Here is a 43,141-nt window from a genome sequence, read left to right as displayed (position 1 = left end):
CCGTAGGGCACGCCCCAGGCATTGGCATGGAACAACGGCACGATCACCAGCGCTGAATCGGCCGAGCCGAGATTGAGGCCGTCGCGCTGGCAGACCGCGTAGGAGTGCAGCACGCTCGAGCGATGCGAGAACAGCACGCCCTTCGGATTGCCGGTGGTGCCCGAGGTATAGCAGAGCGACGAGGCGGTGCGCTCGTCGAATTCCGGCCAGGCGAAATCCGGCTGCTCCCTGCCGATCAGATCCTCGTAGCACAGCAGATTGGGGATCTTGCTGTCCTTCGGCATATGCGCCGCATCGGTCATCAGCACGAAGCCCTTCACCGTCTTGAGCTGCGGCACCAGCTTCTCGACCAGCGGCAGGAAGGTGAGGTCGAAGAACAGATACTGGTCTTCGGCGTGGTTGACGATGTAGTCGATCTGCTCGGGGAACAGGCGCGGGTTCACGGTATGCAGCACCGCACCCATTCCTGAGACGCCGTAATAGAGTTCGAAATGCCGGTAGGTGTTCCAGGCCAGCGTGCCGATGCGATCACCCAGTTTCACGCCCAGCCGGGTCAGCGCATTGGCCAGCTGGCGCGAACGGTCGCGCAGGTCGCGATAGGTATAGCGATGGATCGGGCCTTCCACCGTGCGGGTCACGATTTCCGTCTTGCTGTGGTACAGCGCGGCATATTCGATCAGCTGCGAAATCAGCAACGGACGGTCCTGAATCAGACCCAGCATCGGTTTCCTCCTGGCAGAAACTTGTTTTTGTCGCCTTAGTCTATGGGGGTGAAAAATCCCCTGCAAGCGGCGGCGGGCCGGCAGTCGATCCGGCTGGCGCTACCGTGGCGTCAGTCCAGAAATTCAGCTGCCGGTAAACACCGGTTTGCGCTTGGCGAGGAAGGCATCCCGCCCCTCGGCGAAGTCGGCAGAGTTGAACAGCAGGGCCTGGCCGTCGGCCTCCTGCGCCAGCAGCGCCTCCAGCGGCTGCGGCCCGCGCGCCAGCGTCGTCTTGATAAAGCCGACCGGCAGCGGGGCCAGGGCGGCGAACTTCGCCGCCAGCGCGAGGGCCGCCGTCAGCACCTCGCCCGGCGCGGTCACCTCATCAGCCAGGCCGATACGGCCGGCGGTGTCGCCGTCGATTTCCTCCGCCAGCATCAGCAGCCGCTTCACCCAGCCGGCATTGACCCGCTGCGGCACGGTCCACAGCGCCGCCATGTCGGGCATCAGCCCGATCTTGCCAAACGAGCAGCAGAATTTCGCATCGCTGGCGGCCACCACCTGGTCGCAGAGCAGCGCCAGCGACATGCCGGCGCCGTAGGCGTAACCTTCCACGGCGGCGATCACCGGCTTGGGTCCGGCCACCACCAGCCGGGCCAGCCGGTGCAGATTGGCCAGACGCTGGCGCCCGGATACCCCGGCGACATTCTGCATCGAGGAGATGTCGCCGCCGGCGCAGAAGGCGCCGCCGCTACCGGTCAGCACGACGGCGCGCACGGCCGGGGCCGCCATGGCGGCCTCCATGGCGGCGATCAGTTCGGCACGCAGGGCGAGCGACAGGGCGTTGCGCTTGGAGGGGTAGTTCAGCCGGATCACCTGCACGCCGGCCGGGATAGCGGCTGATTCGGTGGAGGTTTCGACAAGAATCAAAGGCTGCGCCGCGGTCATGACGGTCTCCCCCCAATCTGTGGCGCGTTTGAAATTAAATTACCGACGCTCATTGCACAGATTTTATTCAGTGTGATCGTTTCCCGGTACGAGTGTAACCGTAGAGACACAGTTCCCGGGCTCGGCCGGCATAATACAGGGTAAGTGTTTGTCGGACAGGGGTTCGCCTGTTTATCTCGTCCGCGAATTTACTTCCCGGAGGTTTCCCCAATGACCAAACTTGCTTTCCGCGCCGCCCTCGTGGCCCTTGGCCTGGTCGCCGCGGCTCCCGCCATGGCTGCCGACATTCCGCTCGGCGTCGCCGTCAACGCCGGCGTCGTGTCCGACTACCGCTTCCGCGGCATCAGCCAGAGCGACAAGAACCCGGCCTTCCAGGCCGGCCTCGACGCCACCCTGGCGGCGAGCGACTTGCTGACGATCTATACCGGCGTCTGGGGCAGCAGCGTCGACTTCAACAACGGCACCACCGCCGAAGTCGACCTGGTCGGCGGCCTGCGCGCCACCTTCGACAAGCTGGCCGTCGATGTCGGCTTCATCCGCTACAACTACACCGGCAAGGGACCGGAAGCGCAGGATTTCACCGAAGGCAAGCTCGCCGTCGGTTATGATTTCGGCTATGTGCTGCCGAGCGCGGCGATCTACTACAGCCCGGAATATTTCGGTAACAGCGGCACCGGCGTCTACTACACCGCCGGCGTGGCGGTGCCGATCCCGGTGACCGAGTTCAGCCCGACCATCAAGGCCAATATCGGCAAGCAGACGATCGACAAGCCGGCCAACTTCGGCCTCACCAAGGACAGCTACGTCGACTACAATATCGGCCTGTTCGCCAGCTACTGGGGCTTCACCGCCGGCGTGCAGTATGTCGATACCAACCTGTCGAAAACCGAGTGCGGCGGCCTAAGCATCTGCGAAAGCGCCGTGGTCCTGTCGCTCAATTACGCCTACACCTTCTGATCCGATACCGCCTGCAGGCGGTTCGAGCGCCGCCGCCATCGCAAGATGGCGGCGGTTTTTTTATGCCTGCGGCGAGAAGGCTCCGATCGCGGCATAGCCGGCCAGCGGAACCTGCCGCAACCGTGTGAAGCTGGCCGGCGTGACGCCGCCGAGCGCGTAGACCTGCAGCCCGCGGCGCCTTGCCTCGGTTGCCAAGGCTGCAAGGCGCAGCACCCCCAGCGGTGCGGCGCCGGGGTGGCTCGCCGTGGCAAAGACCGGCGAGATCAGCACCGCATCCGCGCCGCATCGCGCCGCCCGCGCGATGGCGGCAGCGTCATGCGCCGCCACGGTGACGAGTCTCAGGCCCATCCGCCGCGCCCTGGCAGCATGCTCGATCAGAGCCTGCGGCAGATGCAGGCCATCGGCTGAAACTGCACGCGCCAGCCGTGCGTCACCTGCGACCAGCAGAACCAGGCCGCGCCGACGGCATAGCTCGGCCACCTGTTGCGCCAGCGCCAGGCGTTTCGCCGGCGCCAGTTCGTAATGGCGGAACAGCACGCCGTCGCCGCGTTCAAGCCGCCCAATCGCCGGCAGCGGATCGGGCAGGCGGCCCGCGTCGGTCACGAGCCAGCGCCCAGGCATGACCATGGGGGGCAGAGGCTTCCGCCGATGCGTCGCGGTTGGTAGCCTGCGGACCTGAGATTGCACTCGGGATTTCATTACAGCAGCCTGCCATGACCCAGCCCTCGCCGGAAGCCACAGTTGCCTTGCGCCTCACCGCCATCCGGCAGCAGATCGCTGATGCCGCTGCGACGGCCAAGCGTGATCCCGCCGCAGTAAAGCTGGTTGCCGTCGCCAAGACCTTTCCGGCCGAAGCCGTCGTCGAGGCGCTGGCCGCCGGGCAGCGGCATTTCGGCGAGAACCGCGTGCAGGAAGGCATGGCGAAATATCCGGCCCTGCGCGAGACGCATCCCGACCTGGTGCTGCATCTGATCGGCCCGCTGCAGACCAACAAGGTGAAACAGGCGGTCGCGCATTTCGATGTGATCCATACGCTGGACCGCGACAGCCTGGCGCAGGAACTGGCCAAAGAGTTCGACAGGAGCGGCCGCCGCCTACCCTGCTTCGTGCAGGTGAATACCGGCGAGGAACCGCAGAAGGCCGGCTGCGCGCCGCAGGAGGCCGATGCCTTCATTGCCGCCTGCCGGGCGTTGAACCTGCCGGTCGTCGGCCTGATGTGCATTCCGCCGGCCGAAGAAGAACCTTCGCCGCATTTCGCGTTGCTCAACAAGATCGCGAAACGCAACGGGCTCGATCAGCTCAGCATGGGCATGAGCGGCGATTTCGACACAGCCGTGATGCTGGGTGCCACGCATGTGCGCGTCGGCAGCGCGATTTTCGGGGGGCGGAGTTATCCGGCCCCCATATAATGATCGTCATGCCGGCTTGACCCGGGCATCCCATTTTTCATGCATAGAAACAAATGGGACTCTCGGGTCAAGCCCGAGGGTGACGAGTAAAGCTGTGCAGACTTAGTTCTTCTTCGTCGTGCCGCCCGAGGCCAGCGTGACGCTGTCGCCGGCAATCACGAAAGTGACCGAGCCATCGCTGGTCTTGTAGGTCCACTGTTCGAGCGGGCCGAGCTTCTGCAATTCGCTCGGTTTGCCGAGTGCCTTTTCCAGCTGCGCCTTGGTCTTGGCCGGTTCGGCCTTCTTCAGCGCCTCTTCCGTCGAAGGCGGGCCACAGGCAATCAGAGCCAGCGGCAATGCAAGCGTCAGTGCGAGGCGGGCCAGACGAGCCATGATCGGTTACTCCGTGAATCGAAGGGGCCGGGTCAGTTAAGCAACCAACCCGGCCCCGGTAAAGCTGTAAACAGTGTGTTTAACGCTTGACTCAGAACTGCAGCGGCGTCGCCTGGCGCACGCCCGGGATCGCCTTCACCTTCTCGGCCACATCGGCCGGGATCGGACCATCGACTTCGACGAGACAGATCGCATCCTCGCCGCGTGCCGCGCGACCGAGATGGAAAGTGGCGATGTTGATACCGGCATCGCCCAGCACCGTGCCGAGACGGCCGATGAAGCCCGGCTTGTCGGCATTGGTGACATAGAGCATGTGCGGACCCAACTCGGCGTCGATGTCGATACCCTTGATCTCGACCACGCGCGGGTTCTTGTTGGCGAACAGCGTGCCCGACAGATGGCGCACCTTGTCGGCATGGATGGTGACGCGCATCAGCGTGGCGTAGTCGCCTTCGCGCTCATGCTTCACCTCGGAGACCTCGATATTGCGCTCCTTGGCCACCAGCGGCGCGTTGACCATATTGACGCTCGAAAGCTGGCGGCGCAGCAGGCCTTCCAGCACGATGGCCGTGAGCGGACGCGTATTCAGCGTCGCCGCATGGCCTTCATATTCGATCACCACCTTGGTCAGGTTGGCCTCCGCCAGCTGGCCGACGAAGCTGCCGAGCTGTTCGGCCAGCTTCATGTAGGGGCGCAGCTTCGGCGCGTCTTCGGCCGAAACCGACGGCATGTTCAATGCATTGGTGACGGCGCCGGTCAGCAGGTAGTCGCTGATCTGCTCGGCCACCTGCAGCGCGACATTCTCCTGCGCCTCATTGGTCGAGGCGCCCAGATGCGGCGTGGCGACGAAACGCTCGTGATTGAACAGCACGTTTTCCTTCGCCGGCTCGGTGACGAAGACGTCGAAGGCGGCGCCAGCCACCTGGCCGTTGTCCAGCGCATCCTTGAGTGCGGCTTCGTCCACCAGACCGCCGCGCGCGCAGTTGACGATGCGCACGCCCTTCTTGACCTTGGCCAGCGCCTTGGCATCCAGGATATTCTTGGTCTGCTCGGTCAGCGGGGTGTGCAGACTGATGAAATCGGCGCGGGCCAGCAGCTCGTCCAGTTCCACCTTCTCGATGCCCAGCGCGGTGGCGCGTTCCGGCGTCAGGAAAGGATCGTAGCCGACCACCTTCATCTTCAGGCCCTGGGCGCGGTCAGCGACGATGGAACCGATATTGCCGCAGCCGATCAGGCCGAGCGTCTTGCCATACAGTTCGACGCCCATGAAGCGGTTCTTTTCCCACTTGCCGGCCTGGGTGGAACGGTCAGCCAGCGGGATTTCGCGGGCCAGCGCCATCATCATGGCAATGGCATGTTCGGCGGTGGTGATCGAGTTGCCGAACGGGGTGTTCATCACGCAGACGCCGCGCGCGGTGGCGGCCGGAATATCGACGTTGTCGACGCCGATGCCGGCGCGACCCACGACTTTGAGCTTCCTGGCGGCTTCCAGCACCTTGGCGGTGACCTTGGTGGCCGAACGGATCGCCAGGCCGTCATAGTCACCGATGATGGCGAGCAGTTCGTCCGGCTTCAGGCCGGTCTTGATATCGACCTCGACGCCGCGCGACTTGAAGATGTCGACGGCGGCGGGGCTCAGTTCGTCGGAGATCAGAACCTTGACCATGGGATGAGTCCTCGGGTGTGAGAATTTGGGAATGTCAGAATGCGGGAAGAGATAACGGGCGCGCCCTTTGCGAGCGCGCCCGTGGATCGTTGGATCAGGCGGCCGCGGCCGGCTTGTAGTTTGCCTTCACCTCAGTGAAAGCCCAGTCGAGCCAGGGGCAGAGCGCGACGATGTCGCTGGTCTCCACCGTGGCACCGCCCCAGATGCGCAGGCCCGGCGGGGCATCGCGATAATGCGCGATGTCCATGGCGACGCCTTCCTTCTCCAGGGTGGACGCGATCTGCTTGGCCGCCGCTTCCTGGTCCTTCGGACCCAGCGCGGTGAACCAGGGATCGACCACCTTGAGGCAGATCGAGGTGTTGGAGCGGACAGCCGCGTCGCCGGCAAGAAAATCGACCCAGGGGGTCTTGGCCTTCCAGTCGGCAATCGCCTTCAGATTGGCTTCCGAACGGGCAATCATGCCCTTCAGGCCGCCGACGCTCTCGCCCCATTTCAGGGCATCAAGGATATCTTCCACGCAGAGCATGGAGGGCGTGTTGATCGTCTCGCCCTTGAAGATGCCTTCGATCAGCTTGCCGTCCTTGGCCATGCGGAAAATCTTCGGCAGCGGCCAGGCCGGCGTATAGGTTTCCAGACGCTGCACGGCGCGCGGGCTCAGCACGATCATGCCATGCGCCGCCTCGCCGCCGGTCGCCTTCTGCCACGACCAGGTCGTGACATCCAGCTTCGACCACGGCAGGTCCATGGCGAACACGGCCGAGGTGGCATCGCAGATCGCGAGGCCTTCGCGGGTGTCGGCGATCCAGTCGCCGTTCGGCACCTTCACGCCCGAGGTCGTGCCATTCCAGGTGAAGACGACGTCGCGGGTCCAGTCGACCTGTTTCAGGTCGGGGATTTCGCCGTAACCGGCCTTCAGCGTGCGGACGTCCTTGAGCTTCAGCTCCTTGGAAATGTCCGAGCCCCAGCCGGCGCCGAAGCTTTCCCAGGCCAGGACCTCGACGCCGCGCGCGCCCAGCATCGACCACAGCGCCATTTCCACGGCGCCGGTATCGGAGGCCGGCACGATGCCGATCTTGTAATCTGCGGGAATGCCCAGCAGCTTGCGATGCAGTTCGATGGCATCGACCAGACGCTGCTTGCCCTCTTTCGAGCGATGCGAGCGGCCGACCAGGGCATTCTTGAGGAGTTCGGGGGTCCAGCCGGGGCGCTTGGCGCAGGGGCCGGAGGAGAAATGCGCCGAGTTGGGGCGCACTGCAGGCTTTGTCATCTGTCTATCCTTCCAGATAGTAAGCGCCCCGTTGGGGGGGCGTGTCCCACGGCCCTTCTACCCGGACTCCCCTCGCCGCGCAATGGCCGAAATGTCGCAACCCGGCGGTTACAATGCGGTTCCGTCGCGGGAAAGAACGCAGTCAAACCGGGAAATATCCGGATGGGAACCTTCAACTCCGCAGCCGGCAGGTGCATGCTTCGTAAGGTGGCGGTAAGCCTGCCACCCGATAAGGCCACGCCATGCGCCTCCTGCTGATCGAAGACGAAACTGCCCTGCTCGACCTGGTACAGCGCAGCCTGGCTCGCGCCGGCTTTACTGTCGACGTGGCCGGGACCGCGGAAGCGGCGCGCGATGCGCTGGCAGCATCGCGTTTCGATGCCATGGTTCTCGATCTCGGCCTGCCCGACGAAGACGGCCTGACAGTGCTGCGCGAATTGCGCGGCAAGCGCGACAGTACGCCTGTGCTGATCCTGACGGCGCGCGACGGCGTCGATGACCGTGTGGCCGGACTGAACAGCGGCGCCGACGACTATCTGCTGAAGCCTTTTGCCGTCGATGAGCTGATCGCGCGGCTGAAAGCCCTGCTGCGACGCCCGAACGGCGCGCTGGGCGTGGTGCTGGAAGCCGGCAATATCTCCTTCGACACCATCGGCCGGACGGTCACTATCGACGGCCGGGCCCTGCCGCTGACCGCGCGCGAAATGGCGCTGCTGGAGAACCTGTTGCGGCGGGTCGGCCGCGTGGTGCCCAAGCGCCATCTGGAAGAACGCATCTACGGCTTCGACGACGAGGTGACGCCGAATTCTCTGGAAGTGCTGCTGCATCGCCTGCGCCGCAAGCTGACCGGCAACGGCTTCTCCGGCGAGATTCATACGGTGCGCGGCGTGGGCTATCTGCTGGCGGAAGCCGCCGCATGAGTCGCCGTTGGTCTTTGCAGGCGCGTCTGGCCTGGCGGCTGGGCCTGGTGTTGCTGGGATCGACGCTGCTGGTCGCGGTGATTGTCAGCCAATATGCCTGGTTCGCGCTCGACAACCTCGACGATGTCGGATTGCAGATCCAGGCCAGGCAGATCGCGCCCCATACGCATGTTCGTAATGGCGTGATGACTCTGACCCTGCCGGCGGAACTGGAACAGGCCTACCGCAATTCGGGCGACGGCTATCTCTATGCCGTGATCGACCCCGCCGGCCAGATCGTGGCGGCGTCCAGCGAGAAGGCTCGCTCCGCTTTTGTCGACCTGGCCTTCAGCCATCCTGCCGATGGCGAGACGGTTTTCCGCCTGCTGGATGCCGGCGGCGGCGAGAGCAGCTACTACGCATTGCAGAGCAGCGAGGGATTGCCGCCGGGCTATCGCGTGATCGTGGCGCAGGGCCAGGTCCATCCCGATGTCTATATCGACACCCTGCTGAGCGAATTTGCCATGCATATCGGCTGGACCGTGCCTGTGGTGCTGGCTGCGGCACTGCTGATGGCGGCCTGGACGATCCGCAGCAGCCTGCGGCCGATCAAGCAACTGTCTGCCCGCGCCCTGCAGATCCGGCCGGAGACCCGAAACCTGCGCCTGCCAACCGACGACGTGGCGGAGGAAATCCGCGCACTCCCACTGGCCATCAATGCCGCTCTCGATCGCCTGGAACAGGGTTTCGAGATGCAGCGCCGCTTCACCGCCAACGCCGCGCACGAACTGCGCACGCCGCTGGCGGTGCTGACTGCACGGGTGGCAGAACTCGACGCCGGCCCGGAGACGCAGCGCCTGGCCGAAGACATCGCGCGCATGAACCGCCTGGTCGGCCAATTGCTGCAGGTGTCGCGACTGGAGGCGGCACCGCCGCAATTCGCCATCGTCGACCTGAACGACGTGGCGGAAACGGTCATCACCTTCCTGGCACCGCTGGCGATCGCCGCGCACAAGACGCTGGCGCTGACCGCCGCCTCACGGCCGGTGCTGGTGGAAGCTTCGGCGGAAATACTCGAAAACGCCCTGCGCAACCTTGTCGAAAATGCCATCGCCCATACCGCACCGGACACCGAGGTGACGATTATCGTGACGCCGGAGCCGGCCATCGCGGTCCGCGACCATGGCCCGGGCGTGCCGCCCGCCCAGCGCAACGAAATATTCGAGCGTTTCTGGCGCGGCCGGAACCGGTCGCAGAACGGCGGCGCCGGGCTGGGTCTCGCCATCGTGGCGGAAACCATGCGCAGTCATGGCGGCAGCGTATCGGTCGGCGATTCACCCGGCGGCGGGGCGGAATTCATCCTGCATCTGCCACGCAGCAGGGGCGAGGCCACGTAAGCTTGCTGTAAGCAGGGTCGGTTACTCAGCGGCAGTCTCCCAACAGGTCGGACCGCCCATGCTGTTTGTTCCCCTGCGCGAAATCTCCGTTTCGCTATCCTCGCGCCGCATCCCCCCCCGACTCGGTTTCTGGCTGCTGTGCCTCGGCATCTTCCTGCTGCTGGCGGCAACCGTACGCCTGACGCTGACGGTATGGGTGGAACACGACACGCCCGACACGATCCTGTCCGTGGCTGCCGTATGGCTGATCGGACTGGCGGATGATGGCGCCACCGCGATCGTCCTCGGCCTGCCCTTCCTGCTGGGACTCTATGTGCTCCACCGCGTCCTGCGCTGGAAGACCGGCAAGGTGCTGGCCCATCTGCTGCTGATCGGCCTGCTCGGCGTCACCGTCTTCAGCGCCATCGCCGAACTGTTCTTCTGGGATGAATACAACAGCCGCTTCAACGGCATTGCCGTCTATTACCTGATCTTCCCCCGGGAAGTGCTCGGCAATATCCGCGAATCCTTCGATCTGCACATCTACCTGCCGGTCATCGCCGCTGCGGTACTGGTTCTCTATGCCGTCTTGCGGCCCCACCTGAACCGTGCGCTGGACACGCCAGTACAACCAGGGGAATGGCGCCGCAGCTTCGCGGTTGCCGCGCTCGCCTCCCTGCTCGCGCTGTCTTTTCTGTATGGCGGACCCTACGAGCCGGTCTCGGCGCGCACGACCAACGAACTGGCCGTGAACGGCATGCACAGTATCCTGAACGCCTTCCTGACCAATGATAGCAAGTATGACGGCATCTATCCCGGCATCGACGAGGCCAAGGCGATTCCGCTGCTGCGCGACATGGTGCGGCAGGACAACACGACCGATCTGGCGGCACCCGGCGAACGCAGCCTGCGCCGACATGTCGACAATGGCCCGATGCCGACAAAGAAACTGAATGTGGTGCTGGTGCTCGAAGAATCCTTCGGCTCGGTCTACTTCGAGGATGTCTTTGAGGAAAAGCAGCGCGACTACTGGAAAACCGTGTCGCCGAACTGGCACCGGATCGCGAAAGACAGCCTGTTCTTCAGCAATATCTACGCGACCGGCGACCGCACGGTGCGTGCGCTGGAGGCGGTATTCACATCCTTCCCGCCAATCCCCGGCATCTCCACGGCGCGGCGCAGCGGGTCGGAAGGCATGAATTCCCTGCCCTTCCTGCTCAAGCAGTTCGGCTACCGCACCGCCTTCCTGTATGGCGGCCCAACCAGCTTCGACAATATGGGGCATTTCTGGGAAACCATCGGCTTCGATCAGGTGCTGGGCCAGGGCGACATCGCCGACCGCGGCTTCAAGACCATCTGGGGCGTGGCCGACGAATATATGTTCAAGGAGGCGCTGGGCCGCATCGACAAAATGGCAGCAGAGCCTGGCCCGTTCCTTTTTGCCTGCCTGACCGTCAGCAACCATCGTCCCTTCCGTTATCCGGATGGCCGCATCGACCAGCGGCCCGGCCTCGGATTCAAGGAACAGGCCGCCGCCTATGCCGACTGGTCGCTGGGCGCCTTCATCGATGCCGCACGCAGCAAGCCGTGGTTCGACGACACCATCTTCGTGATGATCGGCGATCACGGACCGAAAGTCTGGGGCGCGGCACAGATTCCGGTGCAGGCTTTCCGCGTGCCGCTGGCGATCTATGCGCCAAAGCATATCGACCCGGCGCGCAATACCGTGCTGGGCTCCAGCATGGATGTCGCGCCGACCCTGCTCGGCCTGCTGGGCCTGAGCTACGACAGCCCGTTCTTCGGCGTCGACCTGCGTCGCGTACCGCCCGGCGGTGGCCGTATCGCCATGGCGCATAATTTCGACGTGGCGGTGGGCGATGGCCATAACGCCGTGGTGCTGACCCCGAAAGGCGACCTGCTGCCCTACGCGATGCAGCCGGGACCGTTCCAGCTGCAGCCGGTGCCGGCCAAAGCCCTGCCCACGCTTCTCATGAAGCAGGCAGCGGCACAGACGCAGACTGCGCACCGCATGTTCTATGCGCGGCAGTATCACGAATTGTCGGAAAACCCCTGACTCAGCCCGAGCGGACGTTACTCTCGGCCGCCAGTTCCATCAGGCGCGGCGCGCGGTCCGACACTTCGCGCAGGATGGTTTCCGCCACCGTCAGCCGCTTGCGCGCGTCTTCGTCGAGCACGCCCTGGATCTTCTCGCGGTCGACACGGGCCACCGTCTCGTGCAGTTCCCAGATGGTGGCGAGGAAAACCTTCTGTGTGCCGACCGGCAGGACTTCCGCATTCTCCAGCGCGGGGAAAACCCGCAACACCACATCGATCTTCATGCGCAGCAGATCGACGATCAGCTGGCTGTGATATTCCTGCAACTGGGCAGCGGCATTTTTTTCCGCATTCTCCATGCGGTCCTCGATCAGGACGATCACGCCTTCGATCTCGGTCAGCGATTCACGATATTCGTAATAGGGTTCGTAGGTGGCATGGCCGATGCGCTGGATCGCATCCTCGGCCTTGGCGCGCGCCCGCTTGGTCTGGCGCTTCAGCGCATCGAGCAGCGTCTCGATCTCGGCTTTCCGGTAGCTCTTGCCGGCAATCTTGGTCATCGTCTGCGTCTTCTCTTGGCCGGCCGCCCTGCAGCGGCACCGGATCACAGCCCGATCTTAGCCGGACCGCCATATCTCTATCCACTGGCATGTTGGTGACAGTTCATAGAAAAACGACAACCCTGAACGGCCGGGTGGCTGTCCCGTCGGAATCGACAGGAATATCTCGCCCAGCCGGACACCCGATCAGCCGGTCAGCAGCAGCACGAGGGCCAGCAGCAGGAAGGCCACCGCAGCCAGAGTGCGTGCGAGTTTCAGCGGCAACCGCCGCATCAGTGCCTTGCCGAGAAACACCACCGGCACATTCGCCAGCATCAGGCCCAGCGTGCTGCCGGCGGTGACGATCAGGATCGCATCGTAGCGCGCCGCCAGCGCCGTGGTGGCGAGTTGCGTCTTGTCGCCGATCTCGGCGATGAAGAACATTGTCAGCGTGGTGAGGAACGCGCCCCAGCGTCGGCTTTTCGGCGCAGCATCGTCTTCCAGCTTGTCGGGGATCAGCGTCCATACCGCCATGGCGACGAAAGACGCGATCAGCACCCAGCGCAAAACATGCGGTGCCAGCAGGTCTTCGAGCCAGACGCCGATGGCGGCGGCGGCCAGATGATTGGCAATGGTGGCCGCGAGAATACCGGCGAGGATCGGCCAGGGCCGATGAAAACGCGCCGCCAGCAGCAGCGACAGCAGCTGCGTCTTGTCGCCGATCTCGGCGACGGCAACCACGCCGATGGTGGTGAGGAAAGCGGAAAGCTCTGGAGCAAGGGACATGGGGCAGGCACATCGGGGACCGGGCGGCGATCAGGCCATAGGCTGTCCCGTCGCCGCCCGGTCCGGGATGCAACGGTACAAGCCTAAGGTCTCGCCATACCGGAGCATGACCTCCGGTCCGGAAGCGCCAAGGCGAGAGGGCTGGTCTCCGCTCGACTAGTCTGTTGACGCTTCCCCCGCTCATCTTCTGCAAGACGGCGGACGGCTACTCCCCAAAGGGTGCGCAATCTCTGTAGCGCGGATTGCTCAGGCTGCCAAGATGCGGGGTGCATACGTGTATATTCCCATCGCGCGAGGTATTTAAGGAAAAGCAATCTGGAGTATTTGTTTCCACAAGAACAAAGAATAAACTGGCGCTATGGTCGCACGCTGCCGCACAGTCGCATTCCAGGGCATCGAGGTGATGTCCGTCGAGGCGCAGGTGCAGTTGTCGAACGGCCTGCCGGCTTTTGCCGTGGTCGGCCTCGCCGACAAGGCGGTGGGCGAAAGCCGCGAACGCGTGCGCGGCGCGCTCGGCGCCATCGGCCTGGCGCTGCCGCCTAAACGCATCACCGTCAATCTGGCGCCGGCCGACCTGCCCAAGGAAGGCAGCCATTACGATCTGCCGATCGCACTGGCGCTGCTGGCGGCGATGGGCGTGCTGCCGCCCGATGCGCTGGATGGCTATGTCGCGCTCGGCGAACTCGGCCTCGATGGCGCCGTCGGCGCAGTCACCGGCATCCTGCCGGCGGCACTGTCGGCGCATGCGCAGGATCGCGGCCTGATCTGTCCCCAAGTTCAGGGCAGCGAGGCAGCCTGGGCCGGCGATGCCGAACGCGTGCTGGCGACGCCCTCGCTGCTGGCGCTGATCAACCATTTCAAGGGCAGCCAGGTACTGTCGCATCCGCGACCGGGCATCGCCGCCGAAGATACTGCCGCCCTGCCCGATCTGCGCGACATCAAGGGGCAGGAAAGCGCCAAACGTGCGCTGGAAGTCGCGGCGGCCGGATCTCACAATCTTTTGCTGATAGGCCCGCCAGGTGCGGGCAAGTCGATGCTGGCGCAGCGCCTGCCCGGCATCCTGCCGCCGCTGGATTCGGCCGAGATCCTCGAAGTCAGCATGATCGCCTCGCTGGCCGGACAACTGCCCGATGGCAAGCTGACGCGCCGACGTCCGTTCCGCGCGCCGCATCATTCCGCCTCGATGGCGGCTCTGGTCGGCGGCGGCCTGCGCGTGAAGCCGGGCGAAGTCAGCCTCGCCCATCTCGGCGTGCTGTTCCTCGACGAGCTGCCGGAATTCAACCGCCAGACGCTCGACTCTCTGCGCCAGCCTTTGGAGACCGGCGAATGCGTGGTGGCACGCGCCAATGCGCATGTCAGCTATCCGGCCCGCGTGCAGCTGGTGGCGGCGATGAATCCCTGCCGCTGCGGCCATCTCGGCGATCCGGCGCAGGCCTGCAGCCGCGCGCCGAAATGCGGCGCCGATTATCAGGCGCGGCTGTCCGGTCCGCTGCTCGATCGTATCGATCTGACGCTGGAAGTGCCCGCCGTCAGTCCAGACGATCTGGCCGCACCGCCGCCCGGCGAAGACTCAGCCGCTGTCGCCGCACGCGTGGCACAGGCGCGCGACATCCAGCGCGAGCGCTATGCCCATACCGGCAGCGGTGGATTGTCGAAAGACGGCCGCAGCATCATCCGCACCAATGCGCAGGCCGATGGGCAACTGCTGGAGCGGATCGCCGGACCCGACGAGGCCGGCCGCAACCTGCTCACCGAAGCTGCCAAGGCGATGCACCTGACGGCGCGCGGCTATCACCGCGTGCTGCGGGTGGCGCGCACACTGGCCGATCTGGATGGCAGCGACAGCGTACGCCGCCTACATGTCGCGGAAGCGCTGAGCTATCGCCGGCTCGGATTCGTGCGCTGATCAGGCTTTCGTAAACCGTCGCATACCGAAAGCGAAGATCAGCCCGCCGGCATACATCAGCACGCCATAGAGGCCGCCGGGGATTGCCAGCGCATCGTCCTGCAGCACGCTGCTGGCGATCACGATGGCGAGCGTCGCATTCTGCACGGCGGTTTCGATGCCCAGCGTGACCGACTGCCGGCGCGACAGCCGCGCCAGCCAGGCGACCAGGAAGCCGACCGCGAGCATCAGCAGGTTGAGTCCGATGGCGAAGCCCGCAAGGCTGCCGAAATTGTCGCGCAGCAACGCCCAGTTCTTCGCCACGGCACCGAGCACGATGAGGATGAACAGCACGGCGGCGACACGCGTCGCCCACGGTTCCCAACGCAGCGTACCTTCGGGCCAGCGACCGCGCACCAGCATGCCCAGACCAACCGGCACGCCGAGCATCAGGAAAATCTGCCCCATCATCAGGCCCACCGGCACCGACACTGTCTGCGCGTTGCCGCCGAAATGCTGCATCGACCAGATCACGATCGGCGGCAGGGTGAAGATTGTCGCCACGCTGGCCACCGCCGTGAAGCTGACTGCCAGCGCGACATCGCCGCGCGCGATATAGGTCAGCAGATTCGAGGTGGTTCCGGTCGGACAGGCGGCGAGGATCATGAAGCCGATGGCAAAGACACCAGTAATGCCGACGGCCTTGAGCAGCAGGAAACAGATCAGCGGCAGCAGCACGAAATGGCACAGCACGCCGACCAGCAGCGCGCGCGGCTGGCGCACGATGCGCGCGAAATCCTCCACCGTCAGGCCGAGGCCGAGCGAGAACATGATGAAAGCCAGAATGCCCGGCAGCAGGATGCTGGTGACGATATCGCCTTCCATTACGCTCTCCCCTTAAATCGTCTTACCGGCCGTCTTCGCGGCATCCGAAGATTACGCGAAGACGGAAAAGGTTTCCATGTTTGCCGCTACGTATTGTCAGGATGCAATCGCGCGGTCGCCANNGCGCATTCGCTCCTTGCAGGATTTTCCTTATGACCACCGCCGCTGCCGCCGCCCCCGCCCGCTCCCTGGCACTGGAGCTTCTGCTGCTGGCCTGTCTCGCCACGCTCTGGGGCGCTTCCTTCACCTTCATCAAGCTGGGCGTGGACACCATCCCGCCGGTGACCTTCATCGCTGCGCGCACCGTGATCGCCGGCGGGCTGCTGTTCTGCATCCTGCTGGCCCGCGGCATCCAGCTGCCGCGCGACCGCGCCACCTGGCGCAGCCTGGGCATCCAGGCCTGCCTGAATTCCGTGATGCCGTTTACGCTGATCGCCTGGGCGGAAACCCGCATCGATGCGGGACTGGCCACGATCCTGAATTCCACCACACCGATCTTCGCCTTCCTGATCACCTGGGCGATCACGCGGCATGAAGCCGTGACGGGCCGCAAGCTGTTCGGCACCGTCATGGGCATCGCCGGCGTCTGCATGATCATGGGCGTAGGCGCCTTTACCGGCCTGGGTAACGACCTTTGGGGCCAGGCGGCGATGCTGCTGGCCTCGCTGTCCTACGGTGCCGCCGCGATCTACGGCCATAATTTCAGGCATCTCGATTCGATGGTACCGGCGGCGGGTTCGATGCTCTGCGGCGCCGTCATCCTGGTGCCGCTCAGCCTGCTGGTCGACCAGCCCTGGACTCTGCAGCCGTCGAATTCGTCGCTGCTGGCGCTGGTCGCGCTGTCGGTGTTTTCGACCGCGATTGCCTTCGTGATCTATTTCCGGCTGGTGCGCACGCTGGGGTCCGTCGGCGTGACCTCGCAGGCGTATTTACGCATTCCGATTGGCGTGGGGATCGGCGTTGCGTTCCTCGGTGAAACGCTGGCCGGTTCAGCCTGGCTGGGTCTGGTTTTCGTAGTTGTAGGCGTGGCGGCGATGTCGCTGCCGACGCGCAAGGCGAGCTGAGTTTGGCTGCTTGGCGCTACTCGCCGTCCGACAGGTAGATCGCGCCGAGGATCTTGGTCACCCGGCCGCCTTCCATCAATGGCAGCGCCAGCTTATCGACCTGCAGATATTCGCGTGCGGACGGGCTGATGCGCGAGGCATAGACCGGCGCGCCGATCCGCACCACCCTGGCATATTCATCCTGCGGCTTGTCGCCGATGCGATCGGCCGAGGCGCCGACCATCTTGCCGGTGAGATCGAAGCCGAACAGCCGCGTCAACGCCGTGCCATACAGGCGATAGCGGTATTCGTTGCTGTCGAGGCAGTCGAGCAGCATCAGATGCCCGAACCAGGGCTGCAGGTCTTCATGCGAGAAATCCTGGCGTGGAGGCGCCTGACGGCTACCCCGTTTGGCATCCCAGAGGTCGAACAGGGCCCGCAACCGGGGATGCGAAATCGTAACCTCGTGGCTNNCGGCCGAACCCAGTGCTTTTCCGGTTAGAACGCAACCCCTGAGACGAAAAATCCGGTAACCTTCCACCCGGTCCGCGCGTTAGGATCTGGCTCGCTGTCGCCAGCCTCGGGCGGAAACGTGACGGTCAACGCAGCCTGACGGGTAGTCGGGAGCGTTGGAAGCCGTTAAAAACTTGCCACACATTTGGCCAGATTACCGGCTTTCCTTCCGGCTGTAGCGTGGATGCCTTCACAGCGATGACTGTTCAGAAAACGGATGTGGCAATTATCGGAGCGGGCCCGGTCGGGCTGTTCGCGGTCTTCGAATGCGGCATGGTCGGTCTGACCTGCCACGTGATCGACGCCCTGGATGCCATCGGCGGTCAATGCAGCGCGCTGTATCCGGAAAAGCCGATCTACGACATCCCGGGTTTTCCGCAGATCAGCGGCGCCGGACTGGTGGAGCAGCTGGAATGCCAGGTGGCTCCTTTCAAGCCGGTCTATCATCTCGGCCAGTGCGTGGAAAAACTGGAACAGCCGAACGGGTCCGGCGGCGGCTTTCGCCTCGTCACCTCCAAGGGCAGCGTGATCGAGGCCGGCGCCGTGATCATTGCCGCCGGCGCCGGTGCGTTTGGCCCCAATCGTCCGCCGCTGCCTGATATCGAATCTTTCGAGGGCCAGCCCGGCGGCTGCGGCGTGCATTACCTGGTGCGGCGCACGGAGGATTTCCGCGCCCGCCGCATCGTGATCGCCGGCGGTGGCGATAGCGCCGTGGACTGGGCGCTGATGCTGCATGGCGTCGCCGCGCAGATCTGGTTCGTGCATCGCCGCGACCAGTTCCGCGCCGCGCCCGACAGCGTCGCCAAGCTGCGTGCTCTCGACGGCCATGGCCTGAATATCGTCGTGCCCTATCAGCTTGAGGCGCTGCAAGGCAGCAACGGCGTGCTGACCGGCGTGACCGTCAAGACGCTGGAGGGCGAGACGAAAAGCCTGCCGGCTGACGCCCTGCTCGCCTTTTTCGGCCTGAAGAGCGATCTGGGGCCCATCGCGCAATGGGGTATGGAACTGGAGCGGCACCACCTGCCGGTCGATCCGGCCACCTGCCAGACCTCGGTGCCGGGCATCTTTGCCATCGGCGATGTGGCAACGTACCGTGGTAAACTCAAACTGATACTAACAGGCTTTGCCGAGGCCGCTTCGGCGGCGCATGCGATCTATCCGCTGCTCAACAACGGCAAGCCGCTGCATTTCGAGTATTCGACCTCGAAAGGCATGCCCGGGAGCGCGGGTAAAGCCTAGACGATACGACTGGTGCGATTGCCCCAGTAGCGGTCCTTGATCAGCCGCTTGTAGAGCTTGCCGGTCGGATGGCGCGGCAGCGCCTCCTCGAAATCGATCGAGCGCGGGCATTTGATGCCGGCGAGATGCTGGCGGCAATAGGCCAGCAGTTCCTCGGCCAGCGCAGGTCCGGCCAATTTCATATCCACCGGCTGCACCACCGCCTTCACTTCCTCGCCGAAATCTTCATTCGGTACGCCGATCACTGCGACATCCGCCACCTTGGGATGCTCGATCAGCACATTTTCGGCTTCCTGCGGATAGATATTCACCCCGCCGGAAATGATCATGAAGGCCTTGCGGTCGGTGAGGTAGAGATAGCCTTCGGCATCGAGATAGCCGATATCGCCCAGCGTGCTCCAGCCCTTCTCGTTGAAGGCCTGCTTCGTCTTGGCCTCGTCATTGTGATAGGTGAAGGGCTGGCCGTTGCCGAAATAGACCAGGCCGGACTCGCCCACGCCCAGCTCGACGCCGCTCTCGTCATCGACGATATGCAGTTCGCCGATGATGGCACGGCCGACCGAACCTTTATGCGTCTGCCAGTCCTGGCTGGTGATGAAGGTCATGCCATTGCCTTCAGACGCCGCATAGTATTCGAACAGCACCGGACCCCACCAGTCGATCATCTGCTGCTTGGTCATGCCCGAAACCGGGCCGGCACCATGGATGGCGACCCGATGCGATGACAGATCATAGCGGCCGCGGACTTCCACCGGCAGCTTGAGCATCCGCACGAACATGGTGGGGACCCAGTTGCTGTGCGTGATCCTGTGCTTTTCGATCAGGCGCAGCGCATCTTCGGCCTCGAAATGCTGCATGACAACCAGCGTGCCGCCCACGCGCAGCACCAGCATGCAGTAGCGCAGAGGCGCGGCATGATAGAGCGGCGCCGGATTGAGATAGACCATCGCCGGGCTGTAATCGTAGAGCCTGTAGCCATTGTCGACGAAATAGCTGCGCGTGCCGACCGGATCGCCGTTGATCGGCCGCTTGATGCCTTTGGGTTTTCCAGTCGTGCCCGACGAATACAGCATGTCGCGGCCCTGCATCTCGTCGGCCACCGGCGTCGCCGGCATGGCAGACACGGCTGCCTCCCAGCTTTCATAGCCCGGCTCAGGTTGCCCGCCGATCATGTAGAAGCGTTCGACGCCGTTACAGGCCGCGCGCAGTTCGGCGGCCATGGCGCGGAACTCGTCGGTGATCACCAGCACCCGTGCCCCGGAATCGCTGCAGATATAGGCGATCTCGGGTGCACTCAGCCGCGTGCTGATCGGCGTGTAATACAGCCCGGCACGATCGGCACCGAAACAGACCTCGAAAAATTCGGGCCGGTTCTCGATCACCAGTGCCATATGGCTGCGCGGTGCCAGCCCCAGCTGGCGGAACAGCTGTGCAGCCCGGTTCGAGGCCGCTTCCAGCTGGCCGAATGTGGTGACCGCGCCGGATTCAGCCATGACAATGGCCGGTTTGTCAGGCGTCGCTTTGGCATGCTCGGTGATATAGACGAGGTCTGACAACTCAGCCTTCCTTCTGCAGCAGGGCACGCAGCTCGGTTTTCAGCACCTTGCCGTAATTGTTCTTTGGCAGGGCGGGCAGGAAACGATACTGCTTGGGCCGCTTGAAACGCGCGATATGGTCGAGGCAGAGCGCGTCCAGCGCCGCCTCAGCGACCGATGCGCCGTCGCGACGCACCACGAAGGCAACGACCTCCTCGCCCCAGTCGGCATGCGGCTTGCCAACCACCGACACTTCATTCACATCGGGATGCTGCAGCAGCACCTCCTCCACCTCGCGCGGATAGATGTTGCTGCCGCCGGAAATGATCATGTCCTTGGAACGGTCTTTCAGGGTGAGATAGCCATCGTCATCGAAACTGCCGACATCGCCGGTATGCAGCCAGCCATTGCGCAGAGCCTGTGCCGTCGCATCCGGATTGCGCCAGTAGCCGGCCATCACGACATCGCCGCGACAGATGATCTCGCCGATCTCGCCATTGGGCAGCGGGTTATCGTCTGCATCGACCACGCGAACTTCCACGTCGGTGCGCGCCACGCCGGCCGAGCCCAGGCGCGCCAGATGACGGGCATGCCCGTGATCGACATGCATGCCCTTGTCCATGCCGGTGATCGTCATCGGCGCTTCGCCCTGGCCGTAAATCTGCGCCAGCTTCGGCCCCAGTACGCGCATGGCATCCTGCAGGTCGGCGACATACATCGGCCCGCCGCCGTAGACGATGGTTTTCAGATTGCCGGTGTCCGCCGTCGCAGTCTCGGGCGCATGAATCAGGCGATGCACCATGGTAGGCGCGAAGAAGAAGCTGCAGCCCGGCCAGTGCGTGATCAGATCGAGCGTCTCGGCCGGATCGAAACCGCCGGAGTCGGGGATCACCTGGTTGGCGCCACGCGCCACATGCGGCAGGCCGTAGAGGCCGGAGCCATGGCTGATCGGCGCACAGTGGATGATGCAATCCTGCGGGCCGACATGATCGACATCGGCGAAATAATTCATCGTCGCCGCCAGCAGGTTGCGGTGGGTCAGCATTGCGCCCTTCGGCCGCCCGGTGGTGCCCGAGGTATAGAACAGCCAGGCGAGATCGTCAGGCGCGACCTCCGCCACGGGCATGGCGGGCGCGTCATACAGCGCAGCGAAAGCCGCTTCTTCCAGCAGGATCAGTGGCGCCTGCACGAGCGGCTTCAGCTCGTCCGCGAGCGACGTCGACACCACGGCCAGTTTCGCCTCGGCATTCTCCAGAATCCAGGCGACCTCGCGCGGATGCAGTTTGGCATTGACCGGCACCGCCACCATGCCGGCATGCCAGAGCGCGAACAGCAGCTCCCAGTATTCCGGGCAGTTCTTCAGCAGCAGCGCCACACGGTCGCCGCGCTGCAGCTTGCCGGCCGCCACCAGACCGGCAGCCAGCCGCGGCACGCGCCGCCCGGTTTCGGCATAGGTAAAGCGCATGGCCTTGCCGACCGACAGGGCTGGCCGGTCGCCCCAGACTTTCGCTGCACGATGCAGCAGATGCGCCAGATTCATGATCGCGCCCCAGAACATTTCCTCTGAGGCGAATGTTACGCAAAGAAAAACGGCGCCGGAAGCCGGCGCCGTTGCTCAATCTCCATTTACGTCGCGTCAGGCGCGATATTCGGTGATCGTCAGGCCTTCATCGGCCGAGAAGCGGTTCTGGTATTTCGGCGCGATACGGTCGACTGGCAGCAGGATGAACACGTCGGTGGTGCCGAACTGCTGGTCGATCACGGCGCCATCGCCGATATAAGCCCCCAGCCGGAGATAGCCCTTGATCAGCGGCGGCAGGGCATGCAGCGCGGTGCGCAGATTCACCTGGTCGGCCGGCATCAGGTTCATCGACACGAAACGCTCGGGCAGCGCCCGCACACGCCATTCCGGCGGCGGCAGATGATTGTGATGCAGATAGCTCAGCGCCATGGCATGCCGCTCCGGGTCGGTACCCGGGAAGGAGGCACAGCCGAACATGAAGCTGATGTCATGGTCGGTGATATAGGTCGAGATGCCCCGCCACAGCAGCTGGATCGTCGCATTGGTGCGGTAGTCGCGATGCACGCAGGAGCGACCGAGTTCCAGCAGGCCGCCGCCGGCGCCCGCGTAATCAAGCATCGGCTGAAGATCGTATTCCGAGGCCGAGTAGAAGCCGCCATGCGTCTCGGCGAATTCGCGGCGCAGCAGGCGGTAGGTGCCCACGGCCTGCTCGCCATCGGGATGGCGGCGATCGAAAACCATCAGATGATCGCAGAGCCGGTCGAACCGGTCGAAATCCCGGCCCAGCCGGGCCATCTCGGGCGANNCGCACCTCGAACCGGCCATCGGCGGACGTGCACTGCCAACCGCGGCGAGTGGCGCGGGGCTGCGGGATGACCGATGGGACGGAGAGAGGCAACTGCATGTTCATGCTCCGACTATCGCTATACACGATGATGCAATAGTGTCAAATCTATGACAGATATATTAAAACGCGTACCGAAGAAAAATATGTTGCGGTTACAGGGCCCCGGCAACCCCAAAATATTGATGCGTGAAGCTGTTATCTCCGGGCGGTATCGCTGCCGCTTGATGACGTCAGTCCTCTGTTCCCGGACTTGAATCACCCGCTCTGCGCGTGTCGAGCCGGGTCTCGGCACCGCGCCGGGTCAGCCAGGCCAGCAGGGCCAGCCCGGGCAGCGCGGCAATTGTGGTGAGCAGGAAGAAAACCGGCCAGCCGAGCCCGCCAGCGAGAAAACCGGCATAGGACGACAGCAGGGTGCGCGCCACCGCGGTCAGCGACGACAGCAGGGCATATTGCGTGGCGGTATAGGCGACGTCGCACAGTGCCGAGAGATAGGCCACCAGCACGGCCGTACCCATGCCGCCGGCCAGATTCTCCACCCCCACAGTGAGCGCCAGGAACCACGGATCATGGCCGCGCAGCGCCAGCAGGGCGAACAGCAGGTTGGAGCCCATCTGCAGCAGGCCGCAGATCCATAGCGAGCGATACAGCCCGATGGCCTGCATCATCCAACCGCCGATGAACAGCCCGATCAGGGTGGCGCCGAAGCCATAGAGTTTGCTGATCTCGGCGATCTCCGTCTTGGTGAAGCCGATATCGAGATAGAAGCTCGTCGCTAATACCCCGGCCAGGCTGTCGCCCAGCTTGAACAGCATGACGAACAGCAGGATGCCGACCCAGCCCTTGCGCGACATGAACTGCAGGAACGGTCCGGCGACACTGGCATAGAACCAAGCCATCGCGGCGGCCACAGGCCCCGACAGATGCGGGCGCTCGGCCAGCCAGGCCTGCGCTTCGGCGAAGCGCCGTTCGGCATCGCCGCGCGGCAGCGTCTGCGGCTCGCCGATCAGCAGCACGGTGACGGTACCGACCACCAGCAAGGCCGCCATGGCGAGATAGACCAGCGGCCAGGCGAACTGATCGGCGAGATAGAGTGCGCCGGCCGACGAGACCAGCATGCCGATGCGATAGCCGAAGACGATGGAGGCCGCGCCGGCAGCGAGCTGCCGCTGCTCCAGGATCTCGACGCGCCAGGCATCGATGACGATATCCTGCGTAGCCGAGGCGAAGGCGACGCCAACCGCGAAGACGGCTGTGAGCGCCAGCGCCTGTCCCGGATTGCTCAGTGCGAGTGCGACAATGGCCGCCATCAGCAAAGCCTGCGCGAAGATCAGCCAGCTGCGCCGGCGGCCGAGCCAACGCGTCAGGATCGGCAGCGGCACGCGGTCGATCAGCGGCGCCCAGAGAAATTTCAGCGTATAGGGCACACCGACCAGCGCAAACAATCCGATGGACTGCAGCGAGACGCCGGATTCTTTCAGCCAGGCCTGCAGTGTCTGGCCGGTCAGCGCCAGCGGCAGGCCGGAGGCGAAACCGAGTACCAGAATCGCCAGCACGCGACGGTCGCGATAGACCGAAAGCGCCGAGACCCAGGATGAAACGCGCGGACTGAGCGCCACCGATCAGGGCCGCTTGGCGTAGCCGAGCGGCTGTAACACCTCGGAGATCTCGCCCAGGATGGCGGGATCGTCGATGGTGGCTGGCATGCGATAGTCCTGCGCGTCGGCGATTTTCTGCATGGTGCCGCGCAGTATCTTGCCCGAGCGGGTTTTCGGCAACCGTTTCACCACCGCGGCCTGCTTGAAGGCCGCCACCGGACCGATTCGCTCACGCACCAGCTGCACCAGTTCACGCAGAATCTGCTCTTCCGCTTTCGTCACGCCGGCCTTCAGCACGACGAAGCCGAGCGGTACCTGGCCTTTCAGCGCGTCGGCGACACCGACCACGGCGCATTCGGCCACATCTGGATGCGACGCCAGCACTTCTTCCATGCCGCCGGTCGACAACCGGTGCCCGGCGACATTGATGATGTCGTCGGTACGACTCATGATGAAGATATAGCCGTCCTCATCGATGAAACCGGCATCGCCGGTGTTGTAATAGCCGGGGAAGCGCGCGAGATAGCTTTTCTTGAAGCCCTCGTCGTTATGCCACAGCGTCGGCAGGCAACCCGGCGGCATCGGCAGCTTGATCACGATATTGCCGATATCGCCGGCCTTCACCGGATGGCCCTCATCATCCAGCACCTGCACGTCGTAGCCGGGCACGATGCGGGTCGGCGAACCATGCTTCACCGGCAAAACTTCAATACCCATGCAGTTCGAGGCCACCGGCCAGCCGGTCTCGGTCTGCCACCAGTGATCGATCACCGGCTTACCCAGCGCATCCTCCGCCCATTTCACCGTATCGGGATCGGCGCGTTCACCCGCCAGGAACAGCGTGCGGAAATGCGTGAGATCGTATTTCTTCAGCAGCTCCGCTTTCGGATCTTCCTTCTTGATGGCGCGGAAGGCGGTCGGTGCCGTGAATAGCGCCACGACTTTGTGTTGCTCGATCACGCGCCAGTAGGCACCGGCATCGGGCGTGCCAACCGGCTTGCCCTCGTAGAGCAGCGTGGTGCAGCCGGCGATCAGCGGCGCATAGACGATGTAGGAATGCCCGACCACCCAGCCGACATCGGACGCGGCCCAGTAAACTTCACCCGGATTGACGCCGTAGATGTTCTGCATCGACCAGTTCAGCGCCACCATATGGCCGCCGTTCGAGCGCACGACGCCCTTCGGGATGCCGGTGGTGCCGGAGGTGTAGAGCACATAGAGCGGATCGGTCGCCTGCACCGGTACGCAATCGGCCGGCTGGGCTTTGGCGATCTCGGCATCGAAATCGAAATCGCGGCCGGCAACCATCGGCGCGGTATACAGCTCTTTTCCATTGACAGGGGGCCGCTGGAACACGATGCAGGCGGACGGCTTGTGCGTCGCCATGTCGATCGCCTGATCAAGCAGCGGCTTGTATTCCACCACGCGGCCGGCTTCGAGGCCGCAGGAGGTCGCGATGATCAGCTTCGGCTTGGCATCGTCGATGCGGGTGGCCAGTTCGCGCGGCGCGAAGCCGCCGAAGACCACCGAGTGGATCGCACCGATGCGGGCGCAGGCCAGCATGGCCATCACGGCTTCCGGGGTCATCGCCATGTAGATGATGACGCGGTCGCCCTTGGCCACGCCCTGCGCCTGCAGCGCGCCAGCGAGTTTCGCCACCTTGTCGCGCAGCTCCAGCGTGGTGAATTTACGCACCGTGCCGGTGACTGGCGAGTCGTAGATCAGCGCAATGCGGTCGCCGTGACCGGCCTCGATATGGCGGTCGAGCGCGTTGTAGCAGGTGTTGCATTCCGCGCCGGCGAACCAGCGATAGAAGGGTGGATTGGAGTCATCCAGCACGCGATCCCAAGGCTTGGTCCAGTGCAGCGCGCGCGCCGCCTCGGCCCAGAAACCTTCCGGATCAGCTTTCGCAGCTGCGTAAACCTGCTCGTAGCGGCTCGCCATCCGTTCCTCCCTGCCTTGGTCTTCATCCGATCTATAGCAGACCGGGACAGAAGGATTAAGAGGCTGGCTTACTCTGCGGCAGCACGTCCCGGGTTACTGCCCAGAAGCTCGGCCCTGGCGGCATCGTATTCGCGCTTGAGGCGGGCAACCAGTTCGGCCACTGGCGGCGAATCCTGGATCAGGCCGACGCCCTGCCCCGCGCCCCAGATGTCGCGCCACGCCTTCGACTTCGAACTGCCGCCCGAACCGAAACTCATCGTGCTCTTGTCGGCTTCGGGCAGGTTGTCGGGATCCATGTCGGCCGCGGTAATGCTCTTTTTCAGATAGTTGCCATGTACGCCGGTGAACAGCGAAGAATAAACGATGTCGCCGGCCGCCGAGTCGATCAGCATCTGCTTGTAGCCCGGGGCCGCATTGGCTTCCTGCGTCGCGATGAAGCGCGTGCCCATATAGGCAAAGTCGGCGCCCATCGCCTGCGCGGCCAGCACCTGACGGCCATGCGTGATGGAGCCCGACAGCGCAAGCGGCCCATCGAAGAACTGCCGCACTTCGGAGACCAGCGCAAACGGACTGAGCGTGCCGGCATGGCCACCAGCACCGGCGCAGACCAGGATCAGACCGTCGACACCGGCTTCCAGCGCCTTCTTGGCATGGCGGATATTGATCACGTCATGCAGCACGATGCCGCCGTAGGAATGGATGGCGTCGACCACTTCGTTCGGTGCGCGCAGGCTGGTGATGACGATCGGCACCTTGTACTTCACGCACATCTCGACATCGTGCTGCAGGCGGTCGTTCGACTGATGCACGATCTGGTTGACGGCAAACGGCGCCACCGGCTTGTCAGGGTTCTTGGCGCGATACTCGTCCAGCTCAGTGGTGATGCGCTGCAGCCACTGCTCCAGCACTTCTGCCGGGCGCGCATTCAGCGCCGGAAACGACCCCACGATGCCGGCCTTGCACTGGGCGATCACCAGTTCGGGCCCGGATACGATGAACATCGGCGAGCCGATCACCGGCAGCGACAGACGGCCCTGAACGACGGCAGGAAGGGTCATTGGTTTCCTCCAGAAATATCTGGCGGAATGATCGGACAGGGCTTGGGTGCCGTCAATCGCGTCGATGGCGAATCCGTCACGCCTGACGTTACGGCAATCGTCGGAACGCCCTCAGGCCGTCCGTAAATCGATCTGCGTCGCCGGCCGCAGCACCGCCAGCAGCGCCAGCAGATCGAGCAGTGCCAGCGCAACACAGCCTTCGGTGCCGCTGTAATCGGGCCGCGCGACATGCAGGAAGATGGCACTGCCGAGGCCGGGCACCGGCGGATCGTCGTTATGCCCCAGTACCACGATCACGTCGTAGACCGCATCCTCGCGCCAGAGCTTTTCGTGACTGGCGGCATACGGCAGCGCCACGAATCGGTTATAGGCCGTATCATGCGGATCGTCGCACCAGCCGTCCTGCGGCGTCAGCGCCCGCAGCGGCAGTCTGGTCTGCGGTGCAGCCAGCCGGTCGGGCCGATAGAAAACCTGGCGTAGCGGATAGCGGCCGAGCGGCGTGGCGCCATCGCCTTCGCGCTTCTCGGCCTCGGGCAGCACGCCGCCCCTGCCGAGCGCGCAGCGAAACCGCAAACCGCCGAATGACAAAATCCCGCCGGATGTGACGACGATATCGTTCATATTGTCATCAGGCGGGATTCAGGATCGCGATGCAAGAGGTGGACGGCTGCTTACGGCATGATGCCGGCGCGGCGGTTCTTCTCGTTCTGCATCTCGAAATATTTCTGATAGGCATCGGCGGCGCGACTGGACCATTCGCTCTGCTTCTCGCCCTGCACCGTGGCGGCNNAATTTCGAAGTCGCATTTATCTGGGTCACCGGCGAGGTTCCGACCGAGCGGGTCGGAGCTCCGCCGCCGCCCATCGGATAGGCGGGGAACCAGGTGCGGCCGTCAGTTCCCTGTACGGGCCGGCCGGGAGTCGCATTGACCTGCATGGGACCAGTGGCATGCGTCTGTGGGTGCTGACCGGGCAACGGATTGGCGCGGGCATTGTTGATCGCGTCGGAACGTGTGTCGGCCTGCTGGGTGGCCGCATTCTGCTTCAGCGCCTGGAACAGGTCGGCAGGCAGTTCGACGGCGCCCCCAGGACTCTTGGCGGCGTTGCTGGCGACCGGTTGGCCGCTCTGTTTCGCAGGTGCGGGCTTGCGGTCGGCACGCGGATCCATGGCGACGCCCAGNNGCCAGCATCGCCTGCGGTTCGTCCTTGTGGCCGCGGCCGAGATCGATACCCAGCGCAGCCAGGGCATGTTCACCCGGATCCTTGCCGGTGGATTCTTCCACCATGCCACTGACCAGCGAGGCAACCAGCCCGATCGGGCCGCCGAACAACCCGCCGCCGATCAGACGCGAACCCGGATCGATCTTGTCGCCGGTCATGGCGCGATAGACCGTGTTGACGATCGGGATGTGCTGCAGCGGATTGATGATGTCGAGGAAGTCGCTGAAGGTGAAACCATCCTCGCCGAACAGCGGCTTGCCGGGCTTTTCACCAGATGCGGTGGCATCCGTCGCCCTGGCGCGTGGCGCCAGTTCGTTGATGCCATAGACATCATAGGTGGTCAGGCTCGACATGATGGTCCTTTCTCGGGACATATCATTGCAAGCCGCAGGCCAAGAATCCGGCCTGAAAAATCAGATAGTTAACTCTGCCCGGCCCCCTGCCCGGCAAATCCTGCCGGGCAGGTTAGAGATAGTGGCCCGAACGTTTGCGTTTGGCGGCCAGATAGGCCTCGTTATGGGCGTTGGTGGGGAATTTATGCGGCACGCGTTCCGTCACCTCGATGCCGCAGGCGGTCAGGCCGGACACCTTCTCGGGATTGTTGGTCAGCAGCCGGACCCGGCCGAAGCCGAGCTTCTGCAGCATGCGGGCGGCGGGCAGGAACCAGCGTTCGTCGGCATCGAAACCAAGCCGCTGGTTGGCATCCACCGTATCGAAGCCCTGATCCTGCAGCTGGTAGGCCCGCAGCTTGTTGACCAGGCCGATGCCGCGGCCTTCCTGCGCCAGATAGAGCAGCACGCCGCCACCGGCTTCGTTGATGGTGCGGATCGCACCGCGCAGCTGTTCGCCGCAGTCGCAGCGCAGACTGCCCAGCAGGTCGCCGGTGAAGCATTCCGAATGCAGGCGCGTCAGCACCGGCTGCGCCGGATCGGGCGTGCCGATCACCAGCGCGAAATGCTCCTGGCGGCCATCGGCCGGGCGGAAGGCGAAAAGCTGCGCAGTCTCGGCATCCGCCACCGGCAGCCGGGCGCGGCTGACCGGCTGCAGCGTTTCGGCTGCAGCCGTGTCGTAGCCGGCGACAGCGGCTTCCGGCAGCGACAGCAGATCTGCCGGCAACACCGTATCGGCCGGCAGTTCGATATGGATGGCGGCCGGCAGCAGATAGGCGGTCTTGGCAAGCTTCACAGCAAGGCGTGCGGCTTCCGGCGGCGCGGCCTTGATGCGGGTGAACGGCCCGCGCAGCGGTGCCGCCAGATCGCGGCTGGCATCGGCGAGGTCGCGGATCAGGGTGGCGCGGTCTTCAGCGGCAACCGGCAGGTCATGCAGGGGTAACAGAATCGTGTCATGCCCGGTCGGTCCGATATGCAGCACCGCGGCACGCGACGCAGGCAGCACCAGCGCCGCCGCATTGTCGAAGGACTGCAGATCGGCGAGGGTTGCTTCCGTCAGGGTTTCCGCCGCCAGCACGAGTGTGCGACGGGTCTCGCCGCCAAGCAGCAGCACCGGACGGCCGCGACGCAGTTCGTGGCCGGCACGGTCAACGGCAATGGCGACAGCGGCAGGAGAAAGTTCAGTCATGACCGATCCGATGTACGACTCTGGCGGCAACCCGGCAAGCCACGGCGAACCGGCGACGCAACCCGATGTCGACCTTGCCGCCGCGGTTACCGCACGGATGCCGCCGGGTTCGGCTGAATTCGCGCCCTGGACCACACCCAGCCTGCAGGCCCGCCTGATCGCCCGCGGCCCGAGCCGCCGCCACGCCGGTCCGCCTGCGGCTGTGGCACGGCCTGCCGCATGCCTGGCCGAATTTCGCCGGACTGATGCCGGAGGGCGACGCCTGGCTGGAAGATGCCGCCAGCGCCCTGCTTGCGCTAACTGCCGCTTAACTGTCTGCTGCTTAACTGCTTGAGCCGTAAGGTACGAACAGGCAGATTCGGAGTCGTGGCCGTGATGCCGCGGCCGGAGGCGGGAGACCAGTTTGCGGGAAAAAGAACTACGCCTTGCGCTGGTCTGCTTCGGTGGCGTCTCGCTCGCCATCTACATGCACGGCGTCACCAAGGAAATCCTGAAACTGGTGCGCGCCTCGCGGGCCTATCACGACCAGCCCAAGGGCACGGCACGTGACAGCGCCAGCTTTGCCGACCACGTACATGCCAGCGATACCGAATACGACAGCGAGCATGCCTATTTCGAACTGCTGCAGGAACTGGGCAAGCATATCGACCTGCGCGTGGTGGTGGATGTCATCGCCGGCGCCTCGGCCGGCGGCATCAACGGCCTGATCCTCGGCCGCGCGCTGGCGCATAACCTGCGGATCGACCATTTCCGCAACTTGTGGCTCCGCGAAGCCGATGTCGAACGCCTGCTCGATACCGAGAAGCGCGCAACGCAGTGGAGCAAGGCCTATATGCGGCCGCTGCTGTGGCTTGCCGCGCGCTCGCGTTTCGGCCGGCTGCTGCTCGGCGATTCCGAAGTGCTGCAGAAGCTTTCGCTGTTCACGCGCTCGCGCTGGTTCCAGCCGCCCTTCGACGGCACCCATCTGCTGCGCCAGCTGATGGCCGGTCTGGAAGGCATGGGCGACCCGGTCAAGCCCGGCGATTCGCTGATGCCGGCCAATCTGGCGCTCGACCTGTTCGTCACGCTGACCGACTTCTACGGCTTCCTGCAGCATATCCCGATCCACGATCCGCCCTATGTGCGCGATCGCGAGCATCGCCATGTGCTGCGCTACAGCTATCGCCGCTGGCCCGGCGGCGAGGAGCAGTCGGACTTCACCCGTGCCGATGCGCCCGCGCTGGCGTTTGCCGGCCGCGCCACATCTGCTTTCCCCGGCGCCTTCCCGCCGGCGCAGATCGGCGAGATCGACCGGCTGCTGGCCGAGCAGGGCCGGCAATGGGAAACGCGCAGCAATTTCATCAACCGCAATTTCGCCGACTATCTGCGCGCCGAACTCGATCCGGAACTGACCTCCTTCGTCGATGGCGGCGTGCTGGCCAACAAGCCCTTCGCCGCCGCGATGAAGGCAATCCGCGGCCGCCCGGCCTATCGCGAGGTCGATCGCCGCCTGGTCTACATCGATCCGCAGCCGCTGCGCCCGCCGCCCCCGCCCACGGGCCGCATTCCCGGTTTCTTCCGCGTGCTGAAAGGCGCGCTGAGCGACATTCCGCGCAACGAGCCGATCGCTGACGAACTGATCGGCGTCAGCCGTTTCAACGAACGCGTCCGCCATCTGCGCGGCGTGATCGAGGCAACGCAGCCGCAGATCGCGCGGCTGGTGGAGGAAAGCGCGCCGCAGCATCTGGATGCGGCGTTGAGCGAGATGGAAGTGCGGCTCTGGCGCATGCAGGTGAGCGAGCGTGCGGTGCGCGAGGCCGGCTTTGCCTATGAAGGCTATGTGCGGCTCAAGCTGGGCGCCGTGCTGGATTTCGTCACCGGGCTGGTCTGCGATGCCTGCGGCTACGGCGAACGGTCGACCGAGGCGCAATGGACGCGGCAGGCTCTGCTGCACTGGGCGGAATCGCGCGGCGTCTGCTACACGGTGAAGCAGTTCGAGAAAGCGCGCCCGGGCGCCGGCATCGATGAACTGCCCGGCTGGGTGCGTTTCCTGCTGCGCTTCGACGTGGCCTTCCGGACGCGCCGCGTACGCTTCCTGGTACAGCAGCTCAACCAGTTGTATGGCAAATTGACCGAACCCGAGCATCGCGGCCTGAAGGCCGAGGAACTCGACAAGCTGAAACGCGCGCTCTATGAGGCGCAGGAAACGCTGCGCCATTTCGGCAGCGCCGGCTGCCTGTCCTCCATCACCCTGGATCAGGTCAAGGCGCTGTTCTTCCGCCGCGTCGGGCTGCAGCATGCCGAACTGCTGGCCCAGGATGCGCAGGCCTTCGCGGCAAAGAACCTTGCCGCGATCGATGCGGCTGTCGACGCCATGGGCGCCGATATCGACCTGAACCGCCGCACCGATCAGCTCGACGCACTGTTCGCCGATCTGTCGCCGCAGGACTGGAGCAGCCAGGCGCGGCAGACTCTGCTGGTCAGCTATATCGGTTTCCCGTTCTGGGATGTGCTGACCTTCACCATCACCAACTGGCGCGACCTCGGCGAATTCAACGAAATCCGCATCGACCGCATCAGCCCGGAAGATGCTGTCGCCATCCGCAAGGGCAACACGCTGAAGGGCGTCAATCTCGGCCGTTTCGGCGGTTTCTTCAGCCGCGCCCATCGCGAGAACGACTATCTCTGGGGCCGGCTGCACGCGGCCGACCGCCTGATCGACATCGTCTACGATGCAGCCAGCGGCCCGGGCCTTGAGATCCCGCTCGACCGGACGCCAATCAAACTGAAGGCGTTTCGCCTGATCCTGGATCGCGAGGCCGCCAACCTTGCCGTCAGCCAGACGCTGATCGCCGATCTGCGCCTCGAACTGGATGCCATCGCGGCCGGCAAGGCGGCCTGAAACGCGGTTGCCGCGTCTTGTCCGGCAAGCGATTTGGCGTATGCTCGCGACCGCCCTTTTCAGCTAGCCAAGCGAGCCTTACCGTGACCCGTTCGATGCGTTCCGCCCTTCTCATTGCCGCCGCCGCCGTGGCTCTCAGCACTGTGGCGCTCAGCCCGGCTGCCTTCGCGCAGAAGCAGGCTGCAAAAACGACGGACGATCCGGTGGTGGCCCGTGTGAACGGCCAGCCGATCCATCGCTCGGCCGTGCTGGATTTCTACAATCAGCTGCCGCCGCAGATGGCGCAGATCCCGCTGGAACAGATCCTGCCCGGCATCGTCAACGAACTGGCCGCCCGCCGGCTGCTGAGCGACGCCGCCGAAAAGGCCAAGCTGGGCGATAACGCCGATGTGAAGAAGCAGCTGCAGGCAGCACGCGAGCAGGTGCTGCAGCAGGCCTATCTCGACCGCAAGGTGAAGGAAGACGTCACCGACGCCAAGATGAAGGCGCGCTACGAGGAACTGATCAAGCAGCAGCCGCCGCAGGAAGAGGTGCATGCCCGCCATATCCTGGTGAGCAGCGAAGCCGATGCGAAGGCCGCGCTGGACGAAGTGAAGAAGGGCGCCGATTTCACCGAAGTCTCGAAGAAGCGCTCGACCGGGCCGACGGCCGCGACGGGCGGCGATCTCGGCTTCTTCACCAGGGACAAGATGGTGCCGCCTTTTGCCGAAGCGGCCTTCAAGCTGCAGCCCGGTCAGGTGACCGAGACGCCGGTGCAGACCCAGTTCGGCTGGCATATCATCAAGGTGGAAGCCCGCCGCACGGCAGAGCCGCCGAAGTTCGAGGATGTGCGCAGCCAGGTCCACGAGATGATGACCGGCGAGGTCGTCGAAAAGGTGGTGGCAGACCTGCGCAAGGGCGCCAAGATCGAGACGCTCGACTGGCCGCAGGACGGCGGCAAGCTGCCGACCATCGCGCCGGCTGAGCCGAAGAAGAAGTAATTCGCCAAAGCAGAAACAGAGAAAGCCCAGGAGCTTCACGATGGCTGCGCATCCGGTCTCGCCGCTGGCCCCATCTTCCTATCCGAAACTGCCGGCCGTGCCGGGCGTGCGCTTTGCCACCGGCCACTCTGGCATGCGCTACAAGAACCGCGACGATCTGCTGCTGATCGAATTCGCCGCCGGCACCAAGGCCGCCGGGCTTTTTACCCGCTCGTCCATGCCGGGCGCGCCGGTGGAATGGTGCCGCAAGATCCTGCCCAACGGCGCCGCGCGGGCGCTGGTGGTGAATGCCGGCATCGCCAATGTGTTCACCGGCAAGGCTGGCGCACAGGCGGTGAAGGCCACCGCCGATGGCGCCGCCAAAGCGCTCGGCTGCAAGGCGAATGAAGTCTATCTCGCCTCGACCGGCGTGATCGGCCAGATCCTGCCGGCCGACAAGATCGTCGCGCAGATGCCCAAACTGCTGTCCGGCCTGCAGGACAGCGACTGGATGAGCGCCGCCAGGGCGATCATGACCACCGACACTTTCCCCAAGCTGGCCACTGCAAAGTGCGAGATCGACGGCAAGGCCGTGACCATCAACGGCTTCTGCAAGGGCTCGGGGATGATCGCGCCGGATATGGCGACCATGCTGGCCTTCATCGTCACCGATGCCAGGCTGCCGGCCGATGCGCTGCAGGCGCTGCTGAAGGCGAGCAACAACCAGAGCTTCAACTGCCTGACCGTGGACGGCGACACTTCCACCTCCGATACCGTGCTGCTGTTCGCCACCGGCAAGGCCGGCAATGCGCCGCATGCCAAGGCGTCTGACAAGCGGCTGGCCGATTTCCGCAAGGCGCTGACCGCGGTGATGAGCGACCTCGCGCAGCAGATCGCCAAGGATGGCGAAGGCGCGCAAAAGCTGGTGACCATCGACGTGACCGGCGCCAAGAGCGATGCCTCGGCCCGCATCATGGCGCGCGCGATCGCCAATTCGCCGCTGGTCAAGACCGCGATTGCCGGCGCCGATGCCAACTGGGGCCGCATCATCATGGCGGTGGGCAAATCGGCTGAACCCGCCAACCGCGACAAGCTGGTGATCAGGATCGGCGGCAAGGCCGTAACCAAGAACGGCATGGTGCGTCCCGACCACGACGATGCCGCCGCCACCAAGCATTTCCAGGGCCGCGATGTGCGCATCGAAATCGATGTCGCCGTCGGCAAGGGCGTGGCACGCGTCTGGACCTGCGACCTGACGCATGGCTATATCGACATCAATGCCGACTACCGCAGCTGACGATCCGCTCTGCCCCGGCGACGCGACGGCCCTGCTGACGCCCAAGCCGGTGGTGCTGGTCGTGGCGGTGGCGCTGGTCGATGCCGATAACCGCGTGCTGCTGACCCAGCGTCCGCCGGGCAAGAAACTCGCCGGCCTGTGGGAATTTCCCGGCGGCAAGGTGGAAAAGAACGAGACGCCGGAAGCCGCCCTGATCCGCGAGCTGCATGAGGAACTGCATCTCGATATTTCGGCCGCCTGCCTGGCGCCCTATGCCTTTGCCAGCCATTCCTACGACGACTTCCACCTGCTGATGCCGCTCTATGTCTGCCGCCGCTGGGCCGGACAGCCGCAGCCGCGCGAAGGCCAGGCGATGAAATGGCGGCTGCCGATCAAGATGAATCCGCAGGAGATGCCGCCGGCCGACGTGCCGCTGGTGGCCATGCTGCGCGATCTGCTGACCTAGGCTCTTTCCCACTCCATCCTGTTGCGGCCAGTTATGTCCTGTTCGGGAGCCTGTTCCCTCCCATTGGGGGCCAGTTACGTCCCGTTTGAGCCTGTTTCGGCCTGTTTGAGCCTGTTTCGTCCCGTTGCAGCCCGTTAAATCCCGCATAAGTCCTTGGTGTTGCGTACCAAGTCTTTGATTTTCTGATCCACGATGTCCAATAGCGGCGATTTTTTCGTTGAATGGCGCGTCACCGGGCATGTCCGGTATCAGAACATATGTTCCTTATTATAGGAATAATAGCATTAATTGCACGGGAAAACAAAGCTAAAACCTCGTCATGCCCGCGAAAGCGGGGATCCAGACAACAGAAAGACTGGGTTCCCGCTTTCGCGGGAACGACGAGCTATCCGGAAGTCTCCGATATGCCTGCTACTGCGACAGCCGCTCCAGTGCGTCCGGGCTATATTGCGCGGCGAACTCTGCCGAGGGCGGGATCGGCTTGATCACATCGACCAGCACGCCGCGCGGATCGACGCTGAGGCGCATCCTCGAACTGCTGTTCACACCCCAGAGTGAGTAAGCGGTATCAGTTCGGCTTCAGCGGCCCGCCGATGGGATGCGCCACCGTCCCCAGCGCATCGGCCAGGCGGTGCGTGGCCTGCCCCGGCCGCAGCGGTTTCTGCTGGCTCTCATGCGGCGACCAGCCGGTCAGCGCGATCATCTCGAAGGTGGCCGGAATGCGCCCGTCCGGTCCGGCGAAACGCTGCTGATAGAGTTCCACCATCCGCAGCAACGTGGTGCGGCGCGTAAATGCCTTGCGACGTCCCAGGATGGCATTCGTCTCGCCCATGCCGCGCAAATCGCGCATCAGCCCGAAGGCATCGCCATAGCTGACCGGGATGATCTCGCTGTCGGCCACAGGCAGCGCGAAACCCGCCCGCTGCAGCAAGGCCGCACCATCCAGCGTTTCCGCCATCGGCGAAACGCGCGGACTGGCGCCGCCTTCGATTTCGGCTTCCGCCGCAAGCCAGCTCTGACGCAATTCATTCAGGGTCGAGCCGCCCAGCATGGCGCCGAGGAACAGACCGTCGGGCTTCAGCACGCGGCGGATCTGGATCAGCGCGCCGGGCAGGTCGTTCACCCAGTGCAGATTGAGCAGTGCGATGACCAGATCGAACCTGCCCTCGGCAAAGGGCAGGAATTCCTCGTCGCCCACCGCATGCAGGCCCAGATGCGCACCCGGGCCGCCGACCGAGTCCATGCTGACCAGCCGTTCGACCTGCCCGCGCGCTCCCAGTTGCGACTGCAGCCAGGCGGCGTCGCAGCCCTGCACCAGCGCGAGCGGAAAGCTGCGGCGGATATCGTCCAGCCGGTCCAGCAGCCGCTCGGCCACGGCAGCGCGGAGGAAATCAAAATCACCGGCTCGACCGCTGACGCGCTGGCGCTGACGCCGCTTGGCGGTGCGATCGAAGACCTGCATAGTGTCGCTCATCGCTGCATTCTGCCATGAGCCCCCTAAACCTGCCATGCCGGTACGGAGCAAAATCAAAAAGGCTGTGACGAGGGCCATCAAAAAGCCTGTGGCGAAGCTGTCCTCCACACGCCGCACGCAGAAGCGCAAGCCGATCAATCTGGCTTTGCAGGGCGGCGGCACCCATGGCGCCTTTACATGGGGAGTCCTGGATCGCCTGCTCGAAGCAGACTGTTTCGAGATAGAGGGCATCAGCGGGACGTCTGCGGGCGCGATGAATGCCGCCGTGCTGGCCTATGGCCTGCATCGCGGCGGCCCGCAGATGGCGCGTGCAAGCTTGCGCGACTTCTGGAAACGCGTGGCCGATGCCGCCGCGCTTTCGCCCTTCCGCCCGACCCTGCTGGACCAGTGGTTCAAGTTCGGCGGGATCGATTACTCACCGAGCTACCAGCTGATGGAACTCAGCACCAAGCTGGCGTCGCCCTACCAGACGCTGACCGGCGGCGACAATCCGCTGCGCGAGATCCTGGAAGCGACGATCGACTGCGACAGCCTGCACGACTGCATTTCGCTGAAACTGTTCGTCTGCGCCACCGATGTGCTGGAAGGCAAGATCAAGGTGTTCCAGAACCAGGAACTCAGCATCGACGTCCTGCTTGCCTCGGCCTGCCTGCCGCAGCTGTTTCAGGCGGTGAAGATCGGCAAAAGCTATTACTGGGATGGCGGCTATATGGGCAATCCGCCGATCTTCCCGATCATCTACAACTGCGACTGCCGCGACGTGCTGATCGTGCAGATCAACCCGATGAAGATTCCCGGCGTGCCGAAAACGCCGCAGGCCATTCTCGACCGTGCCAATACGCTGAGTTTCAATTCCAGTCTGGTGCGCGAGATGCGGGCGATCAACTTCGTCACCCGGCTGATCGAGTCCGGCTTCGACGACGGCGGCCGGCTCAAGCATATGCTGATCCACACCATCGACGCGGAAGAGCAGCTGGCGGCCTTCGGCGCCACCAGCAAATACAATGTCGACTGGGATTTCCTGCAGAAGCTCTATGCGCTCGGCCGCCGGCAAGCGGCAACCTTCCTGCGCAGGCATCTCGAAGGCGTCGGCAAGGTTTCGACCACGGATATCGCGGCCAAGTTCCTTTAAATCTTATTCAGCAGCCATCATTCCGCTGCCTGGGCCGGCTGGATCACCCGCATGATGGCGCGGGCACGCTTGGCGACCTTCTGCGGCGTGAAGCCCGGCTTGTAGAGCGCGCCGCCAAAGCCGAAGCCGGCGGCGCCAGCCTCCAGCCAGCCATCCATATTATCGGCATTGATGCTGCCGACCGGGATCACCGGCATGGTGCGCGGCAGCACGGCGCGCAGGCTTTTCAGCACCGCGGGAGATGCCGCCTCGGCCGGAAACAGCTTCAGGCCATCTGCGCCGGCCTCGATCATGTCGAAGGCTTCGGTCGGCGTGAAGAAGCCCGGCACGGCATACATGTCGAGCACCTTGGCCTTCTGCACCACATCGGGGCAGGCATGCGGCGAAACCGTCAGTCGCCCGCCCGCCTGGGCGATGCGCTTGACCATGGTGCAGTCCACCACGGTGCCGGCACCGATCAGCGCCTTGTCGCCGAACTGCTTGGCGAGCCGCTTGATGCTTTCGAGCGGGTCCGGCGAATTGAGCGGCACCTCGATGATGCGGATGCCGGTTTCGATCAGCGCGGCGCCGATATCGACTGCTTCCTCGGGCTTCACGCCGCGCAGGATGGCAATCGCGGGACTGGCCTGCAGCCAGGCGGCAAAATCCTTCATGGCATCCTCCTCGCCGCCAGCTGTCCCAGGCGATAAAGCCCGGTGGCCGCGGCATCCTCCGGCGCCACATCGGTATCGATACCGAGGAAGGCGAAGGCCTTCCGGTAACGCATCGCCAGACCGCCGGTTCCGACGATGACGACCTTTCCGGCCCAGGCGGTGGCCCGCAACTCATGGCCGATCAGGATACCTGAAAGATAGTGCGCCGCGGCCCCGGCGGAAAGCTCATTGAACAGTCTTCGCGTCCGCACGCTGAAAATGTGATGCAACAGGCCGCCCGGCTGGCCGGACAGACCGAGCCCGGTTTCGAAGGCGGCCATGTCCAGGTCCTCCGGCTTTGAATCCGCCGGTGCCAGCATGGCCGCAATCAGGCCATGGCTTTTCAGCAGGGCGAAGACCTCGCCGGTCATCGCGGTGGCAAAACCCGTAATGCGGCCATCGCGCATCTGCACATGCTTGGAATGGGTGCCGGGCATGCAGAGCGTGGCTTGCGCCGGCAGATCGAGGCCGAAGATCTGCGTCTCCTCGCCGCGCATGACATCGGGAGTCCCGTCGGCATTGCGGCAGCTGAGACCCGGAACGATATGGGCCAGGCGATTGTCCCCCAGCTCCACCGGACAGAGCTGCGTCGTCAGTTCGGCCATGCCGGCGGGGCATTCTGCATAGGCAGCTTCGCGCCAGCCCTGGCGGCTGCCGACCATGCCGCTGAGCAGCACGACTGCGGCGGGGTCGTCGCGCAGCCAGTCGCCGATCTGCTGCTGCAGCACGGCAGCGTAGTCGGTGGGCGTCAGGCTGGCGATACCAGACGTTGCGGTGCGGCGCTCGCGGATGCTGCCGTCATCGCTCAGGCGATAGGCGCGGAATCCGCTGCTGCCCCAGTCAATGCCGATCATGGGCAATCCGGCATTCAGCCGGCCAGACGCTTGCCCGTGCCGGCATCGAACAGATGCACGCGATCCAGCCGCGGCATGAAATTCATCCGGTTGCCGGGATGGATGCCGTGATGCTCGGCGAACACGCCGCAGATCTGCGCACCGCTGAGATCGGCATAGACAAAGGTGCTGGCGCCGGTCGGCTCCACCACGCTCACCGTCACCGGCAGGCCGCTGCTGTCCGAGGGGGCCAGATGCTCGGGCCGGATGCCATAGACCACCGGCTGGCCGTCCTGGCCGGCGGCATTGCCATCCAGCGGCAGGTCGACGCCGGCGTCGGTCGCCACCCAGTTGCGGGTGCCGTCGCGGCGGAGTTTGCCGTGGATCAGGTTGATCGCCGGCGAGCCGATGAAACCGGCCACGAAGAGGTTGGCCGGCTGTTCGTAGAGTTCCAGCGGCGAGCCGATCTGCTCGACGATGCCGTCATGCATCACCACGATGCGGTCGGCCATGGTCATCGCCTCGATCTGATCGTGCGTGACATAAATCGAGGTGGTCTTGAGCTGCTGGTGCAGCGCCTTGATCTCGGTACGCATCTGCACGCGCAGCTTGGCATCGAGATTCGACAGCGGCTCATCGAACAGGAAGACCTGCGGATTGCGCACGATGGCGCGGCCCATGGCGACGCGCTGGCGCTGGCCGCCCGAGAGTTGCTTGGGGTAGCGTTCCAGATAAGGATCGAGGCCAAGGATCTGCGAAGCCTTCTTGACGCGCTCGGCAATCACGCCGCGCTCGGCTTTGCGCAGCTTGAGCGAGAAGCCCATATTCTCGCGCACCGTCATATGCGGATAGAGCGCGTAATTCTGGAACACCATGGCGATGTCGCGGTCCTTCGACGGCACCTCGTTCACCACCTTGTCGCCGATGCGGACGACACCGCCGGAAATCTCCTCCAGGCCGGCGATCATGCGCAGCAGGGTGGACTTGCCGCAGCCGGACGGGCCGACCAGCACGACGAATTCGCCATCGGGAATCTTGATGTCGATACCGTGGATGACTTCCAGCGCGCCGTAGCGCTTGCGCACGGCCTCAACGCTCACACTCGCCATTGCAAACTCCCTGATAACTCTTTTCTTCTCGTACTGACTCTTACGACTTCACCGCCCCCGCGGTGAGGCCGGCCACCATATAACGGCGGAAGGCGTAATAGATCGCCGCCGGCGGCAGGGCGTAGATGATCCCGGTCGCCATCAGCAGGTTCCATGGCGCATCGTCGGTGCTGAGGAAGTGGCCGAGCGCCACCGACAGCGTGATTTCGGTATCGGCCGACAGCAGCAGGAAGGCGTAGAGATACTCATTCCAGGCCAGCAGCAGCGCATACGTGCCGATCGCCACCATGGAAGGCATCATAAGCGGCAGGTAGATCAGCCAGAAAATCTGGATCGGGCTGGCGCCATCGATCCGCGCAGCCTCGTCGAGTTCGTAGGGCAGCTTGTCGGCATATTGCCGCAGCATCCAGATCGCATAGGGACTGGCGAAAGTGACCATGGTGAGGATCAGCGACCAGCGGCTGCCAAGCAGACCGTATTGTCCCATGGTGGCGTACATCGGGATCGCCAGGAAGGCGGCCGGGATCAGGTAGGTGAGCAGCGCCAGATTCGACACGGTCTCGCCGATGCGCACGCGCAGGCGGCTGATCGCAAAGCTGGCGCAGGCACCCACCGTGAGCGTCAGCACCGCCACGGCGACCGCCACCATGGCGGAGTTGAACAGCTGCTGCCAGAAATGGCCGAGGAAGTAATGCCCCTGGGTCAGCACGGTGGTGTAATTGTCGAGCGTCGGCGATTTCGGCCAGACGGCGCCCGCGAAAGCTTCGGCCTGCGGCGTGATCGACATGACGAACAGGTGGTAGATCGGGATCAGGGTCCAGATCAGGATCAACACACCGACCAGCATCAGCCGGGCTTCATCGAAAGCCTTGCGCGGGCTCATCGGTCTTCTCCGCGCAGGCGCTTCACCATCAGCACGACGATCGGCACCATGAAGGGCAGCGCGACAATAATGGTGGCGACGCCGGCCCGCACTTCGCTCATGCCGAAGGCATAGCGGATGCCGAGCGTGGCGAGCACCTGGGTCGAGTCGGCCGGACCGCCGCCGGTGAGCAGGTAGATCGAGTTGAAATCGCCCAGCGTCCAGATCGTCGAGAGCAAGGTCGACGTGATGTACATGTTCCGCACACCCGGGAAGGTGATGTAGAGGAATTTCTGCAAGCCGCTGGCGCCGTCGACGTCGGCGGATTCATAGAGATCCTTCGAGATGGTCAGCCGCGCGGCGACCAGGATCAGCGTCCAGAACGGCAGATATTTCCAGATATGGATGGTGATGATCGAGCCCAGGCCGTAAACGCGGTTGAGCAGCCAGCCGGGACCATCCTGGAAGGTGAACTGGAAGATCAGCGAATTGATCATGCCCCACTCGGCATTCAGCATCCAGCGGAAGGACAGGATGGTGGGAATCGAGGGGATCGCCCAAGGCAGGATGAAAATGAAGCTGAGCCAGCGGATCCAGCGCCGCTCATGCACGAAAAAGCCCGACAGCAGCAGGGCGAGCAGCAGCTTTATGTTCACCGCCAGGCCGAGGAAGATGACGGTATTGGCCAGCGTGCGCAGGAAGATCGGATCGTCGAAAATCCGGTGATAGGCCTTGATGTCGGTGCCGAGCCAGATGCCGTAGCCGACCGGATAGAGCACGAAAGTCAGGAAAATGGCGATATAGGGGAGCAGCATGATGAGCCCCCAGGTCGCCTCGGCCGACATACGGCCGGAGCGGTGAGAGGACGCGACGTCCTGCGCGAGTGACACCATTCGCCGCGCCCTCCCCTTTACGCTGCTTACTGAGCCGCCAGCACCTTGATGCGGGCGATCATCTCATCGACCGCCTGCTCTACCGGGATCTTGTCGCCGGCGACGCGCGCAATGGCGCGACCCCAGACGTTCTCGGCATTGATCGTGGTGAAGTGGTAGTCGTAGACGAACTGGAAGGGAATGGTGCCTTCCTTGATGAACTGCTGGTAGACCTGCTTGCGATGCGGATCCTTGCCGTCGGTCCAGAACGAGCGCTCCGCGCCCGCCTTGGTCACGGTGAACCAGCGGCCCAGCGCGCCCTCGATGAACGGATTGAGGTTCTCGTCTTCCAGCAGCATGGCGAGGAACTGCTTGCCCAGCGCCTTCTGCTTGGCATCGGCAAAGACCACCGCGGTCTTCACGGCGGCCAGGTTCGGCAGCGTGCTGCCGTCCGGCTTCTTCGGCCAGCCGGCGGTCTGGATCAGTTCTTCGTAGTTCTTCTTGGCCTGGGCATCGCCCTTGTTGGCGTTGTCCAGATGCGACGACGGGATCGAGATGGTCGCGTTATGCGTCATCACGGTCGTCTTGTTGTGGAAGTTGACGTTGTTGTCGGTGTCGGTCCAGGTCACCGAGGACGGCGGCGTGCAACCCTTCAGGTTGACATCGGTATAGTCCTTCAGCGCGTTGACCAGACCCTGCTTCACCTTCGGATTGTCGACCAGCAGCTTGCCGTCCTTGTCGACCGG

General features: G+C 64.3%; 38 protein-coding genes and 1 pseudogene (1 of these 39 only partly in view). 13 read left to right on the top strand and 26 right to left on the bottom strand.

Annotated elements, in window-relative coordinates:
• On the bottom strand, positions 1-722 hold a 722-nt coding region (locus tag CTR53_RS07765; protein WP_290811667.1), incomplete at its 3' end, for an AMP-binding protein.
• Between the two features lie 123 nt (positions 723-845).
• Positions 846-1,649: an enoyl-CoA hydratase-related protein gene (locus CTR53_RS07760; protein WP_290810894.1), complete on the bottom strand. Its 804-nt coding sequence runs from the start codon at positions 1,647-1,649 to the stop codon at positions 846-848.
• A gap of 210 nt (positions 1,650-1,859) precedes the next feature.
• On the opposite strand from CTR53_RS07760, the gene CTR53_RS07755 reads away from it, so the two are divergent.
• The gene (locus CTR53_RS07755) at positions 1,860-2,606 is read left to right on the top strand and encodes a TorF family putative porin (protein WP_290810891.1); all 747 of its coding nucleotides are present in this window, start codon (positions 1,860-1,862) and stop codon (positions 2,604-2,606) included.
• 60 nt (positions 2,607-2,666) lie between these two features.
• Here CTR53_RS07755 and CTR53_RS07750 read toward each other — a convergent pair whose 3' ends face one another.
• Entirely contained in the window at positions 2,667-3,209 is a 543-nt protein-coding gene (locus tag CTR53_RS07750) for a thiamine phosphate synthase (protein ID WP_290810888.1), read from the bottom strand.
• Between the two features lie 110 nt (positions 3,210-3,319).
• Between CTR53_RS07750 and CTR53_RS07745 the strand changes: the two genes are divergently transcribed.
• On the top strand, positions 3,320-4,015 hold the full coding sequence (locus CTR53_RS07745; protein ID WP_290810885.1) for a YggS family pyridoxal phosphate-dependent enzyme: 696 nt from the start codon (positions 3,320-3,322) through the stop codon (positions 4,013-4,015).
• 102 nt (positions 4,016-4,117) lie between these two features.
• Here CTR53_RS07745 and CTR53_RS07740 read toward each other — a convergent pair whose 3' ends face one another.
• From CTR53_RS07740 to CTR53_RS07730, 3 genes are all read right to left on the bottom strand, one after another.
• The gene (locus tag CTR53_RS07740) at positions 4,118-4,387 is read right to left on the bottom strand and encodes a hypothetical protein (RefSeq protein ID WP_290810883.1); all 270 of its coding nucleotides are present in this window, start codon (positions 4,385-4,387) and stop codon (positions 4,118-4,120) included.
• Between the two features lie 91 nt (positions 4,388-4,478).
• Entirely contained in the window at positions 4,479-6,053 is a 1,575-nt protein-coding gene (serA, locus tag CTR53_RS07735) for a phosphoglycerate dehydrogenase (RefSeq protein WP_290810881.1), read from the bottom strand.
• A gap of 94 nt (positions 6,054-6,147) precedes the next feature.
• Complete coding sequence (locus CTR53_RS07730) at positions 6,148-7,320, bottom strand: phosphoserine transaminase (protein ID WP_290810877.1); 1,173 nt, start codon at positions 7,318-7,320, stop codon at positions 6,148-6,150.
• A gap of 242 nt (positions 7,321-7,562) precedes the next feature.
• Between CTR53_RS07730 and CTR53_RS07725 the strand changes: the two genes are divergently transcribed.
• The 3 genes from CTR53_RS07725 to CTR53_RS07715 are packed head-to-tail and all read left to right on the top strand — an operon-like array spanning position 7,563 to position 11,669.
• Positions 7,563-8,240 carry a response regulator transcription factor gene (locus CTR53_RS07725; RefSeq protein ID WP_290810873.1) on the top strand — a complete coding sequence of 226 codons (678 nt, stop codon included), beginning with the start codon at positions 7,563-7,565 and terminating at the stop codon, positions 8,238-8,240.
• A complete protein-coding gene (locus CTR53_RS07720; protein WP_290810870.1) occupies positions 8,237-9,616 on the top strand; it encodes an ATP-binding protein in 1,380 nt (459 codons plus the stop codon). Before CTR53_RS07725 ends, CTR53_RS07720 begins: the two co-directional genes overlap by 4 nt.
• Before the next feature lie 58 nt (positions 9,617-9,674).
• Entirely contained in the window at positions 9,675-11,669 is a 1,995-nt protein-coding gene (locus tag CTR53_RS07715) for an LTA synthase family protein (protein WP_290810867.1), read from the top strand.
• A 1-nt stretch (position 11,670) separates the two neighbouring features.
• Here CTR53_RS07715 and CTR53_RS07710 read toward each other — a convergent pair whose 3' ends face one another.
• Together CTR53_RS07710 and CTR53_RS07705 are read right to left on the bottom strand one after the other, a co-directional pair.
• Entirely contained in the window at positions 11,671-12,210 is a 540-nt protein-coding gene (locus CTR53_RS07710) for a hypothetical protein (protein ID WP_290810864.1), read from the bottom strand.
• 186 nt (positions 12,211-12,396) lie between these two features.
• Positions 12,397-12,975, bottom strand: coding sequence for a TMEM165/GDT1 family protein (locus tag CTR53_RS07705; RefSeq protein ID WP_290810861.1), 579 nt, complete (start codon positions 12,973-12,975; stop codon positions 12,397-12,399).
• Positions 12,976-13,333: 358 nt separating this feature from the next.
• Here CTR53_RS07705 and CTR53_RS07700 point away from each other — a divergent pair, with 358 nt between their 5' ends.
• On the top strand, positions 13,334-14,881 hold the full coding sequence (locus CTR53_RS07700; RefSeq protein ID WP_290810856.1) for a YifB family Mg chelatase-like AAA ATPase: 1,548 nt from the start codon (positions 13,334-13,336) through the stop codon (positions 14,879-14,881).
• On the opposite strand, the gene CTR53_RS07695 is transcribed toward CTR53_RS07700, so the two are convergent.
• On the bottom strand, positions 14,882-15,745 hold the full coding sequence (locus CTR53_RS07695; protein ID WP_290810853.1) for a bile acid:sodium symporter family protein: 864 nt from the start codon (positions 15,743-15,745) through the stop codon (positions 14,882-14,884). It abuts the gene before it with no gap.
• Positions 15,746-15,897: 152 nt separating this feature from the next.
• On the opposite strand from CTR53_RS07695, the gene CTR53_RS07690 reads away from it, so the two are divergent.
• Positions 15,898-16,809 (top strand): EamA family transporter, encoded by a 912-nt coding sequence (locus CTR53_RS07690; protein ID WP_290810851.1) that lies wholly within the window; start codon positions 15,898-15,900, stop codon positions 16,807-16,809.
• A 16-nt stretch (positions 16,810-16,825) separates the two neighbouring features.
• Here the strand turns inward: CTR53_RS07690 and CTR53_RS07685 are convergent, their stop codons facing one another.
• The gene (locus CTR53_RS07685; protein ID WP_290810844.1) at positions 16,826-17,230 is read right to left on the bottom strand and encodes a PAS domain-containing protein; all 405 of its coding nucleotides are present in this window, start codon (positions 17,228-17,230) and stop codon (positions 16,826-16,828) included.
• Between the two features lie 269 nt (positions 17,231-17,499).
• Here CTR53_RS07685 and CTR53_RS07680 point away from each other — a divergent pair, with 269 nt between their 5' ends.
• Positions 17,500-18,540: an NAD(P)/FAD-dependent oxidoreductase gene (locus tag CTR53_RS07680; RefSeq protein ID WP_290810841.1), complete on the top strand. Its 1,041-nt coding sequence runs from the start codon at positions 17,500-17,502 to the stop codon at positions 18,538-18,540.
• On the opposite strand, the gene CTR53_RS07675 is transcribed toward CTR53_RS07680, so the two are convergent.
• From CTR53_RS07675 to ribA, 9 genes are all read right to left on the bottom strand, one after another.
• Positions 18,537-20,096, bottom strand: a complete 1,560-nt coding sequence (locus CTR53_RS07675; protein WP_290810838.1) for an acyl-CoA synthetase — start codon at positions 20,094-20,096, stop codon at positions 18,537-18,539. The two genes, CTR53_RS07680 and CTR53_RS07675, sit on opposite strands and share 4 nt — an antisense overlap.
• Position 20,097: 1 nt before the next feature.
• Positions 20,098-21,615, bottom strand: coding sequence for a long-chain fatty acid--CoA ligase (locus tag CTR53_RS07670; RefSeq protein WP_290810835.1), 1,518 nt, complete (start codon positions 21,613-21,615; stop codon positions 20,098-20,100).
• A gap of 96 nt (positions 21,616-21,711) precedes the next feature.
• Positions 21,712-22,392, bottom strand: coding sequence for a GNAT family N-acyltransferase (locus CTR53_RS07665; RefSeq protein WP_290810833.1), 681 nt, complete (start codon positions 22,390-22,392; stop codon positions 21,712-21,714).
• A gap of 282 nt (positions 22,393-22,674) precedes the next feature.
• A complete protein-coding gene (locus CTR53_RS07660) occupies positions 22,675-24,060 on the bottom strand; it encodes an AmpG family muropeptide MFS transporter (RefSeq protein ID WP_290810831.1) in 1,386 nt (461 codons plus the stop codon).
• A gap of 3 nt (positions 24,061-24,063) precedes the next feature.
• Positions 24,064-25,983 (bottom strand): propionyl-CoA synthetase, encoded by a 1,920-nt coding sequence (locus tag CTR53_RS07655; RefSeq protein WP_290810828.1) that lies wholly within the window; start codon positions 25,981-25,983, stop codon positions 24,064-24,066.
• 68 nt (positions 25,984-26,051) lie between these two features.
• On the bottom strand, positions 26,052-27,041 hold the full coding sequence (locus CTR53_RS07650) for a nitronate monooxygenase family protein (protein ID WP_290810825.1): 990 nt from the start codon (positions 27,039-27,041) through the stop codon (positions 26,052-26,054).
• Positions 27,042-27,152: 111 nt separating this feature from the next.
• Complete coding sequence (locus CTR53_RS07645) at positions 27,153-27,662, bottom strand: L,D-transpeptidase family protein (protein ID WP_290810823.1); 510 nt, start codon at positions 27,660-27,662, stop codon at positions 27,153-27,155.
• A gap of 271 nt (positions 27,663-27,933) precedes the next feature.
• Complete coding sequence (locus tag CTR53_RS07640; protein ID WP_290810820.1) at positions 27,934-28,614, bottom strand: hypothetical protein; 681 nt, start codon at positions 28,612-28,614, stop codon at positions 27,934-27,936.
• Between the two features lie 112 nt (positions 28,615-28,726).
• The gene (gene ribA / locus CTR53_RS07635; protein ID WP_290810817.1) at positions 28,727-29,839 is read right to left on the bottom strand and encodes a GTP cyclohydrolase II; all 1,113 of its coding nucleotides are present in this window, start codon (positions 29,837-29,839) and stop codon (positions 28,727-28,729) included.
• Between the two features lie 403 nt (positions 29,840-30,242).
• Here ribA and CTR53_RS07630 point away from each other — a divergent pair, with 403 nt between their 5' ends.
• From CTR53_RS07630 to CTR53_RS07615, 4 genes are all read left to right on the top strand, one after another.
• Positions 30,243-32,720 (top strand): patatin-like protein, encoded by a 2,478-nt coding sequence (locus CTR53_RS07630; RefSeq protein ID WP_290810815.1) that lies wholly within the window; start codon positions 30,243-30,245, stop codon positions 32,718-32,720.
• 95 nt (positions 32,721-32,815) lie between these two features.
• Complete coding sequence (locus tag CTR53_RS07625; protein WP_290810812.1) at positions 32,816-33,700, top strand: peptidylprolyl isomerase; 885 nt, start codon at positions 32,816-32,818, stop codon at positions 33,698-33,700.
• Positions 33,701-33,740: 40 nt separating this feature from the next.
• Positions 33,741-34,976, top strand: a complete 1,236-nt coding sequence (argJ, locus tag CTR53_RS07620) for a bifunctional glutamate N-acetyltransferase/amino-acid acetyltransferase ArgJ (RefSeq protein ID WP_290810809.1) — start codon at positions 33,741-33,743, stop codon at positions 34,974-34,976.
• Entirely contained in the window at positions 34,957-35,421 is a 465-nt protein-coding gene (locus tag CTR53_RS07615; RefSeq protein ID WP_290810806.1) for a (deoxy)nucleoside triphosphate pyrophosphohydrolase, read from the top strand. The genes argJ and CTR53_RS07615 overlap by 20 nt, the downstream gene beginning before the upstream one ends.
• Positions 35,422-35,989: 568 nt before the next feature.
• On the opposite strand, the gene CTR53_RS07610 is transcribed toward CTR53_RS07615, so the two are convergent.
• Entirely contained in the window at positions 35,990-36,895 is a 906-nt protein-coding gene (locus CTR53_RS07610) for a methyltransferase domain-containing protein (protein ID WP_290810803.1), read from the bottom strand.
• Between the two features lie 88 nt (positions 36,896-36,983).
• Between CTR53_RS07610 and CTR53_RS07605 the strand changes: the two genes are divergently transcribed.
• Positions 36,984-38,027: a patatin-like phospholipase family protein gene (locus CTR53_RS07605; protein ID WP_290810800.1), complete on the top strand. Its 1,044-nt coding sequence runs from the start codon at positions 36,984-36,986 to the stop codon at positions 38,025-38,027.
• A 17-nt stretch (positions 38,028-38,044) separates the two neighbouring features.
• Here the strand turns inward: CTR53_RS07605 and CTR53_RS07600 are convergent, their stop codons facing one another.
• From CTR53_RS07600 to CTR53_RS21235, 6 genes and pseudogenes are all read right to left on the bottom strand, one after another.
• The gene (locus tag CTR53_RS07600) at positions 38,045-38,680 is read right to left on the bottom strand and encodes a 2-dehydro-3-deoxy-6-phosphogalactonate aldolase (protein WP_290810797.1); all 636 of its coding nucleotides are present in this window, start codon (positions 38,678-38,680) and stop codon (positions 38,045-38,047) included.
• Positions 38,677-39,573: a 2-dehydro-3-deoxygalactonokinase gene (locus CTR53_RS07595; protein WP_290810792.1), complete on the bottom strand. Its 897-nt coding sequence runs from the start codon at positions 39,571-39,573 to the stop codon at positions 38,677-38,679. Before CTR53_RS07595 ends, CTR53_RS07600 begins: the two co-directional genes overlap by 4 nt.
• Positions 39,574-39,587: 14 nt before the next feature.
• The gene (locus CTR53_RS07590; protein WP_290810788.1) at positions 39,588-40,661 is read right to left on the bottom strand and encodes an ABC transporter ATP-binding protein; all 1,074 of its coding nucleotides are present in this window, start codon (positions 40,659-40,661) and stop codon (positions 39,588-39,590) included.
• Positions 40,662-40,701: 40 nt separating this feature from the next.
• Positions 40,702-41,544, bottom strand: coding sequence for a carbohydrate ABC transporter permease (locus CTR53_RS07585; RefSeq protein ID WP_290810785.1), 843 nt, complete (start codon positions 41,542-41,544; stop codon positions 40,702-40,704).
• Complete coding sequence (locus CTR53_RS07580) at positions 41,541-42,416, bottom strand: carbohydrate ABC transporter permease (protein WP_290810782.1); 876 nt, start codon at positions 42,414-42,416, stop codon at positions 41,541-41,543. The genes CTR53_RS07585 and CTR53_RS07580 overlap by 4 nt, the downstream gene beginning before the upstream one ends.
• Positions 42,417-42,442: 26 nt before the next feature.
• Positions 42,443-43,141 (bottom strand): annotated as a pseudogene (locus CTR53_RS21235) (ABC transporter substrate-binding protein); it runs 523 nt beyond the window's last position.

Origin of the sequence: Ferrovibrio sp. (assembly GCF_002796975.1) — a bacterium.
Classification (GTDB): domain Bacteria; phylum Pseudomonadota; class Alphaproteobacteria; order Ferrovibrionales; family Ferrovibrionaceae; genus Ferrovibrio.
This window is presented reverse-complemented; position numbering and strand designations above follow the sequence as displayed.

Coding starts and splice junctions, on each gene's coding strand:
- CTR53_RS07760 (WP_290810894.1), bottom strand. CDS start 1,649: ATGACCGCGGCGCAGCCTTTGATTCTTGTCGAAACCTCCACCGAATCA.
- CTR53_RS07580 (WP_290810782.1), bottom strand. CDS start 42,416: ATGGTGTCACTCGCGCAGGACGTCGCGTCCTCTCACCGCTCCGGCCGT.
- serA (WP_290810881.1), bottom strand. CDS start 6,053: ATGGTCAAGGTTCTGATCTCCGACGAACTGAGCCCCGCCGCCGTCGAC.
- CTR53_RS07680 (WP_290810841.1), top strand. CDS start 17,500: ATGACTGTTCAGAAAACGGATGTGGCAATTATCGGAGCGGGCCCGGTC.
- CTR53_RS07755 (WP_290810891.1), top strand. CDS start 1,860: ATGACCAAACTTGCTTTCCGCGCCGCCCTCGTGGCCCTTGGCCTGGTC.
- CTR53_RS07610 (WP_290810803.1), bottom strand. CDS start 36,895: ATGAGCGACACTATGCAGGTCTTCGATCGCACCGCCAAGCGGCGTCAG.
- CTR53_RS07665 (WP_290810833.1), bottom strand. CDS start 22,392: ATGGCCCGGCTGGGCCGGGATTTCGACCGGTTCGACCGGCTCTGCGAT.
- CTR53_RS07740 (WP_290810883.1), bottom strand. CDS start 4,387: ATGGCTCGTCTGGCCCGCCTCGCACTGACGCTTGCATTGCCGCTGGCT.
- CTR53_RS07645 (WP_290810823.1), bottom strand. CDS start 27,662: ATGAACGATATCGTCGTCACATCCGGCGGGATTTTGTCATTCGGCGGT.
- CTR53_RS07650 (WP_290810825.1), bottom strand. CDS start 27,041: ATGACCCTTCCTGCCGTCGTTCAGGGCCGTCTGTCGCTGCCGGTGATC.
- argJ (WP_290810809.1), top strand. CDS start 33,741: ATGGCTGCGCATCCGGTCTCGCCGCTGGCCCCATCTTCCTATCCGAAA.
- CTR53_RS07695 (WP_290810853.1), bottom strand. CDS start 15,745: ATGGAAGGCGATATCGTCACCAGCATCCTGCTGCCGGGCATTCTGGCT.
- CTR53_RS07585 (WP_290810785.1), bottom strand. CDS start 41,544: ATGAGCCCGCGCAAGGCTTTCGATGAAGCCCGGCTGATGCTGGTCGGT.
- CTR53_RS07615 (WP_290810806.1), top strand. CDS start 34,957: ATGCCGACTACCGCAGCTGACGATCCGCTCTGCCCCGGCGACGCGACG.
- CTR53_RS07730 (WP_290810877.1), bottom strand. CDS start 7,320: ATGACAAAGCCTGCAGTGCGCCCCAACTCGGCGCATTTCTCCTCCGGC.
- CTR53_RS07705 (WP_290810861.1), bottom strand. CDS start 12,975: ATGTCCCTTGCTCCAGAGCTTTCCGCTTTCCTCACCACCATCGGCGTG.
- CTR53_RS07700 (WP_290810856.1), top strand. CDS start 13,334: ATGGTCGCACGCTGCCGCACAGTCGCATTCCAGGGCATCGAGGTGATG.
- CTR53_RS07600 (WP_290810797.1), bottom strand. CDS start 38,680: ATGAAGGATTTTGCCGCCTGGCTGCAGGCCAGTCCCGCGATTGCCATC.
- CTR53_RS07745 (WP_290810885.1), top strand. CDS start 3,320: ATGACCCAGCCCTCGCCGGAAGCCACAGTTGCCTTGCGCCTCACCGCC.
- CTR53_RS07725 (WP_290810873.1), top strand. CDS start 7,563: ATGCGCCTCCTGCTGATCGAAGACGAAACTGCCCTGCTCGACCTGGTA.
- CTR53_RS07595 (WP_290810792.1), bottom strand. CDS start 39,573: ATGATCGGCATTGACTGGGGCAGCAGCGGATTCCGCGCCTATCGCCTG.
- CTR53_RS07710 (WP_290810864.1), bottom strand. CDS start 12,210: ATGACCAAGATTGCCGGCAAGAGCTACCGGAAAGCCGAGATCGAGACG.
- CTR53_RS07690 (WP_290810851.1), top strand. CDS start 15,898: ATGACCACCGCCGCTGCCGCCGCCCCCGCCCGCTCCCTGGCACTGGAG.
- CTR53_RS07715 (WP_290810867.1), top strand. CDS start 9,675: ATGCTGTTTGTTCCCCTGCGCGAAATCTCCGTTTCGCTATCCTCGCGC.
- CTR53_RS07720 (WP_290810870.1), top strand. CDS start 8,237: ATGAGTCGCCGTTGGTCTTTGCAGGCGCGTCTGGCCTGGCGGCTGGGC.
- ribA (WP_290810817.1), bottom strand. CDS start 29,839: ATGACTGAACTTTCTCCTGCCGCTGTCGCCATTGCCGTTGACCGTGCC.
- CTR53_RS07655 (WP_290810828.1), bottom strand. CDS start 25,983: ATGGCGAGCCGCTACGAGCAGGTTTACGCAGCTGCGAAAGCTGATCCG.
- CTR53_RS07670 (WP_290810835.1), bottom strand. CDS start 21,615: ATGAATCTGGCGCATCTGCTGCATCGTGCAGCGAAAGTCTGGGGCGAC.
- CTR53_RS07625 (WP_290810812.1), top strand. CDS start 32,816: ATGCGTTCCGCCCTTCTCATTGCCGCCGCCGCCGTGGCTCTCAGCACT.
- CTR53_RS07590 (WP_290810788.1), bottom strand. CDS start 40,661: ATGGCGAGTGTGAGCGTTGAGGCCGTGCGCAAGCGCTACGGCGCGCTG.